This is a genomic window from Pseudomonas sp. Arb-4-2C, from assembly GCF_055755015.1.
In genome coordinates this window covers 5,299,199-5,356,869 of the sequence record NZ_CM146899.1, presented here as the reverse complement: position 1 = coordinate 5,356,869, position 57,671 = coordinate 5,299,199, and the positions used below count along the sequence as shown (strand labels likewise).

Sequence of the window (57,671 nt, the reverse complement as noted above, 5' to 3'; positions counted from 1 at the left end):
CGGTAAATCGCGGCTTTGGCCAAATGATGGCGGCGTGACAGCTTCTGCTTTTACAGATCCGGTACTAGAGTGATGACTCAGTAACTGTACGGTTTTCACGAGAAACCGGCCGATATCCCGAAAAGAGATGTCCCGACAAGAGAAGCAGCATGGAATGCGCGCAACCCCAGCCAGGTGAAGGCAGCTCTGTCCTTTTGATCGTTGATGATTACCCTGAAAACCTGATCAGCATGCGCGCGTTGTTGCAGCGTCAGGATTGGCTCGTCATGACCGCCGCCTCCGGTTTCGAGGCGCTCAATCTTTTGCTCGAACACGATGTCGACCTGGTGCTGCTGGACGTGCAGATGCCGGGCATGGACGGCTTCGAAGTCGCGCGACTGATGCGCGGCAGCCAGCGTACGCGGCTCACTCCAATCATTTTCCTCACCGCCAACGAGCAGTCCCAGGATGCAGTGATCAAGGGCTATGCCAGCGGCGCGGTGGATTATCTGTTCAAGCCGTTCGACCCGCAGATTCTCAAGCCCAAGGTGCAGGCGCTGCTCGAACATCAGCGCAACCGCCGCGCCTTGCAACGCCTGACCCATGACCTGGAAGTCGCTCGCGCCTTCAACGCCTCGGTACTGGATAACGCGGCGGAGGGGATTCTGGTGCTCGGCGAGGACGGCTTGATCCGATTCGCCAATCCGGCGATTTCGCGCTTGCTCAATGCCCCGGTGAAGGAGCTTGAGGGCAAGGAGTTTCTCGATTTCCTGCAGAAACCGCACATTCCCCTCTGGGCCGATTCCGAGTTGTTTGCCGGTTATCGGCGCGGCGAAACCCTGCGTCTGCACGACGCGCTGCTGCGTACCGCGCCAGGGCAACAGGTGCCGGTGGCGTTGTCATGCGCGCCGCTGCCGACCGAGCAGCACGCGATGGTGGTGACGGTGCTGGATATGTCGGTGGTGCGCCACCTGCATCAGCAACTGGAATTTCAGGCGGTGACCGATCCGCTGACCGGCCTGCTCAATCGGCGTGGTTTCTATCAGACGGTAGAGAATCTGCTGCTGCGCGGTGAACGCAGCGACAGTAGTTGGGTGCTGCTGTATCTCGACCTCGATGGTTTCAAGCGGGTCAACGATTCCCTCGGCCACGATGCCGGTGATCGGGTGCTGCGCTGGGTCTCCGAGCAGTTGAAGGCCTGCTTGCGGCCGTTCGACATTCTGGCGCGCATGGGCGGTGACGAGTTCACCGCGTTGCTCGATCTGGAGTTTCCCGAGCAAGCGGCCAAGATTGCCGAGAAGCTCATCGAGCGGGTGTCGATCTGTCAGCAGATCGAAGGGCTGGACATTGCATTGGGCGCGAGTATCGGCATCGCCACCTACCCGGACTGCGGTTCGAACCTCGACGGATTGCTGCGTGCGTCCGACATCGCCATGTACGAAGCCAAGCGTGCCGGGCGGCAGCAGTATCGTTTTTATGATCACGACATGAACGGTCGGGCACGCTCGCGCCTGATGCTCGAAGAAAGCGTGCGCGCAGCGATTGAAAACCGTGATTTCAATCTGGTGTATCAGCCACAGGTAGCGATCGACAGTGGGCAGATTCGTGGCTTCGAGGCCCTGTTGCGCTGGCAGCATCCGAGTGTCGGCGATGTACCGCCGGGGCTGTTTTTGCCGTTGCTGGAAGAGGCGCGGCTGATCAGCCGACTCGGCAGCTGGATCTATCATCGCGGTGCCGGTCAGCGCAAAGCCTGGGAAACCCTGTTTGCCGAAGATCTGGTACTCGGCGTGAGCCTGAGCAACACCCAGTTCGGCCTGCCGAATCTCGCCACTGAATTGCGTCAGGTGCTGGAGCGGCATGCCTTGCAGCCACGGCAACTGGAAGTCGAAATTACCGAAGAGGCGCTGATGCACAACCCGGATGAAACCCGAAAGCAGTTGCGTCTGCTGCGCAATCTGGGGGTGCGGGTGGCGCTGGATGATTTCGGTTCGGGGCCATGTTCGCTGGCACATCTGCGTGATCTTGAGCTCGATACGCTCAAGCTTGATCGGCACCTGATCGCCCGACTGCCGGATTCGGCCCGGGACGCCTCGCTGGTGAGCACAGTGATCAGTTTGTGCAAACAATATGGTTTGCTGGTGATCGCCGAAGGTGTGGAAACCATTGAGCAGTACCAATGGCTGCAGGCCCATGGTTGCGAATACGTGCAAGGCTTCCTGGTAGCGCGGCCGATGATGGCCGATGCCGTCGCAAGCTTTGCCGAGCCGTTTGACTGGAGCGCGCTGCCCGGTTGAATTCGCTACACTGGCGCTCTTTTCGAACCGTGCTGCCGTGTCCATGACTGCGTTGAAATACCTCCAGGCCTATCCTGCGCAATTGCAGGATCAGGTGCGCCAACTGATCGCCGAACAGCGTCTGGGTGACTACCTGAGCCAACGCTATCCCGGGCGCCACGATGTGCAGAGCGACAAGGCGTTGTACAGCTACGCGCTGGACCTGAAGCAGGAATACCTGCGTAACGCCCCGGCCATCGACAAGGTGCTGTTCGACAACCGCCTCGACCTGACTCATCGCGCTCTGGGCCTGCATACCACGGTGTCGCGGGTACAGGGCGGCAAGCTCAAGGCCAAGAAGGAGATTCGCATTGCTTCGCTGTTCAAGGAAGCGGCGCCCGAGTTTCTGAAGATGATCGTTGTGCACGAGCTGGCGCACTTCAAAGAGTCGGACCACAACAAGGCTTTCTATAAATTGTGTGAACACATGCTGCCGGGGTATCACCAGGTCGAGTTCGACTTGCGGGTGTACCTGACGTGGCGGGATCTGCAATAGCCGCATCAAGGAGCGGGTGGATGGACGTCAGCAAGACCAAAAGCAGTTTCTACCGTCGCCTGTACGTGGCCTACCTGATCGACAGCGGCCTGGCCGCCAGCGTGCCGGCGCTGACCGAGGTCACCGGCATGCCCCGGCGCACGGCGCAGGACACCATCGCCGCATTGGCGGATCTGGATATCGTCTGTGAATTCGAGCAGGAAGAGGGCGCACGCAACCATGCCGGGCGCTATCGGATTCGCGAGTGGGGGGCGATTGATCGTGGGTGGATCGAGCGCAATTTGCGGCAGATCAAGGCTGTGCTGGAATATCCCTGAGTCCTGCGTTGTCTGAGTTGACGCCTTCGCGAGCAAGCCCGCTCCCACAGGGCATTGCATTCCAGATGTGGGAGCGAGCTTGCTCGCGAAGGAGCCTTCAGGAACGACGCATCCCTATGTGCGGAATGTCATCCTCGAGGTATTCCTCACCCGCCACGACAAAGCCGTACCTGCCGTAATACCCCTGCAAATGCGCCTGCGCCGACAGATAGATCGGTACCTGCGGCCAATGCTTCTCGGCCTGTTTCAGTGCGTGTTCCATCATTGTGTGCCCCAGGCCTTTGCCCCGGCCCTGCGGTGCGATGATCACGCGGCCGATCACCACGTCACCGCCCTGGGACTCGGGGTCGAGCAGGCGCAGATAGGCGATCAACTGATCGTCTTCCCAGCCCGTCAAGTGATGGGTGTCGCCATCCAGATCCTGACCGTCGAGGTCCGGGTAGGCGCATTTCTGTTCGACCACGAACACCTCCGAGCGCAGCTTCAGCAGTGCGTACAACTGCTCTTTGCCCAGATCGCTGTGATGCTTGCAGATCCACTCTATTGTCATCTTGCGGCTCCTTGAACTCCGTCGCCCGATACTAAGCGCACAGGCTTCAGATGTCTGTATGGCGTAAGAGTCTGTGACAAAGGTCAAAATGCCATCATTCCTTTCTCGCGATGGCGGCTGCTTTGTGTAATCTGCTGGTAAGCGCTGTGCACGGGCTTCAATGAGCTACTGTTAGGGCCTGGGTTTCGCCGGTAAGGGGCCTTGGGGTTTTGACTGGAAAACACGCTGGGCAGCCTGCCCGCTAAGGATTTTCAAGCATGCCGCGACTGCATCGAGCCTTTGCTTTGATCGGATTGCTCTTGCTGGCCCAAACCGCCGCAGCGGACAAGTTGCGACTGGTGTTTGATATCTGGCCGCCTTTTACCGACGACACACTGGTCAACGGCGGCCTGGCCACTGACATCGTCAGCACCGCATTGGCCCGGGCCGGCTACGCCAGCGACTATGAGCAGGTGCCGTGGGCGCGGGCGCTGCTGGGGGTTGGCGAAGGGCGTTACGACGTGCTGGTCAACGCCTGGTACAACGACGAACGCACCAAACTCGGCCAGTTCTCTGGTGAATACCTGCTCAATCGCATCCGCTTTCTCAAGCGCAAGGACACACCGCTGGACTACAGCAGCCTGGAGCAACTGCACACCTATCCGATCGCGGTGGTGCGCGGCTATGCCTATTCACAGGCGTTCGACGCCGACACCGCGCTGCAGAAAGTCCCGGTGCACAACTTCGCCATGGCAGTGCGCATGCTGGCGGCGGATCGGGTCAAGTTGACACTGGAAGATGAATACGTCGCGCGGTATTACCTGGCGCGCGAATCACCCAAGGTGCGCAACGCCGTGGAGTTCCTGCCCAAGCCGCTGAGCGAGAACAGCCTGCACATTCTGGTGAGTCTGAAGAATCCTGAGCATGAGCAGATCGTGGCGGGGTTTGATAAGGCGATTGCGGCGATGAAGGCGGATGGCAGTTATGACCGGTTGATGCGGCAGCATGGGATGTAGGGGCTGATCCGCAAACTGCTGTGTGGCTGATGGCCCTTTCGCGAGCAAGCCCGCTCCCACCTTGGAGTGCGTTGCCCTGTGGGGGGCATGGGCTGTTGGGGGTGATCTGAAAATTGTTGTGTGGCTGATGGCCCTTCGCGAGCAAGCCCGCTCCCACCTTTGGAGTGCGTTCCCCTGTGGGAGCGGGCTTGCTCGCGAAGGCGTCCTTTCAGCCAGCGCCAACCTCGCTGGTGTCCTTGATCAAGTGTGCCGCCAACGTACGCAACGGCCCCAACTGCCGGCAGATCAGCGCCAGTTGTGTCTGCACCAGACGCTGTCCCTCATCGATCTCGTCGGCCATCTGCTCCAGCTCATTGGCCAGTGCTTCCTCTTCATCGCTCTGAATCGCTATCGGCTGCTTGTTCGCCAGGCCTTGGGCGATTTCGTCGATGCTGGCGGCCAGTTTCACCCCGGCGCCGTCGATCAGCTGTTCACGGACTTCCGCCGGCAGCTGGGTCTCGCGGTGCGCGCCCAGCCCGGACAAGTAACTGAGCAGAGTGTGTGAGAGCACCAGGAAGCGGAAACCGACATCCGCTTCCTTACGGAAATGCCCCGGCTCCATCAGCATGTTCGCCAGCGTCGTCGACAGCGCCGCGTCGGCGTTGTGCGCGTTGCGCCGGGCCAGGCGGTAAGCGAGGTCGTCGCTCTTGCCGGCGGCGTATTGCTGCATGATCTGGCGCAGGTAGATGCTGTTGCAGGTCAGGGTGTTGGCCAGCACCTTGTTCAGGCGCCGACCCTGCCAGTCGGGCAGGAACAAGATCACCGTAAGGCCGGCGATCAGGCTGCCGAGCAAGGTATCGAACAGGCGCGGCAGGAACAGCCCATAGCCATCGCCGATCTGGTTGAAGCAGAACAGCACCATGATCGTGATGGCTGCCGTCGCCACGGTGTAACGCGTAGTACGGTTGGTAAAGAACACCACCCCGGCGGCGATGGCGAAGCACGACTGCACCAGCGGGCTGGGAAACAGATCGAACAGCGCCCACGCCACGGTCAGGCCGATGGCGGTGCCGAGAATCCGCTGGCCGAGCTTGCGCCGGGTCGCGCCGTAGTTCGGCTGGCAGACGAACAGCGTGGTGAGGATGATCCAGTAACCTTGCGAGGGGTGAATCAAGTGCACCATGCCGTAGCCGATACTCAACGCCAACGGCAGGCGCAGGGCGTGGCGGAACAGCAGGGAGGTCGGTGTCAGTTGGGTGCGCAGGCGAATCCACACGTCCTTGAGGTTGCGCGGCGAGCGGTCGAGCAGGCTGCTGTCGGTGGCGTCCGCCAGGGCATCCGGGTTGCTCGCGTCGCTGAGCAAGCGGTCGAGGGTGCCGAGGTTGGCCGCCAGTGCGCGCAGCGAGCGCAGCAGGCCGCGCCACGCCGGGTTGCTCTGGATGCGCAGGTGTTCGAGGGAGGCGTCGAGGTCAGTCAGCGCTTCGGCAAAACTGGCGTCGTAGATGAACGGCTGGCGCATCTGGATCGATTCGGCCAGTGCCCGGCAGGCCTTGCCCTGCTGGCGCAGCAAGCGCTGGCAGCGAAAGAGCACGTCGCTGTGGAAGAACGCATCAGCCAGCGCGTTGTACGGATAGTGTGACGAGCTGGCGCGTTCGTGGATGTCCTGAGCGAGGAAGTACAGCTTCAGATAGCGGCTGACTTTCGAGCCCGGGCGCCCGTTGCCGACCCGGTGCAGAATGATTTCCTTGGCGCTGTTCAGCGCCGCTACCACCCGACCGTTCTGCTGCGCCAGCTCCAGCCGCCGCGCTTCGACATCCAGTTGGCGGATCGGCTCGAACAGCGATGCCTTGAGTTTCAAATAGAAGCCCAGCTCGCGGAACAACCGGGCCAGACTCTGCTGCACCGGCTGGTTGGAAAACATCGCCTGCCACAACACCGAGAGCAAGCCGTACCACGCGGCGCCGGCCACCAGCAGCATCGGTTCGTGCCAGAAATCGGTGACGGCGCCACCGCGCTGATCAACACCGATCATGGTGTACACCGACAGAATCAACGTCGCCGACGCGATCGCGCCATAGCGCTCGCCGAGCGCACCGAGCATGGTCAGGCCGAAGCTGGCCAATGCCAGGGCGATGGCAAACACGATGGGGTAGGGGAAGAGCAGTTCCACCGACAGCGCGGCGATACTGAAACACACCAGTGTTACCGCCAGTGCGTTGAGACGGCCCTGCCAACTGTCGTCGGTCTCGGCCAGGGCGCTGGCGATAATCCCCAGGAACAACGGGATCAACAGGCCCATTTCATCCTGATACCAACACAGCGCCATGCTGCCGGTCAGGGCGATGAACACCCGCACGCTGTAGCTGAATTTATCCAGCGCCCACAGGCGCCGCAAAGACTGACGAAACGAGGTCGAGGACATGAAGTGCGAAGGCCTTCCGAGGCGATGCCGCTAAATTGAGCCAGTAATGACGCCGACGCAATGGCGCCGATCACATCTGACAGCAAAAAGTATTCCTTACTGCATCACGCATAACCACTGTGGGAGGGGGCTGGCTCCCGAAAGCGGGGCGTCATTCAACATTGATGTCGACTGACCCAGCGCATTCGCGAGCAAGCCCGCTCCCACCGTTTTGATTTGCGTGGTATCAGACGTACTGCGCGGCGGCGTAACCCGAGGCCCAGGCCCACTGGAAGTTGAAACCGCCGAGGTGACCAGTGACATCGAGCACTTCGCCAACGAAATACAGCCCCGGACTTTTCAGCGACTCCATGGTCTTGGACGACACTTCGCGGGTATCGACGCCACCCAGGGTGACCTCGGCGGTGCGATAGCCTTCGGTGCCGGCCGGGACGACTTTCCAGCTGCCCAGCTTGTCGGCGATCTGCGCCAGTTCGGCGTGGGTGTACTGCTTCATCGGTTTGGAAACGAACCAGCTGTCCGCCAGCAGGTTGGCCATCTTCTTGGTAAAGATTTCGCCGAGCAGGGTTTTCAGCTCGCTGTTCGGGCGTTCGGCCACTTGCTGTTGCAGCCATGTCGCCGTGTCGTGGTCTGGCAGCAGGTTGATCTCCACGGTGTCGCCCGGTTCCCAGAACGACGATATCTGCAAAATCGCCGGGCCGCTGAGGCCACGGTGAGTGAACAGGATGTTTTCGCGGAAGCTCTGCTCGTTGCAGCTGACCAGGCAATCCACCGACGTCCCGGACAGCTCGGTGCACAGTTCCTTGAGTTGATCGGTGATGGTGAACGGCACCAGGCCGGCGCGGGTTGGCAGCAGTTCATGGCCGAACTGCTTGGCCACCTGATAACCGAAACCGGTGGCGCCCAGCGTCGGGATCGACAGCCCGCCGGTGGCGATCACCAGCGACTGGCACTGGAGCTGGCCGAGGGTGGTGTCGAGCAGGTAACCGTTTTCGACCTTCTCGATGGTCTGGATCGAGGTGTCCAGGTGCAGCTCGACGCCGACCTGATCGCACTCCTCGAGCAGCATGCCGAGGATGTCGCTGGATTTGTTATCGCAGAACAGCTGACCGAGCTTCTTCTCGTGGTACGGCACGCCATGCTTGGCGACCATGCCGATGAAATCCCACTGGGTGTAGCGCGCCAGTGCGGATTTGCAGAAATGCGGGTTATACGAGAGAAAATTGCCCGGCTCGGTGTACATGTTGGTGAAATTGCAGCGGCCACCGCCGGACATCAGGATTTTCTTGCCGGCCTTGTTCGCATGATCAAGCAGCAACACTTCACGCCCACGCCCGGCGGCGGTCAGTGCACACATCAACCCTGCGGCGCCAGCGCCAATGATCACGACTTCGGTAGAGCGCAAAACGGTGTCCTCTTGGTGGATCGCTACAAAACAAACTGTGGGAGCGGGCTTGCTCGCGAAGACGGTGTGTCAGTTGACACAAAAGTCGCCTGAAACACCGCTTTCGCGAGCAAGCCCGCTCCCACAGGGGATCTCCTTTGAATGGAGGATCAGTTACAAAACACGCACGCGCAACGAACGGCCCTTGATCTTGCCGTTGTTCAAACGCTGCAGCGCCTGCATGACCACGGTGCGTTCAACCGCCACATAGGACTGGAAGTCGAAGATCGCGATCTTGCCCACCTGGGCACCCGGGATGCCGGCGTCGCCAGTCAGTGCGCCGAGGATATCGCCCGGACGCACCTTGTCTTTACGCCCGCCGGCGATGCACAGCGTGCTCATCGGTGGTTGCAGCGGGGCGCCGCCCTGGGACTTGAGGTTGTCCACCTGATCCCAGTTCAGCGGGGCTTTTTGCAGTTGTTCGATGGCTTGCGCGCGATGGGCTTCGGACGGTGCAACGAGGCTGACCGCGATGCCTTTCTCGCCAGCGCGACCGGTACGGCCAACGCGGTGAATGTGAATTTCCGAATCGCGAGCCAGTTCGACGTTGATCACCATGTCCAGCGCATCGATGTCCAGGCCACGGGCGGCGACGTCGGTGGCGACCAGTACCGAAGTACTGCGGTTGGCGAACATCGCCAGCACCTGATCGCGGTCACGCTGTTCCAGATCGCCGTGCAGGCCGACGGCGGAAATGCCTTTGGAGGTCAGGTGATCGACGGTTTCCTGCACTTGCTGCTTGGTGAAGCAGAACGCCACGGTGGAGGCCGGACGGAAGTGGTGCAGGACCTTGGTCACGGCGCTCATGCGCTCTTCCGGGGAGATCTCGTAGAAGCGCTGTTCGATCTGCGTGTCGTCGTGGAACGCTTCGGCTTTCACCGTTTGCGGGTCACGCATGAATTTCGAGGCCAGTTGCTTGATGCCCACCGGGTAAGTGGCAGAGAACAGCAAGGTCTGACGGCGCGCCGGGGTCTGCTCGATGATGTCTTCGATGGCATCGTAGAAACCCATGTCGAGCATGCGGTCGGCTTCGTCGAGGATCAGCGTGTTCAAGCCGTCGAGCACCAGCGAACCCTTGCGCAGGTGTTGCTGGATGCGCCCGGGAGTGCCGACGATGATGTGCGCGCCGTGCTCCAGCGAAGCGATCTGCGGGCCGAACGACACGCCGCCGCACAGGGTCAGGACCTTGATGTTGTCTTCGGCGCGGGCCAGACGACGGACTTCCTTGGCGACCTGGTCGGCCAGCTCACGGGTCGGGCAGATCACCAGCGCCTGGCAACCGAAGTAGCGTGGGTTGATCGGGTTCAACAGGCCGATGCCGAACGCGGCGGTCTTGCCGCTGCCGGTCTTGGCCTGGGCGATCAGGTCCATCCCCTTGAGGATCACCGGCAAGCTCTGCGCCTGGATCGGCGTCATCTGGGCATAACCGAGGGATTCGAGGTTAGCCAGCATGGCGGCGGACAGCGGCAGAGTATTAAAAGCGGTGGCGATGGTGGTCACGGGACTGGCCTGCAAAACAAAATGTCGCGCAGTGTAGCAGCCCCGTGCCACTTTCCTCGAAAGTTCTGGACGAACAGTGATTAATGTTCGATGTGTTCTTCCGGGCGCTTGGCCCGACGGCCGTCCTCTTTCGACAGTTGCGAGAAGATCGTCGCGGCCAGCATCGCCATGATCCCGACGGTGACGAAGGTCAGCTGGAACGCGCCCAGCACGGTTTCCACGCCATCATTGCCGATCTCTGCCGTGAAACCGCCGAGCAAGGCACCGGCGCAGGCCACCCCCAGACTCAACGACAATTGCGCCACCACCGACAGCAGGCTGTTGCCGCTGCTGGCGCTGGCGTCATCGAGGTCGATCAGGGTCACGGTGTTCATCGCGGTGAATTGCAGCGAGTTGATCGCGCCGAGAATCGCCAGCAGGCACAGCAACAGCCAGTACGGGGTCTGCTCGCTGACCAGGCCCATGCTCGCCAGCATGATCCCCAGCGCGAGGGTGTTGCCGGTGAGCACGATGCGATACCCGAGGCGTTCGATCAGCGGACGCGCCATCCACTTGGCAAACATCGCCGCAGCGGCCAGCGGCAGCATGCTCATCCCCGCTTGCGACGGCGAATAACCCAGCGCCACTTGCAGCAACAACGGCACCAGGAACGGCAGAGCGCCGCTGCCCAGACGGGCGAACAGGTTGCCGAGAATGCCGACGGCAAAGGTCCGGGTCTTGAACAGTGACGGGGCGAACAGCGGATTTTCGACGTGCCCGGCGCGCAGCCAGTACGCCGCCAGACAGGCCAGGCCGCCGAACAGCAGCAACATCACCCGCAGGTGCGGCAGGTGCAGTTCGCCAAGGCCTTCCATGGCGATGGTGATCAGGATCATCGCCGCGCCAAACAACAGGAAACCGAGGCTGTCGAAACGCGTGCGTTCAGTGCCGCGCAGGTCGGGAATGAATTTCCACACTGCGTAGCAGCCGAGCACGCCGACCGGCAGGTTGATCAGGAAGATCCAGTGCCACGTCAGGTATTGCACCATCCAGCCGCCCATGGTCGGGCCGATCAACGGACCGAGCAGGCCGGGAATGGTGATGAAACCCATAATCCGCACCAGTTCCGAGCGCGGGTAAGCGCGCAGCACCACCAAGCGTCCGACCGGCAGCATCAGCGCACCGCCCAGGCCCTGAATCACCCGCGCGCCGACCAGCATGGTCAGGCTGCTGGACAAGGCGCAGAGCAGCGAGCCGAAACTGAACAGCAGGATCGCGCCGAAGAAGATCTTCTTGGTGCCGAAGCGGTCGGCGATCCAGCCCGAGGCCGGAATCAGCAGCGCCACGGTGAGCATGTAGGCGATGACTACGCCTTGCATGCGCAACGGGTTTTCGGCCAGATCCCGGGCCATGGCCGGCAGGGCGGTGTTGAGGATGGTCCCGTCGAGGGACTGCATGAAGAAAGCGATGGCGACGACCCACGGCAACCAGCGGGCGGTGATGGCGTCGAGAGGCGGGCGAGTGGGCATGGAACCTCTTGTGTTTGGGGTTAATGCACAGGCTTTTGGTGGGAGCGGGCTTGCTCGCGAATGCGGTGAATCAGTCGATGTTGTTGGTGACTGACACGACGCCTTCGCGAGCAAGCCCGCCCCCACAGTAGATCTCCAGTGTTCTGGAGATCCTGGTCTTACAGGGTCAAGGTCAAACGGCTCACCAGCGCCCCCGGCAGCAAGGCCGACGAGGTATTGCGCTGGCCGTACGTGCTCGCCGACAACAGCAACTCGCGCTCGGCGGTCAGTGCTTCCAGCTGCGAACCCAGCAGGCTGTAGGCGCTGTCGTCGAAACGCATGGTGCTGACCGGCGCCTGAATCTCGCCGTTCTCGACCCAGAACGTGGCAAACCGGGTCATACCGGTCAGGCGTGCTGCCGGCTGATCGGAGAAGTTCAGGTACCACAGGTTGCTGATGTACAGCCCGGTGCCCAGCTGCTTGAGAATATCGGCTTGTGACAGACTCCCGGCCGCCATGCTCAGCGCGCTCGGCGATTCGCCACCGCTGGCGCCGTTGGCGGTCAGGCCGTATTCGGCGGCACTGCGTGAGCCGACCAGTTGATCGCCGGCCTTGCCTTCGATGACCAGGCGCAGATCGCTGCGCGGATACCCTTCGCCGGAAAACGCCGGGCTCAGCGAGCCGCTGACTTGCTCATCCAGCGAAACCAGCGGACTGAACGCCTGATCGCCGACATACAGTTTCTGCAGCGGGCTGCTCTTGCTGGCGATCGACTGCGCGGAGAACCCGCCCCAGCTCAGCATGCCCATGATTTCTTCCAGCGCGGCCGGGGCCAGATACGCCCGGTATTGCCCCGGTGCCAGCGTGCGCAGTGGACGACCGAGAAACGCCAGTTGCTCGCGCGCCTGATGGAAGCGTCGGGCGAAGCCTTCGCTGCTCCATTCGTGGCCGGCATAGCTGGCTTTTACCGCTTCGCCGTTCTCGTGGAACAGGCTGAAGTCGAAGTTGAAGCTGTTGGCCTGATGCCAGCCAAACGCTCCTGAGGAGCTGGCGAAACCACGGCTGATGGGGCCTGCGGCATAGAAACCGACCAAGTCCAGACCTTCAGCCGCAGCGCAGATTTCTTCAACCACCTGTTCGGTGTCCGGCAGCGGATGTTCCTGCACGTTGTTGCTCTGCCAGCCGTTGTGGTTGAGCAGCAGGTACGGATCCTGCGGCAACAGCGGCAAGGTTTCGCGCAGTTGTTGCAGGCCTTCGGCGAGGCGTTGCAGGTCGGCTTCCTGATCACCGGAGAGGGTGATGTGCAGGTCGGCGTGGCGGCCGTCATTGATCAGCTTCAGCCCGACATCGGCCTGTTGCACCTGACCGGCCTGACGCACCTTGGCGTGGTTGAACCGCACGAATGCCGAGGATTCGGCGGCATAGCTGAGGGTGAATTGTTCCGGCTCGCGCACACTGTCGCGCAGCCAATTGACCATGACCTTGAAGGCGTCGGACTGACTCTTCGAAATGCTCATCAGGCGTCTCCCCCAAACACATCAACGTTGCTGAATACGCAGGCCGGCGAAGCGTGGCCGACGCGGATCACCTGGTTCGGCTCGCCCTTGCCGCAGTTTGGCGTGCCCAGCACCATACGGGTGCCGGCATCGCCGACCGCGCGCAGACTCTTCCAGAAGTGCGCGGAAATGCCCCGGTAGTTCGGATTTTTCACCACACCTTTAAGTTCACCGTTCTCGATCAACTGACCCCACTCGCAACCGAACTGGAATTTGTTGCGTGCATCGTCAATCGACCACGAGCGGTTGGTGCTCATCAGAATGCCGTGCTCGATGCCGCTGATCAGTTGCGTCAGCGACTGATCGCCCGGCTCGATGTTGAGGTTGGCCATGCGGTCGATCGGCGGCCGGTTCCAGCCACAGGCGCGACTGTTGGCAACACCGTCGAGACCGGCGCGGAACTGCGACAGCGCGCCGCCCAATGGCCGCAGCAGCAAGCCTTCGCGAATCAGGAACTGCTTGCTGGCTTTTGTACCGTCGTCATCGTGGCCGTAACTCGCCAGCTCTTCGGGAATGTCTGGATCGAAGGTCACGTTGAGCAGCTTCGAGCCGTATTGCAGGCTGCCGAAGTCGCTGGTTTTGACGAAGCTGGTGCCGGCGTAATTACGCTCGTCACCGAGGATGCGGTCGAGCTCCAGCGGGTGCCCGATGGACTCGTGGATCTGCAGCATCATCTGGTCAGGCATCAGCAACAGGTCGCGCGGACCTTGCGGGGTGTTCGGTGCGAGCAGCAGTTGCAGAGCCTGATCGGCCACCTGCGGGCCGGCGCCGACCAGGCCGCAACGGCTGATCACGTCCGCGCCACCCTGCTGGCCGAAGTTCTCGCGGCCGAGGCTGCGGGTCTGGCTGTCGTTGCCGTCGTAGGCAGTGACGTCGAGACCCGGGTAGACGAAGCGCTGGGCCTGGCGCAATTCGGCGCCGGCGCTGCTCAGATAAATCTGCTCGACGTGAGTGATGCCGATGCTCGCTTCCCAATTCACCAGGCGCTCATCCTTTGGCACCGAGGCGGACTCCGCGCCGAGCAGCTCGAAGCATTCGCTCAGGGACGGGAAGGGTTGCGCAAAATTGGGCGAAAAGTAATCAGCGCGGTCGCTCGACACCGGCTGATCACGCAGGTCGAGCAAGGCGTGTGGCTTGAGTCGCCGGGCCTGCTGTTCGGCGCGTTCAAGGGCGGTTTGCAGGCCTTGCTGCGACAGGTCGTTGGTGGCGGCGTAAGCCTCCACACCGTTGACCCGCACGGTGAGCATCGCGCCTTCGTCACGGCTCAGGCTCGGCGGCTCGGCGACGTTCTTGCGCACCGACAGGTACTGGCCGGACTCGCGTACATACCGCAGGGAAAAAAACTCGGCGCCCGTGCGCAAGGCAGCGAAGCGCTGCTTGAGCTGGGGGTGGAAATCGAACATTCGGGAACCTCCTTGTTATGGAGTTGCGGGGTGAGGCGATTCGGCGGGGAGGGGTGAAACGATTGCGCGAGGACTAGAGTAGGCCTGCGTGGGGGTAGGATCAAGTGAAGAGGGGGTGTAGGAGGATTTACTTGAAGCAGAGGGATTTGTGCTGAATGTGAGGCCCCTTCGCGAGCAGGCTCGCTCCCACAATGGATCTCCAGTGAACACAAAATCCGTGAACACCCAAAAACCAATGTGGGAGCGAGCCTGCTCGCGAAGGCCGCGCCTCGGTATTACTCAAGGGCCTCATCGCGAGCAGCCTTGACGCGGTGTTGCTGAGTTACTGAGCAACAGGCGTGATATCACGCATCGGCTTGCCCTTCACCGGCGCACCGCCAGCGACGTAGTAGGCAGCGTTGCTACGCGGCAGTGGCTTGCGGCCACGGATCTTGTCGGCGATTTTCTCGGCGATCATGATCGTTGGCGCGTTCAGGTTGCCGGTGGTGATGATCGGCATGATCGAGGCATCGACCACACGCAGGCTTTGCATGCCGTGTACGCGACCTTCGCCATCCACTACCGCCATGTCGTCGGTGCCCATCTTGCACGAGCAGGACGGGTGGAACGCGGTTTCGGCGTGCTCGCGGATGAACTTGTCCAGCTGTTCATCGGTTTGCACTTCGATGCCCGGGCTGATTTCGCGGCCACGGAAGGCGTCCAGTGCCGGCTGTTGCATGATTTCGCGAGTCAGGCGGATGCCGTCACGGAATTCCTGCCAGTCCTGCTCGGTGGCCATGTAGTTGAACAGGATGCTCGGGTGCTGGCGCGGGTCTTTCGACTTGGCCTGGATGCGACCACGGCTTGGCGAACGCATGGAACCCATGTGCGCCTGGAAACCGTGCTCTTTCACACCGTTGCTGCCGTTGTAGTTAATCGCGACCGGCAGGAAGTGGTACTGGATGTTCGGCCATTCGAACTCTTCACGCGTACGGATGAAACCGCCGGCTTCGAACTGGTTGCTGGCGCCGATGCCGGTGCCGTTGAACAGCCACTCGGCACCGATGGCCGGCTGGTTGTACCAGAGCAGCGACGGGTACAGCGAAACGGGCTGGGTGCAAGCGTATTGCAGGTACAGCTCAAGGTGGTCCTGCAGGTTTTCACCAACGCCTGGCAGGTCGTGAACCACCGGGATGTCGAGGCTTTCCAGCAGTTTCGCCGGGCCAATGCCGGAGCGTTGCAGAATTTGCGGCGAAGCGATGGCGCCGGAGCACAGCAGGACTTCTTTGCGCGCTTTGACTTCAACGCGCTCTTCCGCCGAGCCGACCAGGTAACGCACGCCGACGGCACGCTTGCCTTCGAACAAAATCTTGTCGGTCAGGGCGTGAGTGACGATGGTCAGGGTCGAACGCTTCTTGGCGGTGTCGAGGTAGCCACGGGCGGTGGAAGCACGACGGCCTTTGGGCGTCACGGTGCGGTCCATCGGGCCGAAACCTTCCTGCTGGTAGCCGTTCAAGTCTTCGGTACGCGGGTAACCGGCCTGCACGCCGGCTTCAACCATGGCGTGGAACAGCGGGTTGTTGCCAGCCTTCGGCGTGGTCACGCTGACCGGACCGTCGCCACCGTGGTAGTCGTTCGGGCCGATGTCGCGGGTTTCCGCTTTGCGGAAGTACGGCAGGCAGTCTAGGTACGACCAGTCTTCCAGACCTGGCAGTTTTGCCCAGCCGTCGTAGTCCATTGCGTTGCCGCGGATGTAGCACATGCCGTTGATCAGCGAGGAACCGCCGAGGCCTTTGCCGCGACCGCATTCCATCCGGCGACCGTCCATGTGCGGCTCCGGATCGGTTTCGTACGCCCAGTTGTAGCGACGACCCTGCAGCGGGAACGCCAATGCGGCCGGCATTTGTGTGCGGAAGTCGAAGCGGTAGTCCGGGCCGCCTGCTTCGAGCAGCAGAACGGTGACGCCTTCGTCTTCAGTCAGACGGGTCGCCAGGGTGTTACCGGCCGAGCCGGCACCGATGATGATGTAATCGAATTCTTGGGACATTGAATGCACCCTCTTTAGATGTGGTCAGGTCGGGCCTGCCGAGTGCTTTGCACTCGATTCGCGAGCAGGCTCGCTCCCACAGGAGACATTATTTCAATGTGGGAGCGGGCTTGCTCGCGAAGGCGGCCTCGCGAGCAATACAAAACCCGGGTCTTAGAACACCGAGACGTAATCGCCCAGCTCGACCTGTACCGATTTGATGCGGGTGAAGTTGTTCAGCGAGCTGATGCCGTTCTCACGGCCCACGCCCGACTGTTTGTAACCGCCCACCGGCATTTTTGCGTCGGACTCGCCCCAGGCGTTGATCCAGCAGATACCGGCTTCCAGTTGATGAATCACGCGGTGCGCGCGGTTCAGGTCTTTGGTGACGATACCGGCGGCCAGGCCGAAGTCGGTGTCGTTGGCACGACGGATCACTTCTTCTTCGGTCTCGTAGGAGAGGATCGCCATGACCGGGCCAAAGATTTCTTCACGGACGATAGTCATGTCGTCGGTGCAGTCGGTGAACACGGTCGGAGCCACAAATGCGCCTTTGGCGAATTCGCCGTCGGTCAGACGCTCGCCGCCGCACAGCACGCGAGCACCTTCTTCTTTACCCTTGGCGATGTAACCCAGCACGCTTTCCATGTGCGGGAAGCTGACCAGCGGGCCGAAGTTGGTGTTTTCGTCTTCCGGGTTGCCGATGCGGATGCGCGCTACGCGCTCGACGATCTTGGCTTCGAAAGCGGCTTTCAGGTGGCTCGGTACGAACACGCGAGTACCGTTGGTGCAGACCTGACCGGAGCTGTAGAAGTTGGCCATCATCGCGGTGTCGGCGGCGCGATCCAGATCGGCGTCGTCGCAGATGATCAGCGGGGACTTGCCGCCCAGTTCCATGGTCACGTCTTTGAGCGACGAGGCCGAAGCGCTGGCCATGACCTTCTTGCCGGTGTCGGTGCCGCCGGTGAAGGAGATTTTTTCGATGCGCGGGTGCTCGGTCAGCCAAGTGCCGACTTCACGGCCGCTGCCGGTCAGCACGTTGAACACGCCGTTTGGCACGCCGGCTTCGGTGTAGATCTCGGCCAGTTTCAGGGTGGTCAGCGAGGTGACTTCGCTTGGCTTGAAGATCATCGCGTTACCGGCGGCCAGGGCTGGCGCGGATTTCCACAGCGCGATCTGGATCGGGTAGTTCCACGCGCCGATACCGGCAACCACGCCCAGCGGCTCGCGACGGGTGTAGACGAAAGCGGTATCACGCAGCGGGATCTGCTCGCCTTCGATCGCTGGCACCAGGCCTGCGTAGTATTCCAGCACGTCGGCGCCGGTAACGATGTCGACGTATTTGGTTTCGGAGAAGGCTTTACCGGTGTCCAGGGTTTCCAGAGCAGCCAGTTCATCGTTGCGCTCGCGCAGGATATCGACGGCGCGACGCAGGATGCGCGAACGCTCCATGGCGGTCATCGCAGCCCAGATTTTCTGGCCTTTTTCAGCGCTGACCACAGCACGCTCGACGTCTTCCTTGGTCGCACGTTGCACTTGGGCGAGGACTTCACCGTTCGCCGGGTTGATGGCTTCGAAGGTGGCATCGCTGCCAGCGTCGGAGTACGCGCCATCGATGTAAAGTTTTTGCAGTTCGAAACGGGCCATAGTGTCCTCGCAAGTGCATTAGTGGTTGGCGTTGACCACCGCGGTGGTGCTGCGGTGGCGGTTCAGGGGCCGAGCGTTTTCTGTGTGCTCTAGCTCACCTGCTTGGCCAATTGGAAATCCATGTATTCGTAAGCGATCTGTTGCGCCTGCGCGGTGTCGAAAGCGTCTCCCGACAGCGCGCCGCGCAACCACAAGCCGTCAATCAACGCTGCCAGTCCACGCGCTGCGCTGCGCGCATCTTCGAGCGGCAACACACGGCGGAACTCGCAGCACAGGTTGGAATACAGACGGTGATCGTTGATCCGCTGCAGCCTGTGCAAAGACGGCTGGTGCATGCTGGTGGCCCAGAAGGCCAGCCAGGTTTTCATTGCCGGGCCATTGACCTGGCTGGCGTCGAAGTTGCCTTCGATGATCACCTGCAGATGCGCCCGTGGGCTGCTGTCTGCCAGCGCCTGACGGCGCGCGGTGACGTTCTCGCTGAGGACGTTCATCAGATACCGCATCGTGGCGGCAATCAGGCCGTTCTTGTCCTGAAAGTAATGACTGATGATGCCATTCGAGACACCGGCCAAACGGGCGATCAGCGCAATGCTGGCGTCCCCCATACCGACCTGATCGACCGCTTGCAGCGTGGCTTCGATCAATTGTTGGCGGCGGATGGGTTGCATACCGACCTTGGGCATCTTGCACATCTCCTTAGGCCTTCCGGCAGACGAAAAACGGCTGTCGGATTGAGGGCCAGTCTATTTTGTTTTGATTGAACGTTCAATCAACAAAGAATAAGATCTGCGACAAATCGTCGCTGCTTACAGATTTTTCCTACATGTAAATGGCGATAAACCGACATCCGAAAATGCTTGAAACCTGCGTGGGGCATGGCGCGGTTCGCGGTTCGATGGACGTGTTGAATGGGCAAGACGCTCAGGGCCAGGTTTCGGATGAACGTCCGGACCTCGGCCACGAATGCGATTCGTAGCGCCATTTCGGCAGGTTCGGGCTTTTTTCGGGGTGTCTTTATATCACCCGCCGGTCGGCTGCCAACTAACCGATTGGTCGGGTTCCGTGTTGCCTTGTGTTCTTCTCTCGCACTGCCTGGAGCATTTGTGCCATGAGTTCTGCCTCGCTTATAAAGACCCCGCCCGAGAAGGTGACGGTCAACGGTTGGGTGTTTTACACCTCTACCGCGCTGATTCTGTTGTTGACCGCCATTCTGATTATCGCCCCGCAAGAGGCCGGCAGACTGTTGGGTATCGCTCAGGCCTGGTTGTCGCGCAGCTTCGGCTGGTACTACATGGTGGTGATTGCCGCCTACCTGGTATTTGTCGTCGGCCTGGCGTTTTCCTCGTACGGCAAACTCAAACTGGGCAGCAAGGATGACACCCCGGATTTCAGTTACGGTGCCTGGGCGGGGATGCTGTTCTCGTCGGGTATCGGTATTTCGCTGCTGTACTTCGGTGCTTCCGAGCCGCTGGACCACTACTTCAATCCGCCGGAAGGCGCATCGGCCACCAACATGGCCGCGCGTCAGGCGGTGCAGCTGACATTCCTGCACTGGGGCCTGCACGGCTGGGCGATCTACGCGCTGGTCGGCCTGGCTGTTGCGTACTTTGCCTATCGTCACAACCAACCGCTGGCACTGCGTTCGGCGCTGTATCCGCTGGTTGGCGAGCGTTGGGTCAAAGGCGCTGCCGGTCACGCAGTGGACGGCTTCGGCATGTTCGTGACCCTGCTGGGTCTGGTGACCAACCTGGGGATCGGCTCGCTGCAAGTGTCCTCGGGCCTGGAAAACCTGTTCGGCATGGAACACAGCAACACCAACCTTTTGATCGTGATCATCGTGATGAGCACCGTGGCGACCATCGCTGCGGTGTCCGGTGTGGAAAACGGCATCCGTCGTCTGTCCAACCTGAACATCGTGCTCTTCAGCGGTCTGTTGATTTTCGTGCTGCTGTTCGGTCCGACCCTGCACCTGCTCAACGGCTTCGTGCAGAACATCGGCGACTACCTCAACGGCGTGGTACTGAAGACATTCGATCTGTACGTCTATGAAGGCGACAGCGCCAAGTCGGATCGCTGGCTGGGCCTGTGGACTCTGTTCTACTGGGCGTGGTGGATTTCCTGGGCACCATTCGTAGGCATGTTCATCGCGCGTATTTCCCGTGGTCGTACCGTGCGTGAACTGGTCGCTGGCGTGCTGCTGATTCCGCTGGGCTTCACGTTGGCCTGGCTGTCGATCTTCGGTAACTCGGCACTGGATCTGGTGATGAACCAGGGGGCGGTGGAGCTTGGCAAGACGGCGCTGGAACAGCCGTCGATGGCGATCTATCAGTTGCTTGAACACTACCCGGCGTCGAAAGTCGTCATCGGTGTGTCGATCTTTGTTGGCTTCGTGCTGTTCCTGACCCCGGCCGACTCCGGCGCGGTGATGATGGCGAATCTGTCCTGCAAGGGCGGCAACGTTGACGAAGATGCGCCGCACTGGCTGCGGATCTTCTGGTCGGTGGTGATCACGCTGGTGACCATCGGTCTGCTGTTTGCCGGTAACTTCGAAGCCATGCAAACCATGGTGGTGCTGGCCGGTCTGCCGTTCTCGGTGGTGTTGGTGTTCTTCATGTTCGGCCTGCACAAGGCGATGCGCCAGGACGTGCAGATTGAACAGGAGCAGGCGCAACTGGCTGAACGCGGTCGTCGTGGCTTCAGCGAGCGCCTGACTCAGCTGGATCTGCAACCGAGCCAATCGGTGGTGCAGCGTTTCATGGACAAGCAAGTCAGCCCGGCGCTGGAAGATGCGACGGCGCAGATGCGTGCGCAGGGTCTGGAAGTGCAAACATTGCTGGGTAAATCCAAACGCTGCATGGGCGTGCGCGTCGAGATGGAAGAGGGCAACCCTTTCGTCTACGAAGTCAGCCTGGATGGCTACCTGGCGACCCCGACCGAATCGGCCCAGTCCGATGAAGCGCGTCAGCGTTACTACCGCGCCGAGGTCTACCTGCACAACGGCAGCCAGGATTACGACCTGATGGGCTTCACGCAGGATCAGATCACTCGCGATGTGCTCGATCAGTTTGAAAGCCATCGGCAGCTCCTTGGCCGGGTTTACAGCTGAGTTGTAGGTGGTGCGGTGTTTCTGTCTGAAGCACCGCGCCGCCTTCTTCGCGAGCAAGCCCGCTCCCACCTTGGAATGCATTTCAACTGTGGGAGCGGGCTTGCTCGCGAAGGGGCCATCAGCTACAAAGTTGATGGCCCCGATATCCCGATAAACAAAAACGCCGCGATCCTCTCGCGGCGTTTTTGCATCTGGGGTTCTTACCCCAGGTTCTTGCCCAGCAACGCGTGATACAGCTCGCTGTCGCCCAAGATCCCCACCACATGATTGTTGTCGTGCAGCACCAGTTTGTTGCCGGTCTGGTAGCGAATCTGCAACGCGTCACGCATGCCGATGTTCGAGTCCACCAGAGTCGGTTTACGCTCCAGCCCTTCCACCGCTTGCCCCGGTGCCCAGTTCTGCAGGTTCAGCACCGAACCGTTCTGCCGTGCACCCTTGATGGTGTTGCCTTCAGCCAGGTCCAGCCACGAGTCGCCACCCGGATCCAGACACACCGAACCGTTGATGCGTTTGCAGTTGTCCAGCGTGCGCATCAGGCTGCGGCCGCAAAGTACGTTGAGCGGATTGGTGTGGGCGACGAAGGTGCGCACATAGTCGTCCGCCGGGTTCAGCACGATCTCTTCCGGCACGCTGTACTGGATGATCCGGCCGTCCTTCATGATTGCGATGCGGCTACCCAATTTGAGCGCCTCGTCGAGGTCGTGACTGACGAATACGATGGTCTTGCTCAGCTTGCGTTGCAGCTCCAGCAGTTCGTCCTGCAGGCCCTGGCGGATCAGCGGGTCGAGGGCCGAGAACGGTTCGTCCATCAGCAGAATGTCGGCGTCCATCGCCAGCGCCCGGGCCAGGCCCACACGCTGCTGCATGCCGCCGGAGAGTTCATCGGGCTTCTTGTTGCGCCATTGGGTCAGGCCGACCAGTTCGAGCTTGTCGTCGACCAGCTTGCGGCGTTCCTTCTCAGGGCGGCCCTGCATTTCCAGACCGAAACTGATGTTTTCGCGCACCGTCAGCCACGGCATCAGGGCGAACTTCTGAAACACCATGGCGATGCGTTTGGTGCGCATCATCTTCAGTTCGGCCGGGGTGCAGGAGGCGATGTCGATCTGCTTGCCTTCATGCTCGACGAACAGCTTGCCGCGACTCACGGTGTTGAGGCCGTTGATGCAGCGCAGCAGGCTCGACTTGCCGGAGCCGGACAGGCCCATCAGCACGCAGATCTCGCCTTTGTTGATATCCAGGCTGGCCTTTTCCACGCCGACGATCTGCCCGGTCTTTTTCAGGATCTCGTTGCGGGTCATGCCCTGATCCAGCAGCTTGAGTGCCTCGCGTGGATCCTTGGAGAAGATTACGTCGACGTCTTCGAAGCGAATTATGCTCATGCGTCACCCCCTACTTTGGCGTCGGGTTGTTTGCAGATACGGTCGAGCATGATCGCCAGCAGTACGATCGCCAGGCCCGCTTCGAAGCCCAGGGCGATATCAGCAGTGTTCAGTGCGTTGACCACCGGTTTGCCGAGTCCGTCGGCGCCCACCAGTGCCGCGATCACCACCATCGACAGCGACAGCATGATGCACTGGGTGATGCCGGCAGCGATGCTCGGCATGGCGTGAGGCAGTTCGATCCGTGAGAGCAATTGGCGACGCGAGCAGCCGAAGGCCTTGCCGGCGTCCATCAGTTCTTGCGGGACATCGCGGATGCCCAGGTAGGTCAGGCGGATCGGCGCAGCGATGGCGAACACCACCGTGGAGATCAGGCCCGGCACCACACCCAGCCCGAAGAGGGTCAGGGTAGGAATGAGGTAAACGAAGGTCGGTACGGTCTGCATCAGATCGAGTACCGGACGCATTAAAGTGTAGAACATCGGCTTGTGCGCGGCGACGATGCCCAACGGCACGCCGATGACCACGCAGACCAGGGTCGCGAACATGACCTGGGCGAGGGTTTCCATGGTTTCCTGCCAGTACCCCAGGTTGAGGATCAGCAGAAACGAGGCAATCACAAAAACAGTCAGCCCCCATTTGCGCTGGATGAAATGCGCGAGCAGGGCAATGAGGCCGATCAAGACGAAAGGGTTGAACCAGGTGAGCGCAAACGTCACGCCGTGGATCATCGTTTCCAGTGTCACGGCGATTGCGTCGAAGGTGCTGGCGCCGTGTTGCGTCAACCATTCAACGAAGCCCGCGATGTACTGGCCTAAAGGGATTTTCTGATCAATCAGCATGGTAGTGAACGTCCGCATGCAAGGAATAAACAGCCCGGGCGAGCGAACTCGCCCGGCGTAAGGCAATTACTGTGCGAGCTTGGCTTTCACGGCCTCCAGGCCAGGTTTACCGTCAATGGTGGTCACGCCAGCGAGCCAGGTATCCAGCACCTGTGGATTCTTTTTCAGCCAGGCCTTGGCCGCCGCTTCAGGCTTCATCTTGTCGTCCAGGATGTTGCCCATCAGGGTGCTTTCCATGTCGACGGTGAACTCCAGGTTCTTCAGCAACTGACCGACGTTGCTGCATTCGGCGACGTAACCCTTGCGAGTGTTGGTCGCCACGGTCGCAGCACCGAAATCGGGGCCGAAGAAGTCATCGCCGCCGGTCAGGTATTGAATCTTGAAGCGCTTGTTCATCGGGTGCGGCGCCCAGCCGAGGAAGACCACGGCGGTGTCGCGTTTCTGCGCACGGTCGACCTGCGAGAGCATCCCCGCCTCGGACGATTCGACGACTTTGAAGCCAGCGGTTTTCAGACCGAAGGCGTCCTTGTCGATCATGCTCTGGATCAGACGGTTGCCGTCGTTGCCAGGCTCGATGCCGTAGATCTTGCCGTCGAGCTCTTTCTTGAATTTGGCGATGTCGGCGAAGTCATGCAGCCCCTTGTCGTACAGGGCTTGCGGTACGGCGAGGGTGTACTTGGCACCCTTGAGGTTGGTGCGCACCACTTCGACGGTGCCGGCATCGCGGTAAGCCTTGATGTCGTTTTCCATGGTCGGCATCCAGTTACCGAGGAACACGTCCATGTTCTTGCCGTCGGCCAGCGACTTGTAGGTCACGGGCACGGAAATCATGGTGGTCTTGGTCTTGTAGCCGAGGGCGTCGAGTACCACCGAGGTGGTGGCGGTGGTAGCAGTGATGTCGGTCCAGCCGACATCGGAGAAGTTTACGGTACTGCACTGAGCGGGTTCTGCAGCTTGAGCCAGTAACGGCAGACTCAGCATGGCGGCCAACAACAACGACGGGGAACCTTTCATGGATGGACTCCTTGGTGTTTTTTTTGGCAGTGTTCCGACTGGACCACCGCACTTATAGGTTGCGGTTGGATGGCGTTCTGGAGACAGCTCTACCACGGCGCCTTGCAATCGAGTCATAACGATCATGTACCAGTGAAAATCTGACGCCTACAGGGTGCGTCGTATCCAGTACAGGGATGGTCGTATCTAGTGTCAGTGACGTCGTTTACAGCTTTTTTCTGCCCCGATCGGCCATCTGGACTGCATAAAAACGGCGAAAAACCGGGGCGAAAACGGCGCGGCGCTGGTGGGCATGAGTGCGTCGGTGTCAGACGCCGGGCGACCTGACAAAAGCCTGATGATGCGGGCATTCCGGCGGATCGCAGCTTGAGCGTAGCAGCTCCGCCAGCGGGCGCTTAAAGCCCGGGAACGGCATCCTCAGGAGCTCTGCAGCAATGGCTATCAGCGTTTTCGACCTGTTCAAAATCGGCATCGGCCCGTCCAGTTCCCACACCGTCGGCCCGATGCGCGCCGCCGCTCTGTTTGTCGAATCGCTGCGCGACAGGCACCTGCTCGAACAGGTGCGTCGCATAGAAGTGCAATTGTTCGGCTCGCTGTCGGCTACCGGTATCGGTCACGGCAGCGACAATGCGGTGATCATGGGCCTGATGGGCGAGTGGCCGGACGCAATCGACCCGTCGCAGATCGGCCCGCGGATTCAGGCCTTGCGTGAAACCCACACCCTGCTGTTGGACGGCCGCCTGTCTGTGCCGTTTGTCTGGGCGCGCGACATGCGCCTGATCGACGAAAACCTGCCGTTCCATCCCAACGCCATGACCCTGATTGCCGAAGGCGATCACGGCGACATTCATCACGACACCTACTATTCGGTCGGTGGCGGTTTTGTGGTGGATCAGGCGCAGGCGTCCAGTGGCGTGGTCGATCTGGATCGCACCGAATTGCCTTATGACTTTTCCAGTGCGGTGGAGCTGCTGGAGCTGTGTAAACGGAACAACCTGCGTGTCGCCGAATTGATGATGGCCAACGAAAAGGTCTGGCGCAGCGAAGAGGAAATCCGCGCCGGGCTGATGAAGCTGTGGCGAGCGATGCAGGATTGCGTCGAGCAAGGCCTCAAGCACGAAGGCATCCTCCCTGGCGGCCTGAACGTGCGCCGGCGTGCGGCCAAGTTGCATCGCAGCCTGCAGGAATTGAACAAACCCAACGTGATCGGCTCGACCCTCAGTGCGATGGAGTGGGTCAACCTGTTTGCCCTCGCGGTGAATGAAGAGAACGCGGCGGGCGGGCGCATGGTCACGGCACCGACCAACGGTGCGGCAGGGATCATCCCGGCGGTGTTGCACTACTTCATGAAGTTCAGCGAAGCGGTCACCGACGCCAACGTCGTCGACTATTTCCTGGGGGCAGCGGCGGTGGGCATTCTGTGCAAGAAGAACGCCTCGATCTCCGGTGCTGAAGTCGGTTGTCAGGGCGAGGTCGGTTCGGCTTGCGCGATGGCGGCTGCAGGGTTGGCGGAAATCCTCGGCGCGTCGCCGGAGCAACTGTGCAACGCGGCGGAAATCGGCCTGGAACATAACCTCGGCCTGACCTGCGATCCGGTCGGCGGCCTGGTGCAGGTGCCGTGCATCGAGCGCAACGCGATTGCCGCGGTGAAGGCGATCAACGCGGCGCAGATGGCTTTGCGTGGCGACGGTCAGCACTTCATTTCGCTGGACCGGGTGATCCGCACCATGCGCGATACCGGTGCCGATATGCACGACAAATATAAAGAGACTTCGCGCGGTGGCTTGGCGGTCAGTGCGGTTGAGTGTTGAGTCAGCAATACCGAGTTGAGTTTTTCGCGAGCAGGCTCGCTCCCACAGGAGCGTGTATTTCAAATGTGGGAGCGAGCCTGCTCGCGAAGGGGCCAGACCAGTCAAAACTGCTCGCTAAGTGAACACGCATAATTCCACACGCCACCTTTTAGCGCGTCGTAATCAGATAAGAGTGTTTCCCACCCGCAGTGCGCCATTTGCACCACCTACCGTCCGTCACCCGTGCCTGCGGTGACACTCTGAAACAACCGTGCGCAAGCCCGTTCCCACAAGTGCTACCGATCTGCTCACAGGCAACGGGGCAGGGCTTTCAGCGCCGCTGATGGCACTTCTGACTACCTTTCGTCGGACGGCTCGTATAGACGCGTCGCGACGTCGTTTTCAGGAGTTATTGAACAGCCATTCAATTTTAGGCATGGCAATTGCTCTGTCATAACAAAGCCCGTCTCCCACGCGAGAACGCGGCAATAACAAGAGCCTCCGCCTGAGGCCATCACCCGCTTTGTGTGAGGAGATACCGCGATGACGTCGTTCAACTCCGGGGCCCAACCCCAGAACCGTGCGCCTCAATCCATCGGCTTTCTGCTGCTGGACAATTTCACGCTTATTTCTCTGGCCTCCGCAGTAGAACCTCTACGCATGGCCAACCAATTGTCCGGTCGTGAGCTGTATCGCTGGAGCACCCTCACCGTCGATGGCGGCCAGGTGTGGGCCAGTGACGGTCTGCAAATCACTCCCGATGCCTCCATGCACAAAGCCCCGCCCCTGGACACCGTGATCGTCTGCGGCGGCATTGGTATTCAACGCACCGTGACCCGTGAGCACGTTTCATGGCTGCAAAGCCAGGCGCGTCAGTCCAAGCGTCTCGGCGCCGTGTGCACCGGCAGTTGGGCACTGGCCTGCGCCGGCCTGCTCGACGGTTTTGATTGCAGCGTGCACTGGGAATGTCTGGCGGCGATGCAGGAAGCTTTCCCGCGTGTGGCGATGAGTACGCGTCTGTTCACCCTCGACCGTAACCGTTTCACCAGCTCCGGCGGCACCGCGCCACTGGACATGATGCTGCACCTGATCAGCCGCGATCATGGCCGCGAACTGTCCGCCGCGATCTCGGAAATGTTTGTCTACGAACGCATCCGCAACGAGCAGGATCACCAGCGCGTGCCGCTCAAGCACATGCTCGGCACCAATCAGCCGAAGCTGCAGGAAATCGTTGCGCTGATGGAAGCCAACCTCGAAGAGCCGATCGACCTCGACGAGCTGGCGGTGTACGTCGCCGTGTCGCGTCGACAGCTGGAGCGGCTGTTCCAGAAGTACCTGCACTGCTCGCCGTCGCGCTACTACCTGAAGCTGCGCTTGATTCGTGCGCGGCAACTGCTCAAGCAGACGCCGATGTCGATCATCGAAGTCGCCTCGGTGTGTGGTTTCGTGTCGACGCCGCACTTCTCCAAGTGCTACCGCGAATACTTCGGCATTCCGCCGCGTGACGAGCGCGTAGGCTCCAACACCACGCAGCAAGTGGCGATGCTGCCGCTGCCGCAGGCGATCGTGATGTCGCCGCTGTCGGGGCCGATGTCGGCGTTGAGTCAGGCGCGTAATGAGTCGACGTTTGCCAGCGTAAGGCTGTAGATCGCGTCATCGTTCTTCGCGAGCAGGCTCGCTCCCACATACGAATGCATTCCAATGTGGGAGCGAGCCTGCTCGCGAATGGATTTTCAGGCGCTGTGGCTTTGCTGGTAATCCGCCAATGCTGGCAGCAACTGCTTGTCGATCGCCTGACGAACCGCAGGCTGAATACTGGCTCCGCTGGTGTACATGTCCTTGACCATTTTGCGCAGTTCAAACGCACGAACATTATCCAGACCGCGCACCGCACACTCACAGGCCTGCTCGGCGGTTGAACCGCTCGGCACTTGAAAACCCAATGCCTTGAGCTGGCCCAACAGGTCTTCCTGATCTATCAAATCGGCGTACATCATGGCGCGAATCCTTCTTCGGTAACGGAGGTCGTGGCTCGATTCTGGTAGGCATGCGCAGTGACGGCAAGGGCGATTTGTCGCAGTGGCCGCGACGGCTATGAACAGGTCGTTTTCGGCTAACTCGGTGCAAAGGGGAGTGGGCACACTGGGCTCAGCTCGCTACACGACGGTTTGGTCACCCTCGACTGGCAGCTCCTCAACAGTACCCTCTGCCCCGATCCTGTCACGGCTTGTATCGGGGCTTTTTTTGCTTGTGAATCCGAAAGAGGCGGGTTGTTGGATCTGGCGCTTTCGCGAGCAAGCCCGCTCCCACAGGTGACCGCGTTCATTCATGTGGGAGCGAGCCTGATCGCGAAGAACGATGACGCGCTCTAGCGTTGCAACACCAGAATCCGCGACAACAACTCATCCCGGTCGATGTAGCAGCCCTGGAAATGCCGCGCCCCGGTGGCCGGGTCAAACGCATTGCGCGCATGCAATGTGCGGCGATTATCGAAGCACCACAGCTCGCCCGGATTGAGCCGCTGCATCAGGCGAAAGCGTGGTTCGCGGGTCATCGCGATCAAGCGTCGATAGGCGCGATACAGCAGCGGCATCTGCTCCACGGAGGTATCGAACGCCCCGCGCAGAAAGTTCGCCATGCGAATCTCTGCCACTCGCCCTGACGCATCCAGCGCAATGATCGGCGCCAGGCAGCGATAGTCGCTGTGGCGATCCTTGTTGCGGAATTCCACGGTGATTTCGCACAGCGCCTGAAACAGCTCCGGGTCTTCCTGACGCAACGCGTCGGCAATCGCGAAGCCATCGACAAAAATACTATCGCCACCTTTGGCGTCATTCACCAGGCAATGCAGAAATTGCAGCCCCGGTTGCAACTCGCGGGTCGGCAGATCCGTGTGCAGCGGCAGGTTGAAAGCGGTGTAGGCGTTGCTGTCGGCATCGGCCTTGGACTGCACGTTGAACAGCACGCCGAAGTTGCTCTCGCGGATGAACGAAATGCGCTGGGCGATCAGCTTCAGCGAACCCGGTTCGGCAGGTACGCCGCGCACCAGGGTCAGGCCGATGTCGCGCACCGCGATCAGCCATTGCAACAGGGCGCCGTTGTCATCCATCAGCGCGGCGTAGTCGAACACTGGCAACTGCAAATCGCTGCGCCACAAATACGCCTTGGGCTTGGCGCTCAGGCGCTCGGCCCGGGAGGCGTCGTCATAGGCGTGGGCACGTAACCAGCCGGGGTCGAAGCGGCTGCGGTGGCCGTCCTGCCAGTCGACGCGCAGGCAGCCGTCGCTGTCGATCTGGGCACTGGCGGGGGCGAGATCCGGTACGGCATCGACGATCTCGAACACCTGCTCGCGAGTGACGCTGTAGACGCACTGGTGGCACGGGCAGTTATCCCGCAGCCAGACGTGGTGGAACGGGCTGGTGCGGCCATCGGCCCAGGCAATCGAAACGCGATCCGCCAGACTCTGCACGCCGCTCAGCGCGCTGATCAACGGATAAGTACGGAAATCGGCAACAGCGGCAGCGGTGTTCATGGCGGTTCCTTGCGTTGGAGGGATTACCGGGCGGGTGGCAGGGCAATGACGCGGCCGATGTGAACCGGGGCGGGCAAGTCGACTTGTTCGGCGACGGTGGCTTGCAGACGGCTCAGGGTGTCCGGAGTGAATGGCGCCGAACGTGGGCCGGCGAGGTCGACGTGCAGCAACATCTGTTCGTTGCCGGCCAGTTCCTTGTCGTCATCGAGCAAGTGCAGGCTGTGATAGAGGTGCAGGCGTTTACTGTCGTGGCCGATGATCTGCGTGCGCACTTCGACCTCGGCGTCGAGCTTCACTTCGTGCAGGTAGTTGAGGTGCAGTTCAAGGGTGAACAGCGAATGGCCGCTGGCTTCGCGGTTGTTGCTGTCCATGCCGAGGCGATCCATCAGGGCGTCGGTGGCGTAGCTGAAAATCAGCAGGTAGAAGGCGTCGCGCAGATGGCCGTTGTAGTCGACCCAGTCGGGGATGATGCGGGTCTGGTAGGTGGTGAGGCTGGGCATGGTTTCAGATCCAACATTGATGGTGGCTGGGCTGCCGTCTTCGCGAGCAGGCTCGCTCCCACATTGGAATGCATTTCAACTGTGGGAGCGAGCCTGCTCGCGAAGGGACCGGAGCTGCTGAGCAAGGATTACTCGCTGAAACTCATCCCGTGCTTTTCCTTGGTGGTTTTCACCGCCTCCAGCACCGCCAGCAGGCAATCATCACGATAGCGCTCCAGCGCCGAAATGCTGTGGCGGCCGAGCTGGTCGCTGGTGCCATCGACCACATCGTCAATCAGCTTCTCGGTCAGTTCCGGCGCCGGCAGATACGTCCATGGCAACTGCAATGCCGGGCCGAACTGCGACATGAAGTGACGCATCCCGGCATCGCCACCGGCCAGCGTATACGTCAGGAAAGTGCCCATGAACGACCAGCGCAGACCGGCGCCAAAACGGATCGCATCATCAATCTCGCCAGTAGTCGCCACGCCGTCGTTGACCAGGTGCAGCGCCTCACGCCACAACGCTTCGAGCAAGCGGTCAGCGATGAACCCCGGCACTTCCTTGCGCACGTGCAGCGGGCGCATGCCAAGGGACTCGTAGACTTTCATCGCCGCTTGCACAGCTTCGGGTGCGGTGTTCTTGCCGCCCACCACTTCCACCAGCGGCAACAGGTAAACCGGATTGAACGGGTGGCCGACCACGCACCGCTCGGGATGCGTCGAACTCTCGTAGAACTCGCTCGGCAACAGGCCGGAAGTACTCGAGCCGATCAGCGCATCGGGTTTGGCCGCCGCGCTGATCTTGCTGTGCAGATCGAGTTTCAGCTCAAGGCGTTCCGGGGCGCTTTCCTGGATGAAGTCGGCATCGCGCACGCATTCCTCGATGGTCGCGACAAAGCGCAGACGATCCTGCGAGGCGCCGGGCGCCAGACCGTTTTTCTCCAGCGCGCCCCAGGCATTCGCCACGCGTTTGCGCAGCGCGGCTTCAGCGCCAGGCGCCGGGTCCCAGGCCACCACGTCGAGGCCATGGGCGAGGGCACGCGCGACCCAGCCGCTGCCGATGACACCGCTGCCGAGGGCGGCGAAAGTTTTGATGTCGGTGATAAAGCTCATGGTCATGTCCTGAAAAGTTCGCAGAACCCTGTGGGGCGGGCTTGCTCGCGAAGAGGCCGGAACATCCGACGCATCTTTATGAGCAGAGCCAGCGCCTTCGCGAGCAAGCCCGCTCCCACAGGGGCAAATGAGTGATTGTTCAGCCGCGCTGGGTCAGGCCCATCTTCTTGCGGCCCTCGGCCGGGGTCAGCACCCGGGCGCCGAGGCGGCTGAGGATCTCGGTAGCGCGCTCGACCAACTGGCCGTTGGTTGCCAGCACGCCCTTGTCCAGCCACAGGTTGTCTTCCAGCCCGACCCGCACGTTGCCGCCGAGCAGCACCGCTTGCGCGGCCATCGGCATCTGCATGCGGCCGATGCCGAATCCGGCCCACACCGCGTCTTCGGGCAGGTTGTCGACCATGGCTTTCATGGTGGTCGTGTCGGCCGGCGCGCCCCACGGGATGCCCAGGCACAGCTGGAACAGCGGGTTGTCGAGCAAGCCTTCCTTGATCATCTGCTTGGCGAACCACAGATGACCGGTGTCGAAAATTTCCAGCTCGGCCTTCACGCCCAGCTCGGTGATGCGCTTGGCGCCGGCGCGCAGCTGCGCCGGAGTGGAGACGTAAATCGTGTCGCCGTCGCCGAAGTTCAGGGTGCCGCAATCGAGGGTGCAGATTTCCGGCAGCAGTTGTTCAACGTGGGCCAAACGGGTCAGCGGGCCGACCAGGTCGGTGTTCGGGCCGAATTCCATCGGGTTCTCGCCAGCACCGATTTCCAGGTCGCCGCCCATGCCGGCGGTGAGGTTGACGATGATGTCGACGTCGGCCTCGCGGATGCGCTCCATCACTTCGCGGTACAGCGCCACGTCACGGCTGAACTTGCCGGTCTGCGGGTCGCGTACATGGCAGTGCACGACGGTGGCGCCGGCCTTGGCCGCTTCCACCGCGGCTGCGGCGATCTGTTTCGGGGTGACCGGCACGTGAGGGCTCTTGGCGGTCGTGTCGCCAGCACCGGTGAGTGCGCAGGTGATGATGACGTCGTGGTTCATGGTGCGGTTTCCTTCAGGCGTGAGGGGTCTGTTCGCAGCCCTGTTGCGGGCTGCGAAGGGTTGAATCGGGGTGGGTTATTTACTGGTCAGTTGCAGGTTTTCAGCGGCCGGTTTGCCGTCGAAGGTGGTCACACCGTCGAGCCAGCGCTGCTTGTCTTCGGGATGATCCTTGAGCCATTGCCTGGCCGATTCGAAGGCGTCCTTGTGATCGAGCAGCGGTTGCATCATGCGGCTCTCGTCTTCGGCGGTGAACGTCAGGTTGCTCAGCAGGCGCCCAACGTTCGGGCACTGCTCGGCATATTTCGGCGCGGTGACGGTCCATACGGTGGCCATGCCTTCGTTCGGGCCGAGGGCGTCGTCGCTGCCGGTGAGGTAGGTCATTTTCACGTTGACGTTCATCGGGTGCGGCGCCCAGCCGAAGAACACCACAGCCTCCTTGCGACGCACGGCACGGTCGACGGCGGCGAGCATCCCGGCTTCGCTGGACTCGACCAGTTGGAACTTGCCGAGGCCAAACTGGTTCTTGGCGATCATCGCCTTGATCTGCGTGTTGGCGCCCGAGCCTGGCTCGATACCGTAGATCTTGCCGCCCAGTTCCTTGTCGAATTTGGCGATGTCGGCGAAGGTCTTCAAACCCTTGTCCGCCAGATAGGTCGGCACGGCGAGGGTCGCGCGGGCGTCCTTCAGGCTCGGCGCCGGCAGGACCTTGACCTGATTGGCGTCGACGAATGGGGTGATGGTCTGGGTCATCAGCGGGTTCCAGTAGCCGAGGAACAGGTCCAGACGCTGATCGCGGATCCCGGCGAAGATGATTTGCTGGGACGCGCTGGTTTGTTTGGTGTTGTAGCCGAGGCCGTCGAGCAGGACCTGGGTCATGGCACTGGTGGCGATCACGTCGGTCCAGTTGACCACGCCCATGCGTACGTTCTGGCACGACGCGGGTTCGGCTGCCATGACGCTGGCGCTCAAGAAAGCGGTACCGCTGAGTGCAAGAACACAGCTGCTGATCAGTCGTTTCATGTCGGGTTCCTCGGCAGGTCGTTTATTGTGGTTCCCGGCGTCTGACGCGCCGGTGATGCCAAGTTACGCAGCTGCAGGCCCTTGAAAGCGCACTGCGGCGACCGGCTCTTGCACTGTAGCGACCTGTGCGCTTGAACGCTGACGACAATCGGCGTATCAACGATCCACGCTCCCCTCCCTCTCGTTACCCGCGAATCGAGTGCGCACATGTCCCAGGATTTCTACTTTCTGCTGATGCCGGGGTTCTCCGCCATCGGCTTTATCTCAGCGATCGAACCGCTGCGGGTGGCCAACCGCTTTCGTGGCGAACTGTATCGCTGGCACGTGCTTAGCGCCGATGGCGGGGCGGTGCTGGCGAGCAATGGCATGTCAGTCAACGCCGACGCGGCGCTTGAGCCGCTGAAGAAAGGCGCGACGCTGCTGGTGGTGGCGGGGTTCGAGCCGCTGAAATTCGCCACGCCAACCCTGGAGCACTGGCTGCGGCGGCTGGACAACGAAGGCGTGACCCTCGGCGCCATCGATACCGGCAGCTTCGTGCTCGCTGAAGCGGGCCTGCTCGACGGCCATCGCCTGACCCTGCACTGGGAAGCCATCGATGCGTTCAAGGAGTCTTATCCACAGCTCAGCGTGACCCAGGAACTGTTCGAGATCGACCGCCGGCGCATCACCTCGGCGGGCGGCACAGCGTCCATCGATTTGATGCTCGATCTGATCGCCCAGGCCCACGGCCCGCAACTGGCGATTCAGGTCAGCGAGCAGTTTGTATTGGGACGGATCCGCCCGCGCAAGGACCACCAGCGCATGGAGGTCGCCACGCGCTACGGCATCAGCAACAAGAAGCTGGTGCAGGTGATTGGCGAGATGGAACAACACAGCGAGCCACCGCTGACCACGTTGCAACTGGCGGAGTCGATCAAGGTGACGCGGCGACAGCTGGAGCGCCTGTTTCGGTTGCACCTGAACGATACACCGAGCAATTTTTATCTGCGGTTAAGGTTGGAAAAGGCGCGGCAACTCTTGCGCCAGACCGACATGAGCGTGCTCGAAGTCAGCATCGCCTGTGGGTTTGAATCGCCGTCGTACTTCACCCGCAGCTACCGGGCGAAGTTCGCACGCTGCCCCCGCGAAGACCGGCGTACCGCCCAAGCCTGATGGGGGTACGCAAAACCAAATGTGGGAGCGGGCTTGCTCGCGAATGCGGGGTGTCAGTCGAAACATGAGTTGACTGATCCACCGCATTCGCGAGCAAGCCCGCTCCCACATTTTGATCTTCTGTGTCTGGACGATCGGCTTACTTCTTCACCAGCGCCGAACACGCCGCCTTGTACGCCTCATGCTGATATTTGTTCAGCGTCCCCGGCAGCTCGAAATTGTGCTTCTTGGCTTGCGCATTGATCGTCTGCGGCGACAACAGCGTCACCTCACACCCGTCCAGCAACTGAAACACACCTTCGATCTTGAACGTCGTCGGCCCACCGGCAAACTCACCCTTCTTGCTGCGCTTCTTGATCGCAATCCGGTCAATCGAATGCTCGCGCACAAACGAAGCGATCTGCGCCGCAAAGCGTTTGACGTTGGCCGCCTCATCGTCATCGTCGAGGGCGATTTTCTTTGTACTGAGCGCCACATGGCTCAGGGCCGAACCGTCGAGAGCGGCCACGGCGATGATCGCTTCGCTGCCTTTGATTTCGATGCCGCAGATGTTCATGGGAATTCCTTTGAATGAAGAGGGCAGCCTACAACTCAAGCTGATTGGCCGTGATGCCGAACGCTGCTGCAATTTTCTCGCGGGTTGCCTTGCGTGGCTTGGCAACCGATTCCTGTTGAGCAAACGCAGGTTGTGATATGCCCATGCGCTTCGCCACTTCTTCCTGAGTCAGGTTCAAGTGCTCGCGCCAGGCACGGATCGGTGTCGCCCCGTTGACCATTCGACTGACCACCTCATGCGGGATCAGATCGGGCTGCATTTTCTGTGCGAGGTATTGAGCGTAGGGAATGACTACGAAGGCGGGGTTGCCCTCGGCATCGTTGATGATTTGGATGTCGGCAGATTGATTCATGGCGTTGGAAATATAAGTCTTTTATAAGATTTTCCAATTTTTATTTATATTTTCCAGTCGGCCAATCAACAACGTTTGTCGGCATGTTGCCGAACTTCCAAAATCACTCCTGCCCAATTGACTCCAAAAACTCCGACCGTTCGTCACTCATCCGGGCAACACAGTCATTCTGCGCGATCTTGAACGCCTTGCTGCCTTCGGTGGCGGGGAACGCTTCCACCGCGCAATCGGCGTCGCGGGTTTTCAGCCATTGTTGCTGGGCGGTTTTGAGTTTGGCGGTGATGTCGGCCAGTTGCGTCGCGTTCTTGCCGTAGGTGGCCTGCATGCGCTCGTTGAGGCTGGCGTAGTTGTCCTTGAGCAGGTCTTCGGCGGTGGTGCGGCTGTAGGTCGAGCATTCCAGGGTCTGGACGTCGTTTTCGACTGCGTCGCACGGGTTGTTGTCGGACTCTTCGGCGGCGTGTACGCCGGTCGCAAGCAGTGCCAAAGCCAGGAAGATCGATTTCATTGATGTCGCCGCTCTAATCCAGTGGTGTTTCCAAGATGCGGGAGATTCTGGCTCAAGCTTGCAGGCTTGAACAGGTGGCCGGTCGGGTCGCTTGGCGACCCTTTGTCGCGGATTGACGCTTTCGGCAATTCCCCTGTCGTTTTTGCACCCGGTCGCCCCGGCACCGAGGCATATGCTGGCCCCAAAGCGCCGGCAGACGATTCGGCGCATGAATCGCCAATAAGGGGACGCCTGATGAGCCCAGCCGAATTACACGCCGACAGCATCGTTATCGACGGTCTGATCATTGCCAAATGGAACCGCGAGCTGTTCGAAGACATGCGCAAGGGCGGTCTGACGGCAGCCAACTGCACTGTCTCGGTGTGGGAAGGCTTTCAGGCGACCGTGAACAATATTGCCGCCAGCCAGAAGCTGATCCGCGAAAACAGCGACCTGGTGATGCCCGTACGCACCACCGCCGACATCCGTCGCGCCAAGGAGCAGGGCAAGACCGGCATCCTCTTCGGCTTCCAGAACGCCCACGCGTTTGAAGACCAGATCGGCTATGTCGAGGTGTTCAAACAGCTCGGCGTCGGCATCGTGCAGATGTGCTACAACACCCAGAACCTCGTCGGCACCGGTTGCTACGAGCGAGACGGCGGGCTGTCGGGCTTCGGTCGCGAAATCGTTGCCGAGATGAACCGCGTCGGCGTCATGTGCGACCTGTCCCACGTCGGCTCCAAGACTTCCGAGGAAGTCATCCTCGAATCGAAAAAACCGGTCTGCTACTCCCACTGCCTGCCGTCGGGTCTCAAAGAGCACCCGCGCAACAAGTCTGATGAAGAGCTGAAGTTCATCGCCGACCACGGTGGTTTTGTCGGCGTGACCATGTTCGCGCCGTTCCTCGCCAAGGGCATCGATTCGACCATCGACGACTACGCCGAAGCCATCGAATACGTGATGAACATCGTCGGCGAAGACGCCATCGGTATCGGCACCGACTTCACCCAGGGTCACGGTCAGGACTTCTTCGAATACCTGACCCACGACAAGGGCTACGCCCGCCGTCTGACCAGCTTCGGCAAGATCATCAACCCGCTGGGCATCCGCACCGTCGGCGAGTTCCCGAACCTGACCGAAACCCTGCTCAAGCGCGGCCACCCCGAGCGCGTGGTGCGCAAGATCATGGGCGAAAACTGGGTCAACGTCCTTAAAGACGTCTGGGGCGAATAACGCTTTCTCGAGACCGCCGCCGATCTGCCCCCTCTCCCTCTGGGAGAGGGCTGGGGTGAGGGTTGCGGCCACCACTGAATTCAAATTTTTCTGGAGTTAAGTTTCCATGGCCAAGATCGCCCCGCAATTGCCAATCGAAGTCGACAGCGAGACCGGTGTCTGGACCTCCGACGCCCTGCCAATGCTGTACGTGCCACGTCACTTTTTCGTCAACAACCACATGGGCATCGAGGAAATGCTGGGCGCAGACGCCTACGCCGAGATCCTCTACAAGGCCGGCTACAAATCCGCCTGGCACTGGTGCGAAAAAGAAGCTGAATGCCACGGCCTGGAAGGCGTCGCGGTATTCGAGCACTACATGAAGCGCCTGTCGCAACGCGGTTGGGGCCTGTTCAAGATCCAGGACATCGACCTCGACAAAGGCACCGCCAGCGTCAAGCTCGAACACTCGGCGTTCGTCTACGTCTACGGCAAGGTCGGGCGCAAGGTCGACTACATGTTCACCGGCTGGTTTGCCGGTGCGATGGATCAGATTCTTGCCGCTCGCGGCAGTCAGATTCGCACCGTGGCCGAGCAAGTCTACGGTGGCTCCGAAGAGGGTCACGAAGACGGCTTGTTCACCGTCAAGCCGTTGTAAGTCGAGGAACCCGCCATGGCTTTCGAAGCAATGTTCCAGCCGATCCAGATCGGCAAACTGACCATCCGCAACCGCGTGCTCAGCACCGCGCACGCCGAGGTCTACGCGACTGACGGCGGCATGACCACCGACCGCTACGTCAAATATTACGAAGAGAAAGCCAAGGGCGGTATCGGCCTGGCGATTTGCGGCGGTTCTTCCAGCGTGGCCATCGACAGTCCGCAAGGCTGGTGGAAATCGGTGAACCTGGCGGACGACCGGATCATTCCGCACTTCCAGAATCTGGCTGACGCCATGCACAAGCATGGCGCCAAGATCATGATCCAGATTACCCACATGGGCCGCCGCTCGCGCTGGGATGGCGAGCACTGGCCGACCCTGTTGTCGCCTTCGGGCATCCGCGAGCCGGTGCACCGCGCAACCTGCAAAACCATCGAGCCGGAAGAAATCTGGCGGGTGATCGGCAACTACGCCACTGCGGCCGCGCGGGCCAAGGCCGGCGGACTGGACGGTGTCGAACTGTCCGCCGTGCACCAGCACATGATCGACCAGTTCTGGAGCCCTCGGGTCAACAAGCGTACCGACGAGTGGGGTGGCAGCTTCGAGAACCGCATGCGTTTCGGCCTCGAAGTGCTCAAGGCGGTGCGCAAGGAAGTCGGCGACGATTTCTGCGTCGGCATCCGTCTGTGCGGTGACGAATTCCACCCGGACGGCCTGTCCCACGAGGACATGAAGCAGATCGCCAAGTATTACGACGACACCGGCATGATCGATTTCATCGGCGTGGTCGGTTCGGGTTGCGACACCCACAACACCTTGGCCAACGTTATCCCCAACATGAGTTATCCACCGGAGCCGTTTCTGCACTTGGCGGCCGGTATCAAAGAGGTCGTGAAGGCACCGGTTCTGCACGCGCAGAACATCAAGGATCCGAATCAGGCCACGCGCATTCTCGAAGGCGGTTACGTCGACATGGTCGGCATGACCCGCGCGCACATTGCCGACCCGCACTTGATCGCCAAGATCAAGATGGGCCAGGTCGATCAGATCAAGCAGTGCGTCGGCGCCAACTATTGCATTGACCGGCAGTACCAGGGGCTGGATGTGCTGTGCATCCAGAACGCCGCGACCTCCCGTGAATACATGGGCGTACCGCACATCATCGAGAAATCCACCGGGCCGAAACGCAAGGTCGTGGTGGTCGGTGCCGGCCCGGCCGGGATGGAAGCCGCACGCGTGGCAGCCGAACGTGGCCACGACGTGACCCTGTTCGAGAAGAAGGAATTCATCGGCGGGCAGATCACCACCGCATCGAAAGCGCCGCAACGTGACCAGATCGCCGGTATCACCCGCTGGTTCCAGCTGGAGCTGGCGCGGCTGAAAGTCGACCTGCGTCTGGGTACTGCCGCCGATGCGGCGACCATTCTCGATCTGCGTCCGGACGTGGTCGTGCTGGCGGTCGGCGGGCATCCGTTCCTTGAGCAGAACGAACACTGGGGCGCCGCCGAAGGGCTGGTGGTCAGCAGCTGGGACGTGCTCGACGGCAAGGTCGCGCCGGGCAAGAACGTGCTGGTCTACGACACCATCTGCGAGTTCACCGGGATGTCGGTCGCCGACTTCCTCGCCGACAAGGGCAGCCAGGTCGAGATCGTCACCGACGACATCAAGCCGGGCGTGGCCATTGGCGGCACGTCGTTCCCGACCTACTACCGCAGCATGTACCCGAAAGAAGTGATCATGACCGGCGACATGATGCTGGAGAAGGTCTACCGCGAAGGCGACAAACTGGTGGCGGTACTGGAGAACGAATACACCGGCGCCAAAGAGGAGCGGGTGGTCGATCAGGTGGTGGTGGAAAACGGCGTGCGTCCGGACGAAGAACTGTATTACGGGCTCAAGGACGGTTCGCGCAACAAGGGCCAGATCGACATCGATGCCTTGTTCGCGATCAAGCCGCAGCCTTCGTTGAGCACCACCGGTGACGGCTACTTGCTGTTCCGCATCGGCGATTGCGTGGCGCAGCGTAATACCCATGCGGCGATCTATGACGCGTTGCGGTTGTGCAAGGACTTCTAAGGACTTGCACATGACCCCTGTGGGAGCGGGCTTGCCCGCGAATGCATTCTGTCAGCTCTGCATGAGCTGACTGATCCAGCGCTTTCGCGAGCAAGCCCGCTCCCACAGTAATGCAGACCGTGTTTCTCCAGGCTGTACTGGTGGGAGCTTCACCATGTTGAACACCCTTCTTCCAATCCTGTTGTTCGCCGCCCTGGCCCTTGCGGTGCTGGGCGCGTTGCGGCGGGTGGCCATGTGGCGTCGGGGCCGGGCCTCGAAGGTCGACCTGATCGGCGGCCTGTTCGCCATGCCCAAGCGTTATATGGTCGATCTGCACCACGTGGTGGCGCGGGACAAATACATCGCCAACACCCACGTCGCCACGGCGGGCGGTGCGGTGGCGTCGATTGTGCTGGCGATTCTGGTGCACGGGTTCGGCCTGCATAACCGTGTCCTCGGTTATGCGTTGCTTCTGATGACGGCAGTGATGTTCGTCGGCGCGATCTTCGTGTATCGGCGCCGGCTCAACCCGCCAGCGCGCCTGTCGAAAGGCCCGTGGATGCGCCTGCCGAAAAGCCTGCTGGCGTTCTCTGCCTCGTTCTTTCTGGTGACCCTGCCGGTGGCCGGGATCCTCCCGGAGAACTTCGGCGGCTGGCTGCTCGCGGTCATTCTTGGCATCGGCGTGTTGTGGGGCGTGTCGGAATTGTTCTTCGGCATGACCTGGGGCGGGCCGATGAAGCACGCCTTCGCCGGTGCCTTGCACCTGGCCTGGCACCGCCGCGCCGAGCGCTTTGGCGGCGGCCGTTCGACCGGTTTGAAACCGCTGGATCTGAATGATCCAAGTGCACCGCTGGGCGTTGAGAAACCCAAGGATTTCACCTGGAACCAACTGCTCGGTTTCGACGCCTGCGTGCAGTGCGGTAAATGCGAAGCCGCGTGCCCGGCCTTCGCCGCCGGTCAGCCACTGAACCCGAAAAAGCTGATTCAGGACATGGTTGTCGGCCTCGCTGGCGGCACCGATGCCAAGTTTGCGGGCAGCCCTTATCCGGGCAAACCTGTGGGCGAGCACAGCGGCAACCCGCACCAACCGATCGTTAACGGTCTGGTCGATGCCGAGACCCTGTGGTCGTGCACCACCTGCCGCGCCTGCGTTGAGGAATGCCCGATGATGATCGAGCACGTCGACGCCATCGTCGACATGCGCCGCCATCTGACTCTGGAAAAAGGCGCGACCCCGAACAAGGGCGCCGAGGTTCTGGAAAACCTGATCGCCACCGACAACCCTGGCGGTTTCGCCCCGGGTGGGCGGATGAACTGGGCAGCGGATCTGAACCTCACTCTGCTGAGTGAGAAGAAGTCCACCGACGTGCTGTTCTGGGTCGGCGACGGGGCGTTCGACATGCGCAACCAGCGCACCTTGCGCGCGTTCGTCAAAGTGCTGAAAGCGGCCAAAGTCGACTTCGCCGTACTCGGCCTGGAAGAACGCGACAGCGGTGATGTGGCCCGTCGTCTGGGCGACGAAGCGACCTTCCAGGTACTCGCCAAACGCAATATCCAGACCCTGGCCAAATACAGCTTCAACCGCATCGTCACCTGCGATCCGCACAGCTTCCATGTGCTGAAAAACGAGTACGGCGCCTTCGACGGTAACTACCTGGTGCAGCACCACAGCACCTACATGGCGGAAATCATTCAGGCAGGCGCGCTGAACCTCGGTCAGCACAAAGGCAACAGCGTGACCTATCACGACCCGTGCTACCTCGGCCGTTACAACGGCGAGTACGAGGCGCCGCGTGAAGTGCTGCGTGCCCTCGGCATCGAGGTCAAGGAAATGCAGCGTTCCGGCTTCCGTTCGCGCTGCTGCGGCGGCGGTGGCGGTGCGCCGATCACCGACATTCCGGGCAAGCAGCGGATACCCGACATGCGCATGGAGGACATCCGCGAGACCGGCGCCGAACTGGTGGCCGTGGGTTGTCCACAGTGCACGGCGATGCTTGAAGGTGTGGTCGAACCACGCCCGCTGATCAAGGACATCGCCGAACTGGTGGCCGACGCGCTGCTCGAAGACGCCGCGCCGAACAAGCCTGCCGCACCGGCCAAACGTGAACCTGCGGAGGCCCACTGATGAGCGACATTATCCGCCGCGATCCACGCGCCGAATGGATTGCCCGTAACCGTCTGCACCCGCTGCACGCGGCCATGCAACCGGCGCAGCACAGCTGGATGGGCCCCAACGGCATCATCCGCAAGAACCTGCACGGCATCGGTTTCATCGGCCCCAATGGCATCAAGCGGATCGACCGCAGCGGCGCGCAACAGGGCGGGGCGGTCAAACGCTCGGCCACGGTTGAAGTGCAATTGCCGTTGCATCAGGTGCCCGCCCCGGCGTTCTACATCAGCGTGGTGCCGGACATGGTCGGTGGCCGCCTGAGCAGCCATGACCGCGACCTGCTGGGCCTCGCTCATCAACTGGCTGGCCGGGACGGCGCAGTGCTGGCCGTGGTATTCGGCGAGCACAAGGAGACCGCTTTTGCCACGGCTGGCGTTGATCGTTTGCTGGTGCTGGAAGGCGATGAGTTCAGCGGTTATGCACCGGAGCAACGGGTGCAGGGCCTGCGGGCTGTGGATAACCAATTCAATCCGCGCCACTGGTTGCTGCCGGACAGCCGCAGCGGTGGCGGCGAACTGGGTCGACGCTTTGCTGCTGCGCTGGGCGAACGCCCGGCGACGCGGGTCTGGCAGGTCAAGGATCAGGAATGCATCGGCCGCGCCGGTGCGGGCCTGCAAGACCTGGCACGCCCGGTCGCGCGCTTGATTCTGGCCTCGGCCGAATGCGCAGAACCGGTCAGCGAAACCCGTCACGAAGTCCTCTCGGTGGAGTTATCCACAACGGTGGCGCGCAGCTTGTCGCGGATCGAGGATCTCGGTGCGGTGGCGGTGGACCCGGCGGCGATTCCGATGGCCGAAGCCGAGTTCATTTTCTCCGGCGGCAACGGGGTCAAGGACTGGGCACTGTTCCACGAAACGGCCGCCGCACTCGGCGCCACCGAAGGCGCCTCGCGGGTGGCGGTGGACGATGGCTTCATGGCCCGTGATCGCCAGGTCGGCGCGTCCGGCACCTGGGTTACTGCGCGGGTCTACGTGGCTGTGGGTATCTCCGGGGCGATCCAGCACCTGCAGGGCATCGGTGCCTGCGACAAGGTGGTGGCGATCAACCTCGACCCGGGTTGCGACATGATCAAACGCGCCGACCTGTCGGTGATCGGCGAGAGCGCGGAGATTCTTCAAGCCTTGATCGCGGCGGTGGCGGCTTACCGCAACGACGCCAAGCGCGATGCGGCTTAAGGGAAGGACACAGTTATGAACACCAATGTCATCAGCCTGGTTTCCATCGGCGCCCACCCGACCTCGGGCCGGCCACGCCGCGCCGAACAGGACGCGCGTGCCGTTGAGCTGGGCCTGCAGCTGGCGGGGGATAACCTGCAAGTGCTGCATGCCGGCGATGTCGCCGAGCCGGCGCTGCGTGCCTATCTGGGCATGGGCCTGGAACAGATGCATGTGCTGGAGCAACCGGCTGGCGCCGATGCCTTGCCGGCGCTGACTGCCTATCTGCGTGAGGCCGGTGCACAGGTGGTGCTGACCGGCAGTCAGGCGGAAACCGGCGAAGGCTCGGGCATGCTGCCGTTTCTGCTCGCCGAAGGGCTGGGCTGGCCGCTGGTGGTGGGGCTGGCGCAGGTCGAGTCGATCAACGACGGTTCGGCGCTGGTGCTGCAAGCCTTGCCGCGCGGGCAGCGGCGGCGGTTGAAGGTGAAGCTGCCTTTCCTGGCGACGGTGGATAACGCCGCACCCAAGCCTCGGCAGAGTGCCTATGGCCCGGCGCGTCGTGGGGTGCTGGAGGCGGATGACGTTGAGGTTGTTGACGATGAACTTCTCGCTGTCGCCAACCTGCAACCGGCCAAGCCACGGCCTAAACGGTTGAAAGTGATCAAAGCCAAGAGCGGTGCGGACCGGATGAAGGCGGCGACGGCCAAGGCCAGTGGTGGCGGTGGACAAGTATTGAAGGGCTTGACTGCGCAGGCGGGTGCCGAGGCCATTCTTAAACTGTTGATCGAGGAAGGTGTGATTCGTTGATTAACCACGTTTTACGATTCGACTTTATTCAAGGAATGTAAAAGTCATAAGCAGATTTAGCTATTAAAATTTACTCAAGCATATCTATTCTGTTTTATTTCCTGTCAGATCTGACAGTAGGAATGAGCACAGGAAAATGGTGTTATCTGGTTGATGGCGCGGCAATAGTTGCCGAGCGACCCAGAGAGCATGGATATGATTAATTTGAATGCTGAATCATTGTCAAAAAACAGCTCGCAGGCGGTAGATATCCCTTTAGAGGGGAATCCTCAGGATATTGTCGTCAATAAAAGCGGGTCTATTGCTTACGTTGCTAATTGGTCCTACAAGAGTCTGGATGTTGTCGATCTTGAATCAAAGTCGCTCATCAGGTCTGTTGAAGTGGGAGACTTTCCCGAAAGTCTGGTTCTGAATAAAGACGAGTCTCGCCTCTACGGATGCACTGAAACGTCGGTTTTCCATGTGGATACCGCTGACTACAGCGTTCAACACATTAATGGGCTTCCAGGTCCGCGTGGTTTGGCTTTCAGCCCGGACGAGACATTTTTTTATGTCGGTGTTGCGGACTATTCGAAGGACTCTGCCGCCCGGGGAGAACCATTTGAAAGCTTGTACGTTATAAACACTCTCACGGATGAGATTGAAAAGAAGGTTGTTGGGCCAGGTGTTACAGATCTAGTGGTCCGCCCGGGCGGATCAAGGATATTTGTTGCGACTTACAATGAGAGTAGCGTTACAGCGGTTGATCTCAATACCTCTGTTGTCACTCCTGTTTTGGAAACTCGATGGCCTGCGGTAATTGCCATGGACTCGGCTAGAGCATTGGTATATGTAGGTGGGGGTGAGGAGATTTCCGTCTTTGACGCATTGACTCAAAATGTGGTGGTTCGACACCCTGTTGCGAATTCAAGATCCATCGTATTCAACGAGTCAGGCACATTGTTCTATGCTTCGATAGTTTTTCCCTCGGGAATATCAATCGTCAACGCGAAGACCGGAATTGTTGTAGAAAACATCAACATTTCATCCAAAGCACTTGCTACCAACTATACGAAGCAATTTCTTTATTCTGTGGAATTTGGCGGTATTTCGATTTTTCCGTTAAGGCTGCAGACGTAGTTGTCATGATGGTTTCAAACGCGGATTAAAACAATGCTCAAGCCATAAGGAGTCAAGTGAATGACCGTTGAGTTTCGACCGGCCCGGCGCACGGATGCGCGCGATATTGCGCGTTTGTTTCAGATTTCCTCGGAGGGGGCCTCGGATTACATCTGGAGTCAGTTGGCGGAGCCGGGCGAGGCGCTGCTCGATGTCGGTGAGCGGCGCTATGCCCGCGAAGATGTCGATTTTTCCTGGCAGAATTGCCTGATCGCCGAAGCCGAGGGCCGCGTCGTCGGCATGATGCACAGCTACGTCATGCGCGAAGATCCAGACCCGACACCGCCTACCGACCCCGTGCTGGCACCTTACGCCGACATGGAAGTGGCGGACACGCTGTACATCTCCAGCCTCGCGCTGCACGAAGGCTGGCGCAATCAAGGGTTGGGCGTGCAGTTCCTCCAGCATGCCCAGGCCCGCGCAGATCAGCTCGCGCTCAAAGGCTTGAGCCTGATCGACTACGCCGCTAATACCGGTGCGCGGCGCTTCTATGAGCGACATGGCTTCGGCATCATCAAGACCTGTCAGGTGGTACCGCATCCGATGATCCGGGTGACGGGTGAGGCCTATTTGATGCATCGCGCCTGAGTCCGGTTATCCACTGACGACGGTTTACACACAATCCCTGTTGGTCAGTCTGTGGATAAGGTGTTCGCGCCTCACTGCAAGTCACGTTAATCGTGGCTTACAGCCCGCAGATCAAAAAACAATCAGCCTAAGTTGCGGTTTTTCCGAGGTTTTTCCTCAGGATAACGGCATAAGTTGCCCCCAATCTCTGTTGGCGCTTCTGTGGATAAGATGTTCGCTATCCGCTGCGAGCCATATAAAACGTGGCTTACAGAGTGTTGGTCAATAATTGCTCAATCTGCGCTTTTGTTCGACGAGTTGTCTTGGGAACACTGATTTTTCACAGCCTTGAGGGTTTTTCCACAGACAAGGCAAAGTTACCCCCGATCTCTGTTGGCGCTTCTGTGGATAACGTGTTCGCCATCCGCTACAGATCATGTAAACCGTGGCTTACAAACAAATGATCAAAAAACAGCCAATGCGCTTCGCAAACCGTCCTTCAGGATAAGTCACGATTTTTCTTCACAAATCAGCGAGTTATTTTTGCAGTCATGCACAGTTACCCCCATTTGCTGTGGGTGGCTATGTGGATAACTTGTTCGTCGAACCCCGCAGGCCCCGCCAGTCATAGTCCAAACGGCAATTGATCAGATTTCATACAGTTCTAGACCGTTGCCTTGACTTCGATTCCTGCGCTGTCTTCACTGCAATGGCACAAGGACAGCCATTACTTATCCACATCAGGTTCTGGGAGAACGCATGATGGATAGCCGCCCACACCGCCATCCCCCCTCGCCACGCAAGCGCACGTTACGTCGTGCCGCCAATCAACACGCTCGTCTGTAGCGACCTCTGCTGCAACCGCTGTGCTGTCGCCGGGCTCGTCCCGGAGGCCAGGTGCCCGTTCGTCCATTGATTGCAGGCAACCGCAGAGTTGCCCCATCTGCCTGAGAGAGGAACACCTTCATGACACGCATCGCAACGCCCATCAGCGAGATCAAGGAACACTATGACGTGATCGTCATCGGTTCCGGTTATGGCGGCGGCATTGCTGCGTCGCGCCTGTCCCGAGCCGGCAAGCAGGTGTGCCTGCTTGAACGCGGGCGGGAAATCCAGCCCGGTGAATACCCCAACACCATGATTGCCGCGACCGAAGAGCTACAGGTTCACGACCCGGACGGCCATATCGGCTCGCGCACCGGGCTGTTCGATCTGCACGTCAACGCCCAGCAGAACGTGGTGGTCGGTTGCGGCCTCGGCGGCACCTCGCTGATCAACGCCAACGTTGCCCTGGAGCCGGAACCCGGGGTGTTCGATGACCCGCGCTGGCCGCAGGCGGTGCGTGAACACCGCGATACGCTGCTCAAGGACGGTTACGCCCGCGCCCGGGAAATGCTCAAACCCAATCCCTATCCGAACACCGCGCCGAATCTGCCCAAACTCGACGCCAACAAAAAGTCCGCGGACTACCTCAAGCAGGGCGCGCATTTCTACAAGCCGCCGATCAACGTGACCTTCGACAGGCTGCCGAACAACCTCAACCATGTCGGCGTCGAGCAGCTGCCGTGCAACCAGTGCGGCGACTGCGTCTCGGGCTGTAACAACAAGGCCAAGAACACCACGTTGATGAACTATCTGCCGGACGCCTGGAACCACGGCGCGGAGATTTTCTGCCAGGCCGAGGTGCGTTACCTGGAGCGTGATGGTGATGGCTGGATCGTGCACTTCCAGTATCTGGACAGTGGGCGTGAGATGTTCTCGGCGCCGACGCTGTTTGTGAAGGCCGACATCGTCGTGGTCTCCGCCGGCACCCTCGGCTCTACCGAAATTCTCCTGCGCTCGCGGGACAAGGGCCTGGTGATGTCTGGCCAGCTAGGCGAGAACATGAGCGGCAACGGGGACATCCTCGGCTTCGGCCACAACTGCGAGCAGACCATCAACGGCATCGGCTTCGGCGCGCATTCGGCCAAGGAACTGCAACCGGTCGGCCCGTGCATCACCTCGGTCATCGACATGCGCACCGAAGGTGACTGGCGCAGCCGCATGGTCATCGAGGAAGGTTCGATTCCTGGCGCTCTCGGCCGGCCGATGGTGCCGGCCATGGCCGGGTTCGCCGAGATGATCGGCAAGGCCACCGATGACAGTTTCAGCGGCAAGCTCGGCTACAAGGAGCGCGAAGCCGAAAGCTTCCTGCGCGGCCCGTATCACGGCGCGCTGCACAACATGCAGACCTACCTGATCATGAGCCACGACAGCGGCCAGGGCCGGATGATTCTCGACAACAAAGACCAGTTGCGCATCGACTGGCCGGGTGTCGGCGAGCAGGAAAACTTCAAGCTCGGCAACGAACGCCTGTATCAGAGCACCAAGGCATTGGGCGGGGTCTGGGTGGAGAATCCGATCTGGACCCAATTGCTCAAGCACAGCATTGTTTCGGTGCATCCGCTGGGCGGTTGCGTGATGGGCGAAGACGCCGCGCAAGGCGTGGTCAATCACAAGGGCCAGGTGTTCAGCGGCGCTGCCGGCACGGATGTCTACGCCAGCCTGTACGTGACCGACGGCGCGGTGATCCCGACGTCGCTGGCGGTCAATCCGTTGCTGACCATCTCCGCTGTGAGCGAGCGCAACATGGGCCTGCTGGCCGCCGACCGCGGTTGGCACATCGACTACACGCTGCCCTCGGCACCGCGCAAACAAGTGGCGCCGCCGACCCTCGGGGTGCAGTTCACCGAAACCATGAAGGGCTATTTCTCCCGGGCGTTCACTGCCGCGCAAAGCACCGACCTGAAAGTCTACGAAGCGGCAGCCAAACGCGGCGAGGCGGACAATTCGCCGATCGACTTCACCCTGACCATTACCGCCAACGACCTCAACCGGATGATCAAGGAGCCGGAACACGCCGCGACCATCGTCGGCACAGTGATCGCCCCGGCGCTGTCACCACAACCACTGACGGCCAGCAATGGCGTGTTCAACCTGTTCGAGCAATTCGAGCAGCAGGTCGATACGCGGCACATGAAGTACGACATGAAACTGACCGCCGAGGACGGCAACGACTATTTCTTCAGCGCCTTCAAAACCGTGCCGGAAGACAACGGCGTGCTGAACATCTGGCACGACACCAGCACCCTCTATGTGACGCTGTATCGCGGGCCGGACAAGTCGGGCGAGGTGATCGGCTCCGGGGTGATGCACATTCATCCGACCGATTTCGCCAAGCAGATGACCACCATGAAAGTGCTCAATGCGCGTAACGAGCGTGAGCGCATCGAAGGGCTGGCGCGGTTCGGCAAGTTCTTCGCCGGGATTCTCTGGGAAAGTTACGGCGGGGTCTTCGCTGGCGATATCTACTTCAACCCCGATGCGCCGCCACGGCTGAAACGGCCGCTGGATGCGCCCACCCCAGTGGTGCATTTCTTCCCCACCGAGGATGGCGTCGAGCTGCGCCTGACCCGTTATCAGGCCGGCAGCAAAGGCCCGGTGATGCTGGTGCATGGCCTGGGTGTGGGTTCGAACATCTTTTCTACCGACACCATCCAGACCAACCTGCTGGAGTACCTGTGCAAGCACGATTACGACGTGTGGTTGCTGGATTTCCGTGTGAGCATTCTGTTGCCGGCGAGCAAGAAGGAATGGAACGGCGACCAGATCGCCCAGTACGACTTCAAGGCTGCCATCGCGCAAATTCAGCAAGCGACTCACGCCAAAGATGTGCAGTGCGTGGTGCACTGCTACGGCGCGACGACGTTCTTCATGTCGATGCTGGCGGGGCTGCAAGGTGTGCGTTCGGTGGTCTGCTCGCAGATTGCCGCTGACACCGTGGTCGCCACTGCGACGGGACTTAAGGCCGGTCTGCACCTGCCGGGGATGCTCGATGCAATCGGTATCAAGTCGATGACCGCCTATGCCGACAGCAAGGAGAACTGGTTCAACCGGCTCTACGACAAAGCCCTCAACGGCTACGCACGGATCGAGGCGCAGGGTTATTGCACCAATCCGGTGTGCCACCGCATTACCTTCATGTACGCCTCGCTGTATCGCCACGACACCCTCAACGAAACCCTGCACGACAACCTGCATGAGTTGTTCGGCGAGTCGAACATCGAGACCTTCGAGCACCTGGCACTGATCGTGCGCAAAGGGCATCTGGTGGATTTCAAAGGCAACGATGTGTACATGCCGCACTTCGATCGGCTGAGCATGCCGATCTGCTTCATCAGCGGCGCGGAGAACCAGTGTTATCTGCCTGAAAGTACGCTGAAAACCTACCAGCGAGTGTGCGAAGTCCACGGGCCGGAGCGCTACAGCCGGCATGTGGTGCCAGGCTATGGCCACATCGACTGCATGTTCGGCAAGAATGCGGTGGTGGATGTGTATCCGATCATCCTTGAGCACCTGGAGAAAACTGCCCTCGGTTGACGTCGGACCGAGTCGACCGCTTCGCGAGCAAGCTCGCTCCCACAGGTTTTTTGTGTCAGTCGGTGGGAGATCCCCAATCCAGTCTGGGAGCGGGCTTGCTCGCGAAAGCGCTGTGTCTGGCGATGTATCTCTTGGGTCTGCACAAGGAAATGGATGACATGGATACCTGTATTCGCTGGTTTCAACGCTTCATCTGGATCGGCATTGCGATGAACATGGTGTTCGCGATCCCTGCGCTGTTTGCGCCGGGGTTGCTGACATCGGTGGTCGGTCTGCCGCCGCAACTTTCCGATCCATGGCTGGAAAACGCCGGGATGCTGCTGGTGGGCATCAGCGTGTTTTACATGCCGTCGGGCTTCAACGCGCCGCGCTATGTGGTGCATTCCTGGCTGTGCGTACTGACACGGCTGATTGCTGTGGTGTTCTGGATCTACTTGATCAATACCAGCATCCAGGGCTCGGTGTTCGTACCGATGCTGATGGGCGATCTGAGCTTCTTTCTGATCCTCGGCATTTTGCTGTACCTCGGCACCACGCCGCAGAACCGGCCATGGGCGCTGCTGTGCGATGGCTGGCGTGAATGGCGCGCGGCGTGGAAGCGGCAATGGCAGAGCCACGGCTTCAAGGTCGGAACACTGGTGGTGCTGGCAGTGCTCGGTTTCATCGGTTACGAGACCTGGTACCAGATGCTGCGGGTGGTGCCGGAGCAGGAATACGCCTCGGACGAGGATCACTACAAATACGCCGCCATCGGCCTGGGCATCGAAGCGCGAATCCCGTATTACCTGTTTGCCGTGCTGCCGCAGATGTGCCCGGAAAAAATGCCCAAGCCCGGCGGCTGGGAAGTCTTCGGCTTCCTCTATGAGAACGGCAAGGACCTGCCGATCGGCATGGCCAAGCGGCAGATCGGCTACCCGACGGTAGAGCCGAACTGCGCGCTGTGCCACACCGGTTCCTACCGCGCCAGTGCCAGCGACGTCGCGGTCAACGTGCCGAGCGCGCCGGCCAACACCCTGCAACTGCAGGCCTTCCAGTGGTACGCCTACGATTGCGCCAGCGATCCGAAATTCACCACCGACGCGGTGATGGCGGCGATCAACAGCAAATTCCAGCTGGGCTTCTTCGAGAAACTCTACAACCGTTACCTGATCATCCCGATGGCGAAAAGCGCCTTGCTCAAGCAGAAGCAGGCCTACGCCTGGCAGAAGCTGCGGCCGCAACAGGGGCCGGGGCGCACCGACACCTTCAACCCGACGAAAATGGTGGTGTTCGGCTTCCCGGATGACTCGACCATCGGCACTGTCGACCTGCCGCAAGTGTGGAACCAGAAACCGCGGGAATCGATGTATCTGCACTGGGACGGCAATAACAACAAAATCCATGAACGCAACTACGCCGCCGCCATGGCCGTGGGCGCGACGCCGGAGTCGGTGCTCCCGCCCAGTTTCAACCGCGTGACCAACTGGCTGCTCGGGCACAAGGCACCGGCGTGGCCGTGGGCACTGGATCAGGCCAAAGTCGCCCAGGGCAAACCGATCTGGGAGGCCAATTGCGCCGCTTGTCACGACTTCGGGCGTGCCGATACCGGGCAGGTCACCACCCACATCGATCAACTGGGCACTGATCCACATCGGTTGGACTCGTTCACCACCGGTCTGGTGGCGGCGTTCCATACCTTCAAGAAACCGCCGTTCGACTTCGGTGCGTATCGCAAGACCCAAAGCTACAGCAACACGCCGACTGACGGCGTCTGGTTGCGTGCGCCATACCTGCACAACGGTTCGGTGCCGACTTTGTGGGACCTGCTGCAACCGCCGGAAAAACGTCCGGTCGTGTTCATCACCGGCTCCGACGTGTACGACCCGGTCAACGTCGGGTTCGTCACCACGGGTGCCCAGGCCAAGGCCTCGGCGGACTTCAACTACGACACCCGGCTGGAGGGCAACCACAACACCGGTCACTTGTATGGCACGCAGTTGTCGGACGACGACAAGCGTGCGCTGATCGAATTCATGAAAACCCTGTGAGCCCTTACGGATAGAGGATTTCGTCATGTCAGCAGTCGCTCATCTCAAGCATGAAATCGACAAGGTCAAAGTACGTCTGCACGGTCTGTTCACGCGGGTGGAAATGGCCTGGATGAAGCTCATCAGCGAACTGGAACCCGAGGAGTTTCAGGCCATCATCAAGTTGCTCCAGCGCGGTCACGATCAGGCGCAGTACGTGCTCAAGCACGGCGAGTTGCCGGACGACGAGCCGGCCGTGCCGTGGGAGTTGTCCCACGGTTTGTCGATCCTGCGGATCGGCAACGCGACCCCCTTGCCGCAATCACCCGATCAACTGCAGACCACGGTGCTCAAGGACGGCACGTTGTTGGGATGTCGCAAGTGGGAACTGCTGGATCTGCTGTGGAGTGAAGCACTGCTCAAGTGGATCGAAAACCTGCGTCATCACGCGACCTTCGGTACTGACCCGGCGGTGGTGCAAATGGATCGCGACGTGACGCTGGCGATTGCCGGGGACTGGGGCACGGGGCCGTTCAACAGCCATGCGCCGGCGGTGTCGGTGGCCAACCAGATGCAGCTGGCCAACGCCGATTTCACCATTCACCTGGGGGATGTCTATTACGCCGGTACGCATTCTCAGGAAGACACCGACATGGCCGGCTGGCCGATGGGCACCCACGGTTCGTTCACCCTCAATTCCAATCACGAGATGTACAGCGGCGCCCACGGTTATTTCAAGGAGCTGGCCGCGCGTTTTCCGGGGCAGCAGGGCACCAGCTACTTTGCCCTGATCAACGACGACTGGCTGATTGTCGGACTGGACACGGCGTACGCCTCGGATGTCATGAATCTGTACATGGACGGTACGCTGAACAAGCCGCAGATCGAGTGGATGAAAGGCTTGCCGAAACGCAAGAAACTCATGGTGCTGAGCCACCATCAGGGCTTCGATATTACCGGGCACAACAAGACCGCGCTGTACCAGCCGGTGTGCGATGCATTGGGGCGCGAGCCGGATTACTGGTACTGGGGGCATCTGCACAACGGCATCGTCTACGCGACCCAGGGCGGTTTGCACGCGCGCTGCGCCGGGCACGGAGCGATTCCCTATGGCACCACCAGCGAGCTGAACGGGCATTCGCGGATATTGTTTTCGGAGACTCAGGATGCAAAAGACCCGGACTATCCGCTGCGGGTGTTGAACGGGTACGCGAAAATCAGGTTGGTGGGGGAGGAGATTTTTGAGGAGTTTATTGGCGAGGATGGCAGTGTGAGGTGGTCATCCAAATAATTGGGTGAATGTGAGGACGCCATCGCGAGCAGGCTCACTCCTACAGTTGGAATGCGTTCCCCTGTAGGAGTGAGCCTGCTCGCGAAGCTTTTTGCCTTTGCTTTTAGCCCTGGACGGGGACGCCTTTGAGGTACGGCGCAGGTTCGGCTCCAAGGTTGCTCAACAGACGCTCGCTGTACCAGTCGACGAAGTTGACCACGCCAAACTCATAGGTCTTGGAGTACGGCCCCGGCTGGTAAGCCGTCGAGTTGATCCCGCGCTGGTTCTCTTCAGCCAGACGACGGTCCTGATCGTTGGTCGCATCCCACACCTGACGCATGCGCTCGACGTCGTAGTCCACGCCTTCGACCGCGTCCTTGTGCACCAGCCATTTGGTGGTGACCATGGTTTCCTGCGCGCTGATCGGCCACACGGTGAAGACGATGATGTGGTCGCCCATGCAGTGGTTCCAAGAGTGTGGCAGGTGCAGGATGCGCATCGAACCGAGGTCCGGATTCTTGATGCGGCCCATCAGTTTCGCGCAGCCCTGTTTGCCATCGAGGGTCATCGACACGGTGCCCTTGAGCAGCGGCATGCGCACGATGCGGTTACGCAGGCCGAAACTGGCGTGGGCGTAAGGGATCTTCTCGGCTTCCCAGGCGGCAGCAGAGGCGGCGACGTGATCCTTGAATGCCTGATCGGCGCGCGGGTCGGTGACGTCGTCCCACTCCAGCAGGGTTTTCAGCAGTTCCGGGTGCGACGCGCTGCAGTGGTAGCACTCGCGGTTGTTTTCCAGCACCAGTTTCCAGTTGGCCTTTTCCATCAAGGTGGTGGTGATCGCCACCTTGGTGTTCTCCATATCGTACGGTTCCATGTAGTGGTTCAGCGTCGACAGGAAGTCATCGATGGCCGGCGGATTTTCCGCCAGGCTGATGAAGATGTAGCCGCCGGCGGTCTTCACGTTCACTGGTTTGAGGCCGTACTGCTTCATGTCGAAGTCGGCGCCCATTTCGGTGCCGGCGAACAGCAGGCGACCGTCCAGCTCGTACGTCCACTGGTGGTAGTGGCAGACCAGTTTGGCGACCTTGCCCTTGTCGCTGGTGCACAGGCGCGAACCGCGGTGCCGGCAGACGTTGTGAAACGCATGCACCACGCCTTCGGCACCACGGATCACGATGATCGGGTTCTTGCCGATCTGCAGCGTCAGGTAGTTGCCTTTGGCCGGGATCTCGCAGGTCATGCCGGCGATCAGCCATTCTTTCTGGAAGATCTCCTGCATGTCGATATCGAACAGCCGCTCGTCGCTGTAGAACGGTTGCGGCAGCGAAAAGGTGCGCTCGCGCTCCTGGAGCATTTGTGCGGTGGCCTTGCGTGCGGGTTCCAGCGGATCGCCCAGGCTGATTTTTGCGGTGACGTCCATCGATGTGATCCTCATGGCCATCTGCGTGGCCGGCGAAAGTGGCTAATACGGTTGTGCTACGCAAGGTGTAAAGAATCTGTCTTGGTGTGGGGCGAGTGTGGGGCCGGCGCTGCCCGGAACCTTATCCATGGGCGACATGGTGCAATCTGTTCCCGACGCGCAACCCCCGGTGGTTGGGGGCTGGTCGCGATAAGTATGCCGATGTCGCGGATAGGTAAACGGGCGGTCTGCGCTATACGCAGAATCGCCACATGAAGGCCGACAGTCGGCCGTGGAGAACAGCATGTCCAACAGCTTCCTGAATCCGGTCACCACCCAGACCTGGGCCAATGGCCGACACATCGTCCGTTGCGTCAAAGTCATCCAGGAAACCTGGGACGTGCGCACCTTCTGCTTCATGGCGGATCAGCCGATCCTGTTCTTCTTCAAGCCCGGCCAGTTCGTGACCCTGGAGCTGGAAATCGAAGGCCAACCGATCATGCGCTCGTACACGATTTCCAGTTCGCCGTCGGTGCCTTACAGCTTCTCGGTGACCATCAAGCGCGTACCGGGGGGCAAGGTCTCCAACTGGTTGCACGACACTCTTCATGAAGGGCAGGAGCTGGCGGTGCACGGGCCGGTAGGACTGTTCAACGCCATCGACTTCCCGAGCCCGAAAGTGCTTTATCTGAGCGGCGGCGTGGGGATCACCCCGTGCATGTCGATGGCGCGCTGGTTCTACGACACCAACGCCAACGTCGACATGACCTTTATCCACAGCGCGCGCTCGCCGAAAGACATCATTTACCACCGCGAGCTGGAACACATGGCGTCGCGGATCGACAACTTCAGCCTGCACCTGATCTGCGAGAAACACGGGCTGGGCGAGCCGTGGGCCGGCTACCGTGGCTACCTCAATCACAAGATGCTCGAACTGATGGTGCCCGACTTCCTTGAGCGCGAAGTGTTCTGCTGCGGCCCGACGCCGTACATGAACGCGGTCAAGCGCCTGCTGGAAGTCGCCGGTTACGACATGAGCCGTTACCACGAGGAATCTTTCGGTGCTACGCCACCGGAAGCCCGTGCCGATGCGGTGGAGCAGGCCGAGCAGGCAGCCGATGCCCCGGAAATCGATGCGGCGGATCTGCATCAGGTCGAATTTACCGCGTCCGGCAAGAGCATCCGCGTAGCCCCGGGCGAGACCGTGCATGCGGCGGCTGCCAAGCTCGGCCTGATGATCCCGAAAGCCTGCGGCATGGGGATTTGCGGGACGTGCAAGGTACTGAAGCTGGGCGGCGAAGTGGAGATGGAGCACAACGGCGGGATTACCGAGGACGACGAGGCTGAAGGGTTTATCTTGTCGTGCTGCAGTGTGCCGAAGGGCGACGTCAGAATCGAATTCTAAGGTTTTGCACAAACCCAATGTGGGAGCGGGCTTGCTCGCGAAAGCGGTGTGTCATTCAACGTTGATATTGACTGATCCGACGCCTTCGCGAGCAAGCCCGCTCCCACAGGGGGATGTATTTTCAGTCGATAAACAAGTCGGGCATCAGGGTTGCAGTGCTGCCCGGCTCGAAGCGGTAGTGTTCGAACTGCGCCACACCGTGCTCGCGCAAAATTTCTTCGTCGATAAGCAACCGCCCGGTGATCTGCCGTTGGCGGCTAGTCAAAATCACATGCGCCGCGTCCGCCATGATCGAAGGCGAACGTGCATGCTTGAATGAATCGCGATTGCCCAGCTGAAACTCGATCGCCGCCGTGGCAATCATCGTCTGCGGCCACAGTGAGTTGACGCTGATCCCGTAACTGGCGAATTCCTCGCTCATGCCCACCGTCAGCATGCTCATGCCGTACTTGGTCACCGTATACGGGCTGTACTGCGCGAACCACTTGCTCGCCAGATTCAGCGGCGGCGACAGGTTGAGGATGTGCCCGGCGGATTTCTTCAGATAGGGCAGGGCGGCCTGGCTGCACAGCAGCACCGCGCGGGTGTTGATCTGGTGCATCAGGTCGAAACGCTTGAGTTCGATGTGTTGCACGCCGGTGAGCTTGATCGCTCCGGCGTTGTTCACCAATGCGTCGATACCGCCGAAGTGTTCGTTGGCTTGCGCGAGTGCCTGGCGCACGGCGTCTTCATCACGCACATCCAGTTGCAATGCCAACGCTGTGCCGCCCGCCGCTTCGACTTCGGCGGCGACGCTGTGGATGGTGCCGGGTAATTTGGCGTGGGGTTCGGCGCTCTTGGCGGCGATGACGATATTGGCCCCGTCCTTTGCGGCCCGCAGCGCAATCTCACGGCCAATGCCACGGCTGGCGCCGGTGATGAACAGGGTTTTGCCTTGTAACGACATGCCGATGCTCCTGCTTATTGTTATGTGAGCGGAGGGCTCGACAGACAATGTAGACGAAGTCTTCAGGTGCGAACGAGGAGGGGCGATTGGATTGGGCGAGCTTTTGTGGGAGCGAGCCTGCTCGCGAAAGCGGTCTGTCAGCCGAGTTCTATGTCGGATGCGCCGGCCTCTTCGCGAGCAGGCTCGCTCCCGCAGGGGAGGGGAGCTATCAGGCGGACATGACTTCGCGGATGTCGCGGGCCAGTTCGCGCACGCGTTCTTCTTCGGTGTCCCACGAGCACATGAAGCGTGCGCCGCCCTTGCCGATGAAGGTGTAGAAGCGCCACTGCTTCGCGGTCAGGGCGGCGATGGCCGGCTCCGACAGTTGCAGGAACACGCCGTTGGCCTGCACCGGGAACATCAGTTCGACGCCCGGAATGTCGCTGACCAGCTCGGCCAGCAGTTGCGCGCAGTGGTTGGCGTGACGGGCGTATTTGAGCCAGGC

Annotated in this window: 45 protein-coding genes (1 of these 45 cut by a window edge); 20 read left to right on the top strand and 25 right to left on the bottom strand. The window is 60.7% G+C overall.

Annotated features, from left to right (window positions below; all coding sequences use genetic code 11):
* Positions 1-149 precede the first annotated feature (149 nt).
* From AC0J41_RS24330 to AC0J41_RS24320, 3 genes are read left to right on the top strand one after another with little or no spacing between them, the layout of a single operon-like run.
* Entirely contained in the window at positions 150-2,273 is a 2,124-nt protein-coding gene (locus tag AC0J41_RS24330) for a putative bifunctional diguanylate cyclase/phosphodiesterase (protein ID WP_025108518.1), read from the top strand.
* A 43-nt stretch (positions 2,274-2,316) separates the two neighbouring features.
* Positions 2,317-2,808, top strand: a complete 492-nt coding sequence (locus AC0J41_RS24325) for a M48 metallopeptidase family protein (protein WP_003229006.1) — start codon at positions 2,317-2,319, stop codon at positions 2,806-2,808.
* Positions 2,809-2,828: 20 nt separating this feature from the next.
* Positions 2,829-3,125, top strand: coding sequence for a winged helix-turn-helix domain-containing protein (locus AC0J41_RS24320; protein WP_102357766.1), 297 nt, complete (start codon positions 2,829-2,831; stop codon positions 3,123-3,125).
* A 97-nt stretch (positions 3,126-3,222) separates the two neighbouring features.
* Here AC0J41_RS24320 and AC0J41_RS24315 read toward each other — a convergent pair whose 3' ends face one another.
* Complete coding sequence (locus tag AC0J41_RS24315; RefSeq protein ID WP_473013803.1) at positions 3,223-3,675, bottom strand: GNAT family N-acetyltransferase; 453 nt, start codon at positions 3,673-3,675, stop codon at positions 3,223-3,225.
* 257 nt (positions 3,676-3,932) lie between these two features.
* Between AC0J41_RS24315 and AC0J41_RS24310 the strand changes: the two genes are divergently transcribed.
* Positions 3,933-4,670 (top strand): substrate-binding periplasmic protein, encoded by a 738-nt coding sequence (locus tag AC0J41_RS24310; RefSeq protein ID WP_473013802.1) that lies wholly within the window; start codon positions 3,933-3,935, stop codon positions 4,668-4,670.
* Between the two features lie 208 nt (positions 4,671-4,878).
* On the opposite strand, the gene yccS is transcribed toward AC0J41_RS24310, so the two are convergent.
* From yccS to betI, 9 genes are all read right to left on the bottom strand, one after another.
* Positions 4,879-7,071 carry a YccS family putative transporter gene (yccS, locus tag AC0J41_RS24305; RefSeq protein WP_473013801.1) on the bottom strand — a complete coding sequence of 731 codons (2,193 nt, stop codon included), beginning with the start codon at positions 7,069-7,071 and terminating at the stop codon, positions 4,879-4,881.
* Between the two features lie 226 nt (positions 7,072-7,297).
* Positions 7,298-8,476, bottom strand: coding sequence for a BaiN/RdsA family NAD(P)/FAD-dependent oxidoreductase (locus AC0J41_RS24300; RefSeq protein WP_473013800.1), 1,179 nt, complete (start codon positions 8,474-8,476; stop codon positions 7,298-7,300).
* Between the two features lie 153 nt (positions 8,477-8,629).
* Positions 8,630-10,015, bottom strand: coding sequence for an ATP-dependent RNA helicase DbpA (gene dbpA, locus AC0J41_RS24295; protein WP_025108524.1), 1,386 nt, complete (start codon positions 10,013-10,015; stop codon positions 8,630-8,632).
* A gap of 80 nt (positions 10,016-10,095) precedes the next feature.
* Positions 10,096-11,523: a multidrug transporter subunit MdtD gene (gene mdtD, locus AC0J41_RS24290; protein ID WP_025108525.1), complete on the bottom strand. Its 1,428-nt coding sequence runs from the start codon at positions 11,521-11,523 to the stop codon at positions 10,096-10,098.
* 158 nt (positions 11,524-11,681) lie between these two features.
* Entirely contained in the window at positions 11,682-13,019 is a 1,338-nt protein-coding gene (locus AC0J41_RS24285) for a TldD/PmbA family protein (protein WP_473013799.1), read from the bottom strand.
* Positions 13,019-14,461, bottom strand: a complete 1,443-nt coding sequence (locus AC0J41_RS24280; RefSeq protein ID WP_025108527.1) for a TldD/PmbA family protein — start codon at positions 14,459-14,461, stop codon at positions 13,019-13,021. The genes AC0J41_RS24285 and AC0J41_RS24280 overlap by 1 nt, the downstream gene beginning before the upstream one ends.
* Before the next feature lie 322 nt (positions 14,462-14,783).
* The gene (betA, locus tag AC0J41_RS24275) at positions 14,784-16,487 is read right to left on the bottom strand and encodes a choline dehydrogenase (protein ID WP_473013798.1); all 1,704 of its coding nucleotides are present in this window, start codon (positions 16,485-16,487) and stop codon (positions 14,784-14,786) included.
* Between the two features lie 153 nt (positions 16,488-16,640).
* Complete coding sequence (gene betB, locus AC0J41_RS24270; protein WP_025108529.1) at positions 16,641-18,113, bottom strand: betaine-aldehyde dehydrogenase; 1,473 nt, start codon at positions 18,111-18,113, stop codon at positions 16,641-16,643.
* 89 nt (positions 18,114-18,202) lie between these two features.
* Positions 18,203-18,796, bottom strand: a complete 594-nt coding sequence (gene betI / locus AC0J41_RS24265; RefSeq protein WP_025108530.1) for a transcriptional regulator BetI — start codon at positions 18,794-18,796, stop codon at positions 18,203-18,205.
* 425 nt (positions 18,797-19,221) lie between these two features.
* On the opposite strand from betI, the gene betT reads away from it, so the two are divergent.
* On the top strand, positions 19,222-21,219 hold the full coding sequence (gene betT, locus AC0J41_RS24260; RefSeq protein ID WP_025108531.1) for a choline BCCT transporter BetT: 1,998 nt from the start codon (positions 19,222-19,224) through the stop codon (positions 21,217-21,219).
* 200 nt (positions 21,220-21,419) lie between these two features.
* On the opposite strand, the gene choV is transcribed toward betT, so the two are convergent.
* The 3 genes from choV to AC0J41_RS24245 form a co-directional block, all read right to left on the bottom strand.
* Positions 21,420-22,598, bottom strand: coding sequence for a choline ABC transporter ATP-binding protein (gene choV, locus AC0J41_RS24255; RefSeq protein WP_025108532.1), 1,179 nt, complete (start codon positions 22,596-22,598; stop codon positions 21,420-21,422).
* On the bottom strand, positions 22,595-23,440 hold the full coding sequence (gene choW, locus AC0J41_RS24250) for a choline ABC transporter permease subunit (RefSeq protein WP_007962645.1): 846 nt from the start codon (positions 23,438-23,440) through the stop codon (positions 22,595-22,597). Before choW ends, choV begins: the two co-directional genes overlap by 4 nt.
* A gap of 66 nt (positions 23,441-23,506) precedes the next feature.
* Entirely contained in the window at positions 23,507-24,454 is a 948-nt protein-coding gene (locus tag AC0J41_RS24245) for a choline ABC transporter substrate-binding protein (protein WP_025108533.1), read from the bottom strand.
* 434 nt (positions 24,455-24,888) lie between these two features.
* Here AC0J41_RS24245 and AC0J41_RS24240 point away from each other — a divergent pair, with 434 nt between their 5' ends.
* On the top strand, positions 24,889-26,265 hold the full coding sequence (locus AC0J41_RS24240; RefSeq protein WP_473013797.1) for an L-serine ammonia-lyase: 1,377 nt from the start codon (positions 24,889-24,891) through the stop codon (positions 26,263-26,265).
* Between the two features lie 522 nt (positions 26,266-26,787).
* Positions 26,788-27,891 (top strand): choline metabolism transcriptional regulator GbdR, encoded by a 1,104-nt coding sequence (gene gbdR, locus AC0J41_RS24235; RefSeq protein ID WP_007949927.1) that lies wholly within the window; start codon positions 26,788-26,790, stop codon positions 27,889-27,891.
* A gap of 86 nt (positions 27,892-27,977) precedes the next feature.
* Here gbdR and AC0J41_RS24230 read toward each other — a convergent pair whose 3' ends face one another.
* The 6 genes from AC0J41_RS24230 to AC0J41_RS24205 all read right to left on the bottom strand — a co-directional run bounded on the left by AC0J41_RS24230 (position 27,978) and on the right by AC0J41_RS24205 (position 33,417).
* Positions 27,978-28,241, bottom strand: a complete 264-nt coding sequence (locus tag AC0J41_RS24230) for a hypothetical protein (RefSeq protein ID WP_007962640.1) — start codon at positions 28,239-28,241, stop codon at positions 27,978-27,980.
* A gap of 371 nt (positions 28,242-28,612) precedes the next feature.
* Entirely contained in the window at positions 28,613-29,776 is a 1,164-nt protein-coding gene (locus AC0J41_RS24225; RefSeq protein ID WP_473013796.1) for a gamma-butyrobetaine dioxygenase, read from the bottom strand.
* A 23-nt stretch (positions 29,777-29,799) separates the two neighbouring features.
* Positions 29,800-30,276, bottom strand: a complete 477-nt coding sequence (locus tag AC0J41_RS24220; RefSeq protein WP_473013795.1) for a thioesterase family protein — start codon at positions 30,274-30,276, stop codon at positions 29,800-29,802.
* 128 nt (positions 30,277-30,404) lie between these two features.
* Complete coding sequence (locus AC0J41_RS24215) at positions 30,405-31,370, bottom strand: L-carnitine dehydrogenase (protein ID WP_473013794.1); 966 nt, start codon at positions 31,368-31,370, stop codon at positions 30,405-30,407.
* Positions 31,371-31,509: 139 nt separating this feature from the next.
* Positions 31,510-32,397, bottom strand: coding sequence for a 3-dehydrocarnitine:acetyl-CoA trimethylamine transferase CdhC (gene cdhC, locus AC0J41_RS24210; RefSeq protein WP_473013793.1), 888 nt, complete (start codon positions 32,395-32,397; stop codon positions 31,510-31,512).
* Between the two features lie 75 nt (positions 32,398-32,472).
* Positions 32,473-33,417 carry a choline ABC transporter substrate-binding protein gene (locus AC0J41_RS24205; protein ID WP_473013792.1) on the bottom strand — a complete coding sequence of 315 codons (945 nt, stop codon included), beginning with the start codon at positions 33,415-33,417 and terminating at the stop codon, positions 32,473-32,475.
* A 207-nt stretch (positions 33,418-33,624) separates the two neighbouring features.
* Here AC0J41_RS24205 and AC0J41_RS24200 point away from each other — a divergent pair, with 207 nt between their 5' ends.
* Positions 33,625-34,569, top strand: a complete 945-nt coding sequence (locus tag AC0J41_RS24200) for a GlxA family transcriptional regulator (protein WP_025108540.1) — start codon at positions 33,625-33,627, stop codon at positions 34,567-34,569.
* A gap of 139 nt (positions 34,570-34,708) precedes the next feature.
* Here the strand turns inward: AC0J41_RS24200 and AC0J41_RS24195 are convergent, their stop codons facing one another.
* The 3 genes from AC0J41_RS24195 to AC0J41_RS24185 all read right to left on the bottom strand — a co-directional run bounded on the left by AC0J41_RS24195 (position 34,709) and on the right by AC0J41_RS24185 (position 35,982).
* A complete protein-coding gene (locus tag AC0J41_RS24195; RefSeq protein ID WP_473013791.1) occupies positions 34,709-35,125 on the bottom strand; it encodes a DUF3010 family protein in 417 nt (138 codons plus the stop codon).
* A 28-nt stretch (positions 35,126-35,153) separates the two neighbouring features.
* On the bottom strand, positions 35,154-35,477 hold the full coding sequence (locus AC0J41_RS24190) for a helix-turn-helix domain-containing protein (protein WP_473013790.1): 324 nt from the start codon (positions 35,475-35,477) through the stop codon (positions 35,154-35,156).
* Positions 35,478-35,580: 103 nt separating this feature from the next.
* The gene (locus AC0J41_RS24185; protein WP_473013789.1) at positions 35,581-35,982 is read right to left on the bottom strand and encodes a lysozyme inhibitor LprI family protein; all 402 of its coding nucleotides are present in this window, start codon (positions 35,980-35,982) and stop codon (positions 35,581-35,583) included.
* Positions 35,983-36,216: 234 nt separating this feature from the next.
* Here AC0J41_RS24185 and AC0J41_RS24180 point away from each other — a divergent pair, with 234 nt between their 5' ends.
* The 11 genes from AC0J41_RS24180 (at position 36,217) to AC0J41_RS24130 (ending at position 53,458) form a co-directional block, all read left to right on the top strand.
* Positions 36,217-37,194 carry a dipeptidase gene (locus AC0J41_RS24180; RefSeq protein ID WP_034153590.1) on the top strand — a complete coding sequence of 326 codons (978 nt, stop codon included), beginning with the start codon at positions 36,217-36,219 and terminating at the stop codon, positions 37,192-37,194.
* A 106-nt stretch (positions 37,195-37,300) separates the two neighbouring features.
* Positions 37,301-37,831: a DUF5943 domain-containing protein gene (locus AC0J41_RS24175; protein ID WP_473013788.1), complete on the top strand. Its 531-nt coding sequence runs from the start codon at positions 37,301-37,303 to the stop codon at positions 37,829-37,831.
* Positions 37,832-37,846: 15 nt separating this feature from the next.
* Positions 37,847-39,907: a dimethylglycine demethylation protein DgcA gene (gene dgcA, locus AC0J41_RS24170; RefSeq protein WP_064589569.1), complete on the top strand. Its 2,061-nt coding sequence runs from the start codon at positions 37,847-37,849 to the stop codon at positions 39,905-39,907.
* Positions 39,908-40,061: 154 nt separating this feature from the next.
* Complete coding sequence (gene dgcB, locus AC0J41_RS24165; RefSeq protein ID WP_473013787.1) at positions 40,062-42,011, top strand: dimethylglycine demethylation protein DgcB; 1,950 nt, start codon at positions 40,062-40,064, stop codon at positions 42,009-42,011.
* Positions 42,011-43,231, top strand: coding sequence for an electron transfer flavoprotein subunit alpha (etfA, locus tag AC0J41_RS24160; protein WP_473013786.1), 1,221 nt, complete (start codon positions 42,011-42,013; stop codon positions 43,229-43,231). Before dgcB ends, etfA begins: the two co-directional genes overlap by 1 nt.
* A 15-nt stretch (positions 43,232-43,246) precedes the next feature.
* Complete coding sequence (etfB, locus tag AC0J41_RS24155) at positions 43,247-44,017, top strand: electron transfer flavoprotein subunit beta (protein ID WP_473013785.1); 771 nt, start codon at positions 43,247-43,249, stop codon at positions 44,015-44,017.
* Between the two features lie 195 nt (positions 44,018-44,212).
* On the top strand, positions 44,213-45,136 hold the full coding sequence (locus AC0J41_RS24150) for a YncE family protein (RefSeq protein WP_473013784.1): 924 nt from the start codon (positions 44,213-44,215) through the stop codon (positions 45,134-45,136).
* 60 nt (positions 45,137-45,196) lie between these two features.
* Complete coding sequence (locus AC0J41_RS24145) at positions 45,197-45,763, top strand: GNAT family N-acetyltransferase (protein ID WP_473013783.1); 567 nt, start codon at positions 45,197-45,199, stop codon at positions 45,761-45,763.
* A 945-nt stretch (positions 45,764-46,708) separates the two neighbouring features.
* Positions 46,709-50,161 (top strand): GMC oxidoreductase, encoded by a 3,453-nt coding sequence (locus AC0J41_RS24140; protein ID WP_025108549.1) that lies wholly within the window; start codon positions 46,709-46,711, stop codon positions 50,159-50,161.
* A 158-nt stretch (positions 50,162-50,319) separates the two neighbouring features.
* Positions 50,320-52,188, top strand: coding sequence for a c-type cytochrome (locus AC0J41_RS24135; RefSeq protein WP_025108550.1), 1,869 nt, complete (start codon positions 50,320-50,322; stop codon positions 52,186-52,188).
* Between the two features lie 25 nt (positions 52,189-52,213).
* A complete protein-coding gene (locus AC0J41_RS24130) occupies positions 52,214-53,458 on the top strand; it encodes a metallophosphoesterase family protein (protein ID WP_473013782.1) in 1,245 nt (414 codons plus the stop codon).
* Between the two features lie 103 nt (positions 53,459-53,561).
* On the opposite strand, the gene gbcA is transcribed toward AC0J41_RS24130, so the two are convergent.
* The gene (gene gbcA / locus AC0J41_RS24125) at positions 53,562-54,857 is read right to left on the bottom strand and encodes a glycine-betaine demethylase subunit GbcA (protein WP_473013781.1); all 1,296 of its coding nucleotides are present in this window, start codon (positions 54,855-54,857) and stop codon (positions 53,562-53,564) included.
* A 283-nt stretch (positions 54,858-55,140) separates the two neighbouring features.
* Here gbcA and gbcB point away from each other — a divergent pair, with 283 nt between their 5' ends.
* A complete protein-coding gene (gbcB, locus tag AC0J41_RS24120) occupies positions 55,141-56,241 on the top strand; it encodes a glycine-betaine demethylase subunit GbcB (protein ID WP_025108553.1) in 1,101 nt (366 codons plus the stop codon).
* Positions 56,242-56,362: 121 nt separating this feature from the next.
* Here gbcB and AC0J41_RS24115 read toward each other — a convergent pair whose 3' ends face one another.
* Positions 56,363-57,187: an SDR family oxidoreductase gene (locus tag AC0J41_RS24115; protein WP_473013780.1), complete on the bottom strand. Its 825-nt coding sequence runs from the start codon at positions 57,185-57,187 to the stop codon at positions 56,363-56,365.
* 208 nt (positions 57,188-57,395) lie between these two features.
* A protein-coding gene (locus AC0J41_RS24110; protein ID WP_025108555.1) for a threonine aldolase family protein crosses the window boundary here: on the bottom strand, positions 57,396-57,671 show its 3' end. The gene runs 765 nt beyond the window's last position; only the last 276 of its 1,041 coding nucleotides appear in the window; the start codon falls outside the window, past its right edge; its stop codon occupies positions 57,396-57,398.

Bases quoted from the DNA above. Each gene is read 5' to 3' on its own strand.
- AC0J41_RS24330 (WP_025108518.1), top strand. From the start codon at position 150: ATGGAATGCGCGCAACCCCAGCCAGGTGAAGGCAGCTCTGTCCTTTTG.
- AC0J41_RS24325 (WP_003229006.1), top strand. From the start codon at position 2,317: ATGACTGCGTTGAAATACCTCCAGGCCTATCCTGCGCAATTGCAGGAT.
- AC0J41_RS24320 (WP_102357766.1), top strand. From the start codon at position 2,829: ATGGACGTCAGCAAGACCAAAAGCAGTTTCTACCGTCGCCTGTACGTG.
- AC0J41_RS24315 (WP_473013803.1), bottom strand. From the start codon at position 3,675: ATGACAATAGAGTGGATCTGCAAGCATCACAGCGATCTGGGCAAAGAG.
- AC0J41_RS24310 (WP_473013802.1), top strand. From the start codon at position 3,933: ATGCCGCGACTGCATCGAGCCTTTGCTTTGATCGGATTGCTCTTGCTG.
- yccS (WP_473013801.1), bottom strand. From the start codon at position 7,071: ATGTCCTCGACCTCGTTTCGTCAGTCTTTGCGGCGCCTGTGGGCGCTG.
- mdtD (WP_025108525.1), bottom strand. From the start codon at position 11,523: ATGCCCACTCGCCCGCCTCTCGACGCCATCACCGCCCGCTGGTTGCCG.
- AC0J41_RS24285 (WP_473013799.1), bottom strand. From the start codon at position 13,019: ATGAGCATTTCGAAGAGTCAGTCCGACGCCTTCAAGGTCATGGTCAAT.
- AC0J41_RS24280 (WP_025108527.1), bottom strand. From the start codon at position 14,461: ATGTTCGATTTCCACCCCCAGCTCAAGCAGCGCTTCGCTGCCTTGCGC.
- betA (WP_473013798.1), bottom strand. From the start codon at position 16,487: ATGTCCCAAGAATTCGATTACATCATCATCGGTGCCGGCTCGGCCGGT.
- betB (WP_025108529.1), bottom strand. From the start codon at position 18,113: ATGGCCCGTTTCGAACTGCAAAAACTTTACATCGATGGCGCGTACTCC.
- betI (WP_025108530.1), bottom strand. From the start codon at position 18,796: ATGCCCAAGGTCGGTATGCAACCCATCCGCCGCCAACAATTGATCGAA.
- betT (WP_025108531.1), top strand. From the start codon at position 19,222: ATGAGTTCTGCCTCGCTTATAAAGACCCCGCCCGAGAAGGTGACGGTC.
- choV (WP_025108532.1), bottom strand. From the start codon at position 22,598: ATGAGCATAATTCGCTTCGAAGACGTCGACGTAATCTTCTCCAAGGAT.
- choW (WP_007962645.1), bottom strand. From the start codon at position 23,440: ATGCTGATTGATCAGAAAATCCCTTTAGGCCAGTACATCGCGGGCTTC.
- AC0J41_RS24245 (WP_025108533.1), bottom strand. From the start codon at position 24,454: ATGAAAGGTTCCCCGTCGTTGTTGTTGGCCGCCATGCTGAGTCTGCCG.
- AC0J41_RS24240 (WP_473013797.1), top strand. From the start codon at position 24,889: ATGGCTATCAGCGTTTTCGACCTGTTCAAAATCGGCATCGGCCCGTCC.
- gbdR (WP_007949927.1), top strand. From the start codon at position 26,788: ATGACGTCGTTCAACTCCGGGGCCCAACCCCAGAACCGTGCGCCTCAA.
- AC0J41_RS24230 (WP_007962640.1), bottom strand. From the start codon at position 28,241: ATGATGTACGCCGATTTGATAGATCAGGAAGACCTGTTGGGCCAGCTC.
- AC0J41_RS24225 (WP_473013796.1), bottom strand. From the start codon at position 29,776: ATGAACACCGCTGCCGCTGTTGCCGATTTCCGTACTTATCCGTTGATC.
- AC0J41_RS24220 (WP_473013795.1), bottom strand. From the start codon at position 30,276: ATGCCCAGCCTCACCACCTACCAGACCCGCATCATCCCCGACTGGGTC.
- AC0J41_RS24215 (WP_473013794.1), bottom strand. From the start codon at position 31,370: ATGAGCTTTATCACCGACATCAAAACTTTCGCCGCCCTCGGCAGCGGT.
- cdhC (WP_473013793.1), bottom strand. From the start codon at position 32,397: ATGAACCACGACGTCATCATCACCTGCGCACTCACCGGTGCTGGCGAC.
- AC0J41_RS24205 (WP_473013792.1), bottom strand. From the start codon at position 33,417: ATGAAACGACTGATCAGCAGCTGTGTTCTTGCACTCAGCGGTACCGCT.
- AC0J41_RS24200 (WP_025108540.1), top strand. From the start codon at position 33,625: ATGTCCCAGGATTTCTACTTTCTGCTGATGCCGGGGTTCTCCGCCATC.
- AC0J41_RS24195 (WP_473013791.1), bottom strand. From the start codon at position 35,125: ATGAACATCTGCGGCATCGAAATCAAAGGCAGCGAAGCGATCATCGCC.
- AC0J41_RS24190 (WP_473013790.1), bottom strand. From the start codon at position 35,477: ATGAATCAATCTGCCGACATCCAAATCATCAACGATGCCGAGGGCAAC.
- AC0J41_RS24185 (WP_473013789.1), bottom strand. From the start codon at position 35,982: ATGAAATCGATCTTCCTGGCTTTGGCACTGCTTGCGACCGGCGTACAC.
- AC0J41_RS24180 (WP_034153590.1), top strand. From the start codon at position 36,217: ATGAGCCCAGCCGAATTACACGCCGACAGCATCGTTATCGACGGTCTG.
- AC0J41_RS24175 (WP_473013788.1), top strand. From the start codon at position 37,301: ATGGCCAAGATCGCCCCGCAATTGCCAATCGAAGTCGACAGCGAGACC.
- dgcA (WP_064589569.1), top strand. From the start codon at position 37,847: ATGGCTTTCGAAGCAATGTTCCAGCCGATCCAGATCGGCAAACTGACC.
- dgcB (WP_473013787.1), top strand. From the start codon at position 40,062: ATGTTGAACACCCTTCTTCCAATCCTGTTGTTCGCCGCCCTGGCCCTT.
- etfA (WP_473013786.1), top strand. From the start codon at position 42,011: ATGAGCGACATTATCCGCCGCGATCCACGCGCCGAATGGATTGCCCGT.
- etfB (WP_473013785.1), top strand. From the start codon at position 43,247: ATGAACACCAATGTCATCAGCCTGGTTTCCATCGGCGCCCACCCGACC.
- AC0J41_RS24150 (WP_473013784.1), top strand. From the start codon at position 44,213: ATGATTAATTTGAATGCTGAATCATTGTCAAAAAACAGCTCGCAGGCG.
- AC0J41_RS24145 (WP_473013783.1), top strand. From the start codon at position 45,197: ATGACCGTTGAGTTTCGACCGGCCCGGCGCACGGATGCGCGCGATATT.
- AC0J41_RS24140 (WP_025108549.1), top strand. From the start codon at position 46,709: ATGACACGCATCGCAACGCCCATCAGCGAGATCAAGGAACACTATGAC.
- AC0J41_RS24135 (WP_025108550.1), top strand. From the start codon at position 50,320: ATGGATACCTGTATTCGCTGGTTTCAACGCTTCATCTGGATCGGCATT.
- AC0J41_RS24130 (WP_473013782.1), top strand. From the start codon at position 52,214: ATGTCAGCAGTCGCTCATCTCAAGCATGAAATCGACAAGGTCAAAGTA.
- gbcA (WP_473013781.1), bottom strand. From the start codon at position 54,857: ATGGACGTCACCGCAAAAATCAGCCTGGGCGATCCGCTGGAACCCGCA.
- gbcB (WP_025108553.1), top strand. From the start codon at position 55,141: ATGTCCAACAGCTTCCTGAATCCGGTCACCACCCAGACCTGGGCCAAT.
- AC0J41_RS24115 (WP_473013780.1), bottom strand. From the start codon at position 57,187: ATGTCGTTACAAGGCAAAACCCTGTTCATCACCGGCGCCAGCCGTGGC.